The organism is Priestia filamentosa (genome assembly GCF_900177535.1).
GTDB lineage: Bacteria > Bacillota > Bacilli > Bacillales > Bacillaceae_H > Bacillus_I > Bacillus_I filamentosa.
Genome location: NZ_FXAJ01000005.1, coordinates 110578 through 168248, shown reverse-complemented (window position 1 = coordinate 168248; position 57671 = coordinate 110578). Strand labels below are relative to the sequence as shown.

The 57671-nt window shown below is 37.8% G+C and carries 55 protein-coding genes, 1 tRNA gene, 1 other RNA gene and 1 pseudogene (2 of these 58 only partly in view); 55 read left to right on the top strand and 3 right to left on the bottom strand.

Annotation, left to right across the window (positions count from 1 at the left end):
• From B9N79_RS18610 to B9N79_RS18465, 30 genes are all read left to right on the top strand, one after another.
• Nucleotides 1-1579, top strand: the 3' portion of a protein-coding gene (locus tag B9N79_RS18610; RefSeq protein ID WP_040060249.1) for a sensor histidine kinase. Its footprint begins 20 nt before the window's first position; 1579 of the gene's 1599 nt are visible here — the last part of the coding sequence; its start codon lies beyond the left edge, outside the window; it ends in the stop codon at nucleotides 1577-1579.
• Nucleotides 1580-1593: 14 nt separating this feature from the next.
• Nucleotides 1594-2280, top strand: coding sequence for a response regulator (locus B9N79_RS18605; RefSeq protein WP_040060248.1), 687 nt, complete (start codon nucleotides 1594-1596; stop codon nucleotides 2278-2280).
• A 13-nt stretch (nucleotides 2281-2293) separates the two neighbouring features.
• Nucleotides 2294-3259, top strand: a complete 966-nt coding sequence (locus B9N79_RS18600; protein WP_040060247.1) for a tripartite tricarboxylate transporter substrate binding protein — start codon at nucleotides 2294-2296, stop codon at nucleotides 3257-3259.
• Between the two features lie 199 nt (nucleotides 3260-3458).
• Nucleotides 3459-5438 (top strand): excinuclease ABC subunit UvrB, encoded by a 1980-nt coding sequence (gene uvrB / locus B9N79_RS18595; protein WP_040060246.1) that lies wholly within the window; start codon nucleotides 3459-3461, stop codon nucleotides 5436-5438.
• Nucleotides 5439-5445: 7 nt separating this feature from the next.
• Nucleotides 5446-8322 carry an excinuclease ABC subunit UvrA gene (gene uvrA, locus B9N79_RS18590; RefSeq protein WP_046218018.1) on the top strand — a complete coding sequence of 959 codons (2877 nt, stop codon included), beginning with the start codon at nucleotides 5446-5448 and terminating at the stop codon, nucleotides 8320-8322.
• A 128-nt stretch (nucleotides 8323-8450) separates the two neighbouring features.
• The gene (locus B9N79_RS18585; protein ID WP_019394912.1) at nucleotides 8451-8765 is read left to right on the top strand and encodes a magnetosome magnetite crystal formation protein family; all 315 of its coding nucleotides are present in this window, start codon (nucleotides 8451-8453) and stop codon (nucleotides 8763-8765) included.
• Nucleotides 8766-8780: 15 nt separating this feature from the next.
• Nucleotides 8781-9875: a DUF4097 family beta strand repeat-containing protein gene (locus B9N79_RS18580; RefSeq protein ID WP_040060244.1), complete on the top strand. Its 1095-nt coding sequence runs from the start codon at nucleotides 8781-8783 to the stop codon at nucleotides 9873-9875.
• Nucleotides 9876-9878: 3 nt separating this feature from the next.
• Nucleotides 9879-10070, top strand: coding sequence for a PspC domain-containing protein (locus B9N79_RS18575; RefSeq protein WP_019394914.1), 192 nt, complete (start codon nucleotides 9879-9881; stop codon nucleotides 10068-10070).
• Between the two features lie 3 nt (nucleotides 10071-10073).
• On the top strand, nucleotides 10074-10433 hold the full coding sequence (locus tag B9N79_RS18570; protein ID WP_019394915.1) for a phage holin family protein: 360 nt from the start codon (nucleotides 10074-10076) through the stop codon (nucleotides 10431-10433).
• A gap of 156 nt (nucleotides 10434-10589) precedes the next feature.
• A complete protein-coding gene (gene hprK / locus B9N79_RS18565) occupies nucleotides 10590-11537 on the top strand; it encodes an HPr(Ser) kinase/phosphatase (protein ID WP_019394916.1) in 948 nt (315 codons plus the stop codon).
• Between the two features lie 32 nt (nucleotides 11538-11569).
• The gene (gene lgt, locus B9N79_RS18560; RefSeq protein WP_040060243.1) at nucleotides 11570-12379 is read left to right on the top strand and encodes a prolipoprotein diacylglyceryl transferase; all 810 of its coding nucleotides are present in this window, start codon (nucleotides 11570-11572) and stop codon (nucleotides 12377-12379) included.
• 34 nt (nucleotides 12380-12413) lie between these two features.
• Nucleotides 12414-13361, top strand: coding sequence for a nucleoside recognition domain-containing protein (locus B9N79_RS18555; protein WP_085118780.1), 948 nt, complete (start codon nucleotides 12414-12416; stop codon nucleotides 13359-13361).
• Nucleotides 13351-13992, top strand: a complete 642-nt coding sequence (gene ppaX, locus B9N79_RS18550) for a pyrophosphatase PpaX (RefSeq protein ID WP_019394919.1) — start codon at nucleotides 13351-13353, stop codon at nucleotides 13990-13992. The genes B9N79_RS18555 and ppaX overlap by 11 nt, the downstream gene beginning before the upstream one ends.
• 2 nt (nucleotides 13993-13994) lie before the next feature.
• Nucleotides 13995-14516, top strand: a complete 522-nt coding sequence (locus B9N79_RS18545; RefSeq protein WP_019394920.1) for an acyltransferase — start codon at nucleotides 13995-13997, stop codon at nucleotides 14514-14516.
• A gap of 150 nt (nucleotides 14517-14666) precedes the next feature.
• Nucleotides 14667-16016 (top strand): L-cystine transporter, encoded by a 1350-nt coding sequence (locus B9N79_RS18540; protein WP_182928786.1) that lies wholly within the window; start codon nucleotides 14667-14669, stop codon nucleotides 16014-16016.
• Nucleotides 16017-16246: 230 nt separating this feature from the next.
• Nucleotides 16247-17425 carry an ATP phosphoribosyltransferase regulatory subunit gene (locus B9N79_RS18535; RefSeq protein WP_040060236.1) on the top strand — a complete coding sequence of 393 codons (1179 nt, stop codon included), beginning with the start codon at nucleotides 16247-16249 and terminating at the stop codon, nucleotides 17423-17425.
• Complete coding sequence (gene hisG, locus B9N79_RS18530; protein WP_019394923.1) at nucleotides 17422-18051, top strand: ATP phosphoribosyltransferase; 630 nt, start codon at nucleotides 17422-17424, stop codon at nucleotides 18049-18051. The genes B9N79_RS18535 and hisG overlap by 4 nt, the downstream gene beginning before the upstream one ends.
• Nucleotides 18052-18057: 6 nt before the next feature.
• Nucleotides 18058-19338 carry a histidinol dehydrogenase gene (gene hisD, locus B9N79_RS18525; RefSeq protein ID WP_040060235.1) on the top strand — a complete coding sequence of 427 codons (1281 nt, stop codon included), beginning with the start codon at nucleotides 18058-18060 and terminating at the stop codon, nucleotides 19336-19338.
• A gap of 1 nt (nucleotide 19339) precedes the next feature.
• A complete protein-coding gene (gene hisB, locus B9N79_RS18520) occupies nucleotides 19340-19924 on the top strand; it encodes an imidazoleglycerol-phosphate dehydratase HisB (RefSeq protein ID WP_019394925.1) in 585 nt (194 codons plus the stop codon).
• Between the two features lies 1 nt (nucleotide 19925).
• Nucleotides 19926-20567, top strand: a complete 642-nt coding sequence (gene hisH, locus B9N79_RS18515; RefSeq protein ID WP_040060233.1) for an imidazole glycerol phosphate synthase subunit HisH — start codon at nucleotides 19926-19928, stop codon at nucleotides 20565-20567.
• On the top strand, nucleotides 20560-21294 hold the full coding sequence (gene hisA / locus B9N79_RS18510; protein ID WP_040060232.1) for a 1-(5-phosphoribosyl)-5-[(5-phosphoribosylamino)methylideneamino]imidazole-4-carboxamide isomerase: 735 nt from the start codon (nucleotides 20560-20562) through the stop codon (nucleotides 21292-21294). The genes hisH and hisA overlap by 8 nt, the downstream gene beginning before the upstream one ends.
• Entirely contained in the window at nucleotides 21291-22049 is a 759-nt protein-coding gene (gene hisF / locus B9N79_RS18505; protein WP_040060231.1) for an imidazole glycerol phosphate synthase subunit HisF, read from the top strand. Before hisA ends, hisF begins: the two co-directional genes overlap by 4 nt.
• On the top strand, nucleotides 22046-22672 hold the full coding sequence (gene hisIE, locus B9N79_RS18500) for a bifunctional phosphoribosyl-AMP cyclohydrolase/phosphoribosyl-ATP diphosphatase HisIE (protein ID WP_040060229.1): 627 nt from the start codon (nucleotides 22046-22048) through the stop codon (nucleotides 22670-22672). The genes hisF and hisIE overlap by 4 nt, the downstream gene beginning before the upstream one ends.
• Nucleotides 22673-22941: 269 nt before the next feature.
• The gene (locus B9N79_RS18495) at nucleotides 22942-24414 is read left to right on the top strand and encodes a tetratricopeptide repeat protein (RefSeq protein WP_046218072.1); all 1473 of its coding nucleotides are present in this window, start codon (nucleotides 22942-22944) and stop codon (nucleotides 24412-24414) included.
• A 47-nt stretch (nucleotides 24415-24461) separates the two neighbouring features.
• The gene (gene trxB, locus B9N79_RS18490) at nucleotides 24462-25475 is read left to right on the top strand and encodes a thioredoxin-disulfide reductase (protein ID WP_087944390.1); all 1014 of its coding nucleotides are present in this window, start codon (nucleotides 24462-24464) and stop codon (nucleotides 25473-25475) included.
• A gap of 287 nt (nucleotides 25476-25762) precedes the next feature.
• Nucleotides 25763-26221, top strand: coding sequence for an 8-oxo-dGTP diphosphatase (locus tag B9N79_RS18485; RefSeq protein WP_040060228.1), 459 nt, complete (start codon nucleotides 25763-25765; stop codon nucleotides 26219-26221).
• Nucleotides 26222-26267: 46 nt separating this feature from the next.
• Nucleotides 26268-27155: an RNase adapter RapZ gene (rapZ, locus tag B9N79_RS18480; RefSeq protein WP_019394933.1), complete on the top strand. Its 888-nt coding sequence runs from the start codon at nucleotides 26268-26270 to the stop codon at nucleotides 27153-27155.
• Nucleotides 27156-28115: a gluconeogenesis factor YvcK family protein gene (locus B9N79_RS18475; RefSeq protein ID WP_019394934.1), complete on the top strand. Its 960-nt coding sequence runs from the start codon at nucleotides 27156-27158 to the stop codon at nucleotides 28113-28115. It abuts the gene before it with no gap.
• Nucleotides 28116-28159: 44 nt separating this feature from the next.
• A complete protein-coding gene (gene whiA / locus B9N79_RS18470; protein WP_040060227.1) occupies nucleotides 28160-29116 on the top strand; it encodes a DNA-binding protein WhiA in 957 nt (318 codons plus the stop codon).
• A gap of 18 nt (nucleotides 29117-29134) precedes the next feature.
• Nucleotides 29135-29392, top strand: a complete 258-nt coding sequence (locus tag B9N79_RS18465; protein WP_019394936.1) for an HPr family phosphocarrier protein — start codon at nucleotides 29135-29137, stop codon at nucleotides 29390-29392.
• Between the two features lie 53 nt (nucleotides 29393-29445).
• On the opposite strand, the gene clpP is transcribed toward B9N79_RS18465, so the two are convergent.
• Nucleotides 29446-30039: an ATP-dependent Clp endopeptidase proteolytic subunit ClpP gene (gene clpP, locus B9N79_RS18460; RefSeq protein ID WP_019394937.1), complete on the bottom strand. Its 594-nt coding sequence runs from the start codon at nucleotides 30037-30039 to the stop codon at nucleotides 29446-29448.
• Nucleotides 30040-30421: 382 nt separating this feature from the next.
• Between clpP and B9N79_RS18455 the strand changes: the two genes are divergently transcribed.
• The 17 genes from B9N79_RS18455 (at nucleotide 30422) to B9N79_RS18375 (ending at nucleotide 46968) form a co-directional block, all read left to right on the top strand.
• A tRNA-Arg gene (locus B9N79_RS18455) sits at nucleotides 30422-30493 on the top strand.
• A gap of 147 nt (nucleotides 30494-30640) precedes the next feature.
• A complete protein-coding gene (locus B9N79_RS18450; RefSeq protein ID WP_040060226.1) occupies nucleotides 30641-31495 on the top strand; it encodes a prolipoprotein diacylglyceryl transferase in 855 nt (284 codons plus the stop codon).
• A gap of 142 nt (nucleotides 31496-31637) precedes the next feature.
• Complete coding sequence (rpoN, locus tag B9N79_RS18445; protein WP_019394939.1) at nucleotides 31638-32927, top strand: RNA polymerase factor sigma-54; 1290 nt, start codon at nucleotides 31638-31640, stop codon at nucleotides 32925-32927.
• Between the two features lie 9 nt (nucleotides 32928-32936).
• Complete coding sequence (locus tag B9N79_RS18440) at nucleotides 32937-33170, top strand: glutaredoxin family protein (protein ID WP_019394940.1); 234 nt, start codon at nucleotides 32937-32939, stop codon at nucleotides 33168-33170.
• Between the two features lie 208 nt (nucleotides 33171-33378).
• Nucleotides 33379-34410, top strand: a complete 1032-nt coding sequence (locus B9N79_RS18435; RefSeq protein WP_019394941.1) for a sugar-binding transcriptional regulator — start codon at nucleotides 33379-33381, stop codon at nucleotides 34408-34410.
• Nucleotides 34411-34460: 50 nt separating this feature from the next.
• Nucleotides 34461-35468, top strand: a complete 1008-nt coding sequence (gap, locus tag B9N79_RS18430) for a type I glyceraldehyde-3-phosphate dehydrogenase (protein WP_019394942.1) — start codon at nucleotides 34461-34463, stop codon at nucleotides 35466-35468.
• A gap of 188 nt (nucleotides 35469-35656) precedes the next feature.
• Nucleotides 35657-36841 (top strand): phosphoglycerate kinase, encoded by a 1185-nt coding sequence (locus B9N79_RS18425; RefSeq protein WP_019394943.1) that lies wholly within the window; start codon nucleotides 35657-35659, stop codon nucleotides 36839-36841.
• 73 nt (nucleotides 36842-36914) lie between these two features.
• Nucleotides 36915-37667, top strand: a complete 753-nt coding sequence (gene tpiA, locus B9N79_RS18420) for a triose-phosphate isomerase (RefSeq protein ID WP_046218016.1) — start codon at nucleotides 36915-36917, stop codon at nucleotides 37665-37667.
• A gap of 2 nt (nucleotides 37668-37669) precedes the next feature.
• Nucleotides 37670-39202 (top strand): 2,3-bisphosphoglycerate-independent phosphoglycerate mutase, encoded by a 1533-nt coding sequence (gene gpmI / locus B9N79_RS18415; protein WP_040060225.1) that lies wholly within the window; start codon nucleotides 37670-37672, stop codon nucleotides 39200-39202.
• 16 nt (nucleotides 39203-39218) lie between these two features.
• On the top strand, nucleotides 39219-40511 hold the full coding sequence (gene eno / locus B9N79_RS18410) for a phosphopyruvate hydratase (protein WP_019394946.1): 1293 nt from the start codon (nucleotides 39219-39221) through the stop codon (nucleotides 40509-40511).
• 169 nt (nucleotides 40512-40680) lie between these two features.
• Nucleotides 40681-40917, top strand: coding sequence for a preprotein translocase subunit SecG (gene secG / locus B9N79_RS18405; protein WP_019394947.1), 237 nt, complete (start codon nucleotides 40681-40683; stop codon nucleotides 40915-40917).
• A gap of 142 nt (nucleotides 40918-41059) precedes the next feature.
• Complete coding sequence (locus tag B9N79_RS18400; protein ID WP_019394948.1) at nucleotides 41060-41800, top strand: alpha/beta hydrolase; 741 nt, start codon at nucleotides 41060-41062, stop codon at nucleotides 41798-41800.
• Between the two features lie 29 nt (nucleotides 41801-41829).
• The gene (rnr, locus tag B9N79_RS18395; protein ID WP_040060221.1) at nucleotides 41830-44166 is read left to right on the top strand and encodes a ribonuclease R; all 2337 of its coding nucleotides are present in this window, start codon (nucleotides 41830-41832) and stop codon (nucleotides 44164-44166) included.
• A gap of 107 nt (nucleotides 44167-44273) precedes the next feature.
• Complete coding sequence (smpB, locus tag B9N79_RS18390) at nucleotides 44274-44741, top strand: SsrA-binding protein SmpB (RefSeq protein WP_019394950.1); 468 nt, start codon at nucleotides 44274-44276, stop codon at nucleotides 44739-44741.
• 124 nt (nucleotides 44742-44865) lie between these two features.
• Nucleotides 44866-45222, top strand: a transfer-messenger RNA (tmRNA) gene (gene ssrA, locus B9N79_RS18385).
• A 143-nt stretch (nucleotides 45223-45365) separates the two neighbouring features.
• Nucleotides 45366-45557, top strand: coding sequence for a DUF4177 domain-containing protein (locus B9N79_RS18380; RefSeq protein WP_040060220.1), 192 nt, complete (start codon nucleotides 45366-45368; stop codon nucleotides 45555-45557).
• Between the two features lie 412 nt (nucleotides 45558-45969).
• The gene (locus B9N79_RS18375; RefSeq protein ID WP_040060219.1) at nucleotides 45970-46968 is read left to right on the top strand and encodes an inorganic phosphate transporter; all 999 of its coding nucleotides are present in this window, start codon (nucleotides 45970-45972) and stop codon (nucleotides 46966-46968) included.
• A 76-nt stretch (nucleotides 46969-47044) separates the two neighbouring features.
• On the opposite strand, the gene B9N79_RS18370 is transcribed toward B9N79_RS18375, so the two are convergent.
• Together B9N79_RS18370 and B9N79_RS18360 are read right to left on the bottom strand one after the other, a co-directional pair.
• Nucleotides 47045-48613 (bottom strand): catalase, encoded by a 1569-nt coding sequence (locus B9N79_RS18370; protein WP_081496152.1) that lies wholly within the window; start codon nucleotides 48611-48613, stop codon nucleotides 47045-47047.
• Between the two features lie 264 nt (nucleotides 48614-48877).
• Nucleotides 48878-49207, bottom strand: a complete 330-nt coding sequence (locus B9N79_RS18360; protein WP_040060217.1) for a helix-turn-helix domain-containing protein — start codon at nucleotides 49205-49207, stop codon at nucleotides 48878-48880.
• A gap of 190 nt (nucleotides 49208-49397) precedes the next feature.
• Here B9N79_RS18360 and B9N79_RS18355 point away from each other — a divergent pair, with 190 nt between their 5' ends.
• The 8 genes and pseudogenes from B9N79_RS18355 to B9N79_RS18320 form a co-directional block, all read left to right on the top strand.
• Entirely contained in the window at nucleotides 49398-50384 is a 987-nt protein-coding gene (locus B9N79_RS18355; RefSeq protein WP_019394956.1) for a type I asparaginase, read from the top strand.
• Between the two features lie 39 nt (nucleotides 50385-50423).
• A complete protein-coding gene (gene aspA / locus B9N79_RS18350) occupies nucleotides 50424-51854 on the top strand; it encodes an aspartate ammonia-lyase (RefSeq protein ID WP_085118777.1) in 1431 nt (476 codons plus the stop codon).
• Between the two features lie 141 nt (nucleotides 51855-51995).
• Nucleotides 51996-53422: pseudogene (nhaC, locus tag B9N79_RS18345) on the top strand (Na+/H+ antiporter NhaC).
• Nucleotides 53415-54740, top strand: coding sequence for an NAD-dependent malic enzyme (locus B9N79_RS18340; RefSeq protein ID WP_046218015.1), 1326 nt, complete (start codon nucleotides 53415-53417; stop codon nucleotides 54738-54740). Before nhaC ends, B9N79_RS18340 begins: the two are co-directional and overlap by 8 nt.
• A gap of 127 nt (nucleotides 54741-54867) precedes the next feature.
• Entirely contained in the window at nucleotides 54868-55212 is a 345-nt protein-coding gene (locus tag B9N79_RS18335; protein ID WP_040060214.1) for an ArsR/SmtB family transcription factor, read from the top strand.
• A 15-nt stretch (nucleotides 55213-55227) separates the two neighbouring features.
• On the top strand, nucleotides 55228-56526 hold the full coding sequence (locus B9N79_RS18330; protein ID WP_040060213.1) for an arsenical efflux pump membrane protein ArsB: 1299 nt from the start codon (nucleotides 55228-55230) through the stop codon (nucleotides 56524-56526).
• A 15-nt stretch (nucleotides 56527-56541) separates the two neighbouring features.
• Nucleotides 56542-56961: an arsenate reductase (thioredoxin) gene (gene arsC, locus B9N79_RS18325; RefSeq protein WP_040060211.1), complete on the top strand. Its 420-nt coding sequence runs from the start codon at nucleotides 56542-56544 to the stop codon at nucleotides 56959-56961.
• A gap of 129 nt (nucleotides 56962-57090) precedes the next feature.
• On the top strand, nucleotides 57091-57671 hold the 5' portion of the coding sequence (locus tag B9N79_RS18320; protein ID WP_019394963.1) for a PH domain-containing protein. Its footprint extends 34 nt past the window's final position; the window shows 581 of its 615 coding nt (coding positions 1-581); it begins with the start codon at nucleotides 57091-57093; its stop codon lies off the right edge, out of view.

Below are 57671 nucleotides of genomic sequence, written 5' to 3'. Positions count from 1 at the left end.
ATCGCTAAAAACAAAAATTCTAACTCTTATTATTGGGCTTATTTTAGGAATTGTTCTTCTTTTAACAACAATTTATATTTACAATGAAATTCAAGATGAACGCGATAAGGTTGAAAAGCTCTCATTGCAAGTAGTGAAAACGCTTTCTTTTTTACCTCCTATTCAACATGCATTCGAACATTCACCTGAAGATGCAAAAATTATTCTTCAGCAGATGAGAACTCAAGTTGGAGCAGATGCGCTGAGGATTACAAGTAAAGAAGGAAAGTCTTATTCATACCCTACAAGAGGTTCTACGATATCTAATGTTTATGATCCTATAAATTATAAAGCACTAACTTTCGGAGGTTACTATTTAAAAGAAGGAAAAGGTGTTAATGGCTCATCTTATATCGCAAAAGCACCAATTGTACAAGAAAATGAGGATAGTGAAAAAATCATTGGTGTTGTTACAGCGGAGTTTTCAAAGAAATCTATATACAAAGAAATTTGGAATAAACTTCATGTTGTATTATTTTCTTCTCTAGTTGTTGTGCTATTGGGTATTTGGGGAGGTATCCTCTTAACCAAAAGCATTCGAAAAGACACATTAGGTTTAGAACCAGCTGAAATCTCTTCCTTATATAGAGAAAGGCAGGCTGTTATTCAATCTATTAAAGAAGGAATTGTGTCAATCGACAGAGAGGGCTATATTACAACGTTTAATCAATCAGCAAAAGAATTACTGGGACTGGAAGAAGCGGATTCAGGTCAGCTACTAGAGCATATCTACCCTCAGATAGGGATGAAGGATGTGCTTATGACAGGAGAAAGTAAAAATAATGAAGAGTGCTTAATAAATGATAGGCTTCTTATTGTAAATGTAACGCCAATTATACGAAAAGAGAAAATCATCGGAGGAGTTGCTAGTTTTCGAGACAAAACAGAGCTTAAGAAACTAGTTGATAAGCTTTCTGAAGTGAAAAAGTACTCTGAAGATCTAAGAGCTCAAACCCATGAGTTTGCAAACAAGCTTCACCTTCTCCTGGGATTGCTTCAGTTAGGGTACTATGATGAAGCAATTGCTTTTATTGAGGAGGAATATGGGTTTCAAAAATCTCAAAATGATGCTCTTTTTCAAAAAATAGTGGATCACAAAGTCCAAGGTATGTTACTTGGGAAAATTGGTAAAGCATCTGAGAAAAAAATCCACTTTACAATTGATGAAAACAGTTCATTACATCAGATTCCAGAACATATTGAAACTTCTGAGCTGACGGTGATTATTGGGAACCTAATTGATAATGCTTTTGAAGCTGTTAGAAGCATGGATAGAGAAAAAAAGGTGAGTTTTTTTATCACTGACCTCGGACAGGACATTATTATTGAAGTAGAGGATAATGGAGAAGGAATATGTGATGAACAGATTTCAGTTATTTTTCAATCATCTTTCTCAACGAAAGGAAAAGATAGGGGATATGGATTAACAAATGTAAAGAGAGCTGTTGCTCACCTTCATGGGGAAATTGAAGTTCAAAGTGAGAAAGGAAAGAGGACTATTTTTACAGTCTATCTACCAAAAGAAATTAAAGGGGCATAAAAGGGGAGTCAAACATGTTACGAGTAGCAATTGCAGAAGACGATTTCCGAATCGCTGATATCCAAGAGAAATTTCTCTTAAAAATAGAAGAAACAGAGGTTGTAGGAAAAGCATTTAATGCAGAACAAACAATGGAGCTTTTGAGAGAGAATGAAGCTGATTTGCTTTTACTTGATATCTACCTTCCAGATCAGACAGGAATTGATCTTCTGCCTAAGTTAAAGCAGGAGTTTAAAGACTTAGATGTGATCTTGATCACAGCCGCAAGGGAAAAGGAGTTATTAGAAAGAGCTTTAAAAATAGGGGTTGAGAACTATTTAATCAAACCTGTAAGTGCTGAAAAGTTTACAGAGGCAATTAAAAAATATAAAAAGAGGAAAGAAATGCTTCAATCTGCTGAAGAGATTGATCAAACGTTTGTAGAACTTTTCTTCCAAGGCATCCACGAAGCTTCAGCACCTGAGAAGCAGCTTCCTTCTGGCATTGATCCGCTGACGTTAGAGAAAATTACTAAAGTTATGAATCAATTTCATAAGGGGGCTTCAATTGAAGAAGTAAGTGAAGCAATGGGGGCTTCTCGTACAACAGCTCGGCGTTATTTAGAATACCTTGTATCCATTCAACAGCTAAGAGCAGAGTTAGAATACGGTATTGTGGGAAGACCGGAGCGGAAATACTACTTGATTGTGAGTGAAGAATGAGTGGAGGTATTAAATGAGAAAAATAATGCTGTTTATCAGTTTGTTTATGCTCGTTTATATATCAGGCTGTGCTGAGAAAGAAAATGACAAAGAAGCTTTTCCAACGCGTGAGTTAGAAATTGTTATACCAGGCGCCTCTACGGGAGGATGGGGACAGACAGCTAAAGGGATGCAGTCCATTCTAACAAACGAAAGCATTACAGATCAATCTGTTGTGCTTACTTCTCTTTTAGGTGGAAACGGGGAGAAGGGATGGAAGTATCTTCAATCACAAGATGGCCATTCTGTCGCAATGAATTCAAGTCTTCTTTTAACAAATAACCTTATTGGGCAAAGTGCTCTAACTTATCGTGATTTTACACCAATTGCAATGCTTTCCACGGAATGGGAAGTTATTGTTGTAAGCAAAAACAGTGATATTAAAGAAGTGAAAGATATTATTAAAAAGCTTCAAGAAGATCCTGCATCATTAAAATTGGGTATTTCCCCTGGCATTGGAAATGACGATCATCTATCCTTTATTCAAGGCATCAATCAGTATGGAATCAATGGCGCAAAGCTTGATTTCAGTGTATATGAAGATCGTTCGTCACTTCTCTCAGCATTACTTAAGAGGAAGCTTGATGTGACAATTATGCCTCTTTCTGAAGCAAAGTCATATTACAGAGAAGGAAAAATAAAAATGCTTGCTATTTCATCTGAGAAACGGATTGAAAATTTTAAAGAAGTTCCAACATGGAAAGAACAAGGTCTTAATGTTGTTTTTTCACATTGGAGAGGAGTAATGGGACCAAAGGGTATGACAGATGAGCAGATAAAATATTGGGATGAGAAGATTAAAGAAATGGTAGAGACAGAGGAATGGCAACAAATTCTGAAAGAGAACGAGTGGGAATCTTTCTATAAAAATCATGAAGAAACAAAAGCATTTTTGCAAGAACAGGCCTTATTCTACAAAAAACTAGTAAACGGATTTTAATATTTGTATATTTTGAGGACGAAGGGAAACAGCCCCTTCGTTTTTTTGCATGTTTTAAAGGGAAAAAGGGAAAAGTGTGTACTACAAACAAAAAAAAGTTCGGTAAAAAATTACAAGAAAATACGAACATATTTTTGGTTTTTCTTCATTTATTGTGATAAGATATTTCTATAATTTGTGTAAGAGCGGGGTGTTTAGTGTGGACAATCAGTTTGAACTTGTTTCTTCTTATCAACCTCAAGGCGATCAGCCTAAAGCTATTGATAAGCTTGTCCAAGGGATTAAAGAAGGTAAACAGCATCAAGTATTGCTTGGAGCAACAGGCACAGGCAAAACGTTCACTGTTTCAAATGTAATTAAAGAAATTAACAAGCCAACGCTTGTTATTGCTCATAACAAAACACTAGCTGGACAGCTCTACAGCGAGTTTAAGGAATTCTTTCCAAACAATGCTGTGGAGTATTTTGTTAGTTATTATGATTACTATCAACCAGAGGCGTATGTTCCTCAAACAGATACATTTATTGAAAAAGATGCGAGTATTAATGATGAAATTGATAAGCTTCGTCACTCGGCAACGTCTTCTTTGTTTGAAAGAAATGATGTTATTATCATTGCCAGCGTTTCTTGTATTTATGGTCTAGGTTCGCCTGAAGAATATAAAGAAATGGTTCTATCATTAAGAGTGGGCATGGAAAGAGAACGAAATGAGCTTTTGCGCAATCTTGTGGATATTCAGTATGAAAGAAATGATATTGATTTTAAGCGCGGTACGTTTCGCGTTCGTGGTGATGTAGTGGAAATTTTCCCAGTTTCAAGGGATGAACATTGTATACGCGTTGAATTTTTTGGAGATGAAATTGATCGTATCCGAGAAGTGGATGCTTTGACAGGGGAGATTATTGGTGACCGTAACCATGTAGCAATTTATCCTGCTTCCCACTTCGTTACTCGTGAAGAAAAAATGCGTGTTGCTATTCAAAATATCGAAAAAGAGTTGGAAGATCGTCTTAAAGTATTAAAGGATAACGGCAAGCTGCTAGAAGCGCAGCGACTAGAACAACGTACGCGCTACGATCTCGAAATGATGCGCGAAATGGGATTCTGTTCAGGGATTGAAAACTACTCTCGTCATTTAACGCTTCGTCCACCAGGATCAACTCCGTATACGCTTTTAGATTTCTTTCCAGATGACTTTTTAATGATTGTGGATGAGTCACATGTAACAATGCCACAAATACGCGGCATGTACAACGGTGACCAAGCACGTAAACAGGTTCTCGTTGATCACGGGTTTCGTTTGCCTTCTGCTCTTGACAACCGTCCGCTTCGCTTTGAAGAATACGAGAAACATATTTCTCAAATGGTTTATGTTTCAGCAACGCCAGGACCTTATGAAATGGAAAAAGCACCAGAATTCATTGAGCAGATTATTAGACCGACAGGATTGCTTGATCCAACAATTGACGTGCGTCCAATTAAAGGACAAATTGATGATCTCGTAGACGAAATTCGTAAGCGTACTGAACGAAATGAGCGGGTACTTATAACAACGTTAACGAAAAAAATGTCGGAAGATTTAACAGACTACTTAAAAGAGCTTGGCATTAAAGTCAACTATCTTCATTCAGAAATAAAAACATTAGAACGTATTGAAACAATTCGTGAGCTTCGCATTGGCACATATGATGTGCTTGTTGGGATCAATTTATTAAGAGAAGGGCTAGATATTCCGGAAGTTTCTCTTGTAGCTATCCTTGATGCAGATAAAGAAGGGTTTTTACGTTCAGAACGTTCTCTTATTCAAACGATTGGTCGTGCTGCAAGGAACGAAAATGGTCATGTTATCATGTATGCTGACAAAATTACAAAATCAATGGACATTGCGATTAATGAGACAAAACGTCGTCGTGAAACGCAAATAGCTTACAACGAAGAACATGGTATAACGCCGCAGACGATTCAGAAAAAAGTACGTGATTCTATTCGAGCAACAATGGTTGCAGAAGATGAAGAACAGTATGAAAATCGTCCAGACTTGAAGAAGATGACGAAACGAGAGCGTGCAGAAGTTATTGAGAACATGGAAAGAGAAATGAAAGAAGCTGCAAAAGCGCTTGATTTCGAACGTGCCGCACAGCTTCGTGATACTATTTTAGAGTTGAAAGCGGAGGGATGATTGTCTTATGGCAACAGATCGCATTGTTGTAAAAGGGGCTAGAGCCAATAATTTAAATAATCTTGATGTTACAATTCCTAGAGATAAACTCGTCGTAATGACGGGTTTATCTGGTTCAGGGAAATCTTCATTAGCTTTTGATACGATTTACGCGGAAGGACAGCGTCGTTACGTTGAGTCTTTATCAGCGTACGCTCGGCAGTTTTTGGGACAGATGGATAAGCCTGATGTGGATTCTATTGAAGGTCTTTCGCCAGCAATTTCAATTGACCAAAAAACAACAAGCCGTAATCCGCGCTCAACAGTTGGGACAGTCACAGAAATTTATGATTATCTACGCTTGCTGTTTGCGCGCGTCGGACGTCCAACGTGTCCAAATCACGGTATTGAAATTACATCTCAAACAATTGAACAGATGGTTGACCGCATTTTAGAATATCCAGAGCGCACGAAGCTTCAGGTGCTCGCTCCTGTTGTTGATGGACGTAAAGGTATGCATGTAAAAGTGCTTGAAGATATTAAAAAGCAAGGCTTCGTACGCGTTCGAATTGATGGCGAAATGTATGATCTTGGCGATGACATTAACCTTGAAAAAAATAAAAAGCATACTATCCAAGTAGTTGTGGACCGTATTGTTGTAAAAGAAGGGGTAGAAACAAGGTTAGCAGACTCTCTTGAAACGGCACTTCGGTTAGGGGAAGGAAAAGTCGTTATTGATGTTATTGGAGAAGAAGAGCTTCTTTTCAGTGAACATCACGCATGTCCATATTGTGGTTTCTCAATCGGTGAACTTGAGCCAAGAATGTTTTCATTTAACAGTCCATTTGGAGCTTGTACAAGCTGTGATGGATTAGGAGTTCGTCTTGAGGTTGATTTAGATCTTGTGATTCCAAACTATGATTTATCACTCAAAGAACATGCAATTGCACCTTGGGAGCCAACAAGCTCACAGTATTATCCACAGCTCTTAAAAGCTGTTTGTGTGCATTATGGAATTGATATGGACATTCCTGTTCGCGATATTCCTAAGCATTTATTAGACAAAGTGCTCTATGGGAGTGATAAAGAACGCATTCATTTTCGCTATGAAAATGATTTTGGACAAATTCGTGAAAACGATATTGAATTCGAAGGGGTTATCCCAAATATTGAGCGTCGTTATCGTGAAACAAGCTCAGACTACATCCGGGAGCAGATGGAAAAATATATGGGAGAACAGCCTTGCCCAAAATGTAAAGGAAACCGTCTTAAGAAAGAAACGCTCGCTGTTTTAATTGATGGTAAGCATATTGGGAAAGTAACGAGTTTTTCTGTACAAGAAGCATATGAGTTTTTTGCAACCCTTAGTCTTTCTGAAAAAGAGATGCAAATTGCTCAAATGATTTTAAGAGAAATTACAGAGCGTCTAGGATTTTTAAACAACGTTGGCCTTGATTATCTAACATTGAACAGATCTGCAGGAACGCTTTCAGGAGGCGAAGCACAGCGCATTCGTTTGGCAACTCAGATTGGTTCTCGTTTATCAGGCGTTTTATATATTTTAGATGAACCATCAATTGGACTTCATCAACGTGACAACGATCGTCTTATCGAAACAATGCAGAGCATGCGCGACTTAGGAAATACCCTTATTGTTGTTGAACATGATGAAGATACCATGATGGCGGCTGATTATCTTATTGATATTGGACCTGGAGCAGGGATTCATGGAGGAAAAGTTGTTTCAGCAGGCACGCCTGAAGAAGTAATGCATGACGAAAACTCTTTAACAGGTCAATATTTATCAGGAAAGAAATTCATCCCACTTCCGACAGAGCGAAGAGCTGTTGATAAAGAGCGAATGCTTGAAATTGTAGGGGCAAAAGAAAATAACTTAAAAAATGTAAAAGTAAAGCTTCCACTAGGTTTGTTCCTTGCTGTAACAGGCGTATCAGGTTCAGGGAAGAGTACGCTTATCAATGAGGTACTAAGGAAATCACTGTCACAAAAGCTGAATAATGCGAAACAGAAGCCAGGGGAGCATAAAGAAATTAAGGGAATTAATCACCTTGATAAAATTGTTGATATTGACCAATCACCTATTGGTAGGACGCCCCGCTCAAATCCGGCAACATATACAGGTGTGTTTGATCATATTCGGGACTTATTTGCTCAAACAAATGAAGCAAAAACACGCGGATATCAGAAAGGCCGTTTTAGCTTTAATGTAAAGGGAGGACGTTGTGAAGCATGCCGAGGAGATGGAATTATCAAAATCGAAATGCACTTCCTTCCAGATGTGTATGTTCCATGCGAGGTTTGCCATGGGAAGCGATATAATCGTGAAACGCTTGAAGTGAAATATAAAGGAAAGAACATTGCAGATGTTTTGGAAATGACTGTTGAAGATGCAATTGAATTCTTTGAAAATATTCCTAAAATCAAGCGTAAGCTTCAAACAATTGAAGATGTTGGCCTAGGTTACATTACACTTGGTCAACCTGCTACAACTCTCTCAGGAGGCGAAGCACAGCGTGTGAAGCTTGCGTCAGAACTTCATCGTCGTTCAACAGGCCGTACAATGTATATTTTAGATGAACCAACAACAGGTTTGCATGTTGATGATATTGCTCGTTTACTAAAAGTTCTTCAGCGCTTAGTTGGCAATGGAGACACTGTGCTTGTTATTGAACATAACTTAGATGTTATTAAGACTGCTGATTATATTATTGACCTTGGTCCTGATGGTGGGGATAAAGGGGGACAAATTGTAGCAACAGGAGTACCAGAAGAAGTTGTAAATGTTGAAGGATCTTATACCGGTCGTTATCTTGCGCATATTCTTGAGAGAGATCGTAAAAGAATGGAAGATCGTTTAAAAGGAGCAGAAACGGTTAAAGCATAATGTGAAAAGGGTAAGTCTACTAAAAAGTGGCTTATCCTTTTTTTGTAGAGCTAAGGAAAGTTTTTCGAATGTTGAAACTTACTTCAACATAAAAACGTAATACAGATAAAGGAGATGAAAAAATAAACATGGAGTCTAATAAAGTCTTGTCAGCCCTTTCTTATTTTAGTCTTTTCTTTGCTCCCTTTCTCTTACCAATTATCATCTACTTTGTTACTCAAGATAAAAGAGTTAAGGATGATGCAAAATGGGCATTGTTCTCTCATATATTACCAGTATTATCAATACCTTTATTCTTCCTTTACCTTATCCCATATTTCTCAGGTCACTATGGCTTATCAGCCGCATGGATTATTTTTGTTGTTATCCTGTGTCTTGTTCTCTCGTTTGGAGTTGCAATTTGGAATGTTGTCAAAGGAATTAAAGTCATCATTGATCGTTAATAAGGAGGAAATATCATGGAAAACCAACGTAAACAGCTTCTGAAAATGATTGAAGAAGGTCGAATTTCTGCTGAGGAAGCATTTAAATTACTTGAAGCAATGGAAAGAGAAGAAAAAGAAGCAAAACAGAAGGAAGAAAAAGCGGTAGAAGTTTCCCCTTTTTTAGACGAGAAAGCTTTTCAAAAGGAAGAGCCTCCTCGTGAGCGTGATTTAAAGAAAAAAGTGTTTTCATTTTTAGATCAAACTGTAAAGAAGATTAAAGATACAGATTTAGATTTTAACTTTGGTACTTCTTACGATGTTAATCAAATTTTCCAACATAGTGATGTGGAAGTTCGTAGTCTTGACCTTGATATTGCCAACGGAAATGTAAAAATTGAGCCTTGGTCACAAAATGAGGTCCGTATTGAATGTTCAGCAAAAGTTTATAAAGTAAATAGCCAAGAAGAAGCCAAAAAGCTTTTCTCTCAAGAAACAATATTTTCTACTGAAGAAGGCAAGATTCGTTTCAATGTTCAAAATAAAGGGATTAAAGTCAAAGCGCACCTGTTCATTCCAAATGTAGAGTATAATGAAATCATATTGCGCACGTTTAACGGTCCTATCGTTGGGAAAGATTTAAAAATAGGAAATTTAAAAGCTAAAACGGCGAACGGCAGCTTATCATTTGAGAATATACGCGGAGAAAAAGGGGAGTTTGAGACAGTACACGGAGCTCTTTCACTACAAAATATTTCACTCAATAAGTGTGAAGGAGAGACAATCAATGGAGCTATTAATCTAAGAGGGGAAGCAAGGCATGTTGATTTGCAGACATTCAATGGAAGTATTGAACAGTATTTAATACAGCCTTCTCAATACGTATTTCTGAAATCAACAGCAGGAAGCATCAAAACTTTCTTTGCACCTGGAGCTTTTATTGATGGAAGTATTCGCTCGAACTTTGGCAACCTTACATGTAACCTTCCAAATGTTCATATATTAGAAGAAAAGAATGAGAAAATCCAAAAGGTTTTAAAGTTCCGCTCTATTAATAGTGGGGACAGCATCACGAAAATAGTGGCTGAATCTAGAACAGGAGCTATCGGACTGTATGAAAGGGAAGTGTAGCAATTGAAGACAAAGCTGTATCGTTCTGTAAAGGACCGTAAGTTAGGTGGAGTACTCGGTGGACTTGCTGACTATTTAAATATGGACAGCAGCCTTCTTCGTATTATTTTTATTGTTGCATTTATTGGCGGAGTAGGATCGATTGGGTGGATTTACCTAATATGGATTTTCATCGTTCCAAATGAAGGAGAATAACGTATGTGGAAAAGATGGGTTATTAGCATTGTTGTGAATGCATTAAGCCTTATGATTGTATCAACCATTTTTGACGATTTTTATTTGAGTTCAGTCAGTGCAGCTGTAATTGCTGCTATTGTGCTCTCTATTATTAACATCATCATTAAGCCAATCCTTATTTTATTTACGTTACCAGCAACAATCTTAACATTGGGATTGTTCCTATTTGTCATCAATGCAATTACATTGATGATTACACAAGGAATCATTGGAGATGCCTTTATTATTGATGGGTTTAGTACAGCTTTGTTTGCAGCAATTATTATGGCGCTATTAAATTTAATCGCTCAAAAAGCATTTATTGAGCCAATGCAACGTTAGAAGAGCAGGTGAAGGAACCTGCTCTTTTTTTTAGTTTTTTTAAGAAATTTTTCTTCTAAAATCATTTAATGATACAATAAACAGGATAACAGCATTTGTAATTAGAAAGAGAAAATATCTTTACATCAAATACGAGAAAACAGGGAGGAACCATCCTTGGCAAAAGTGAGAACAAAAGACATAATAGAGAAATTTAATCTAGAACTAATCAGTGGAGAAGAAGGAGTGAACCGCCCGATTACAGTGAGTGATATTTCACGACCTGGCATTGAGATGGCAGGCTATTTTACATATTATCCTGCAGAGCGCCTTCAGCTTCTTGGAAAAACAGAGATTTCTTTTTTTAATCAACTTGATGTTGAACAAAAGCAAATCAGAATGGAAAAGCTTTGTACAGATATTACTCCAGCTATTGTTGTATCAAGAGAGATGGAAGTCCCACAAGAGCTTATTGAAGCCTCTGAGCGCGAGTCCGTGCCTGTTTTGCGCTCTGACATGAAAACAACACGGTTATCAAGTCGATTGACAAACTACTTAGAAAGTAAACTTGCTCCTACAACAGCGGTACACGGTGTATTAGTTGATATTTATGGTGTTGGGGTTTTAATCATCGGGAAAAGCGGCGTTGGGAAAAGTGAAACAGCACTTGAACTTGTAAAACGAGGCCATCGTTTAGTTGCTGATGACTGTGTTGAAATTCGCCAGGAAGATCAGGATACTTTAATTGGAAACGCTCCTGGGTTAATTGAACATCTTCTAGAGATTCGCGGATTAGGTATTATTAATGTTATGACACTCTTTGGAGCAGGTGCTGTGAGAAACTTTAAGCGCATCACTCTCGTTATTAACTTGGAGACATGGGATCAAACAAAGCATTATGATCGTCTTGGTCTTGAGGAAGAAAAAATGAAAATTATTGATACACAGATTACGAAACTAACAGTTCCTGTACGTCCAGGTCGAAACTTAGCCGTTATCATTGAGGTAGCTGCAATGAACTATCGTCTTAAGAAAATGGGTATTAACGCAGCTGAACAATTTTCGAATCGCCTAACAGGGGCAATTGAAGATACAACGCTTGAAGATCATGACGAAACATATTGAGAAAAGACTAAACTATAAAGGAAGTGAGAGAGATGGAAGACATTCAGCCACTTGATCGTGTGTTCCTTGAAATTGGTCCGTTAACGGTTTATTGGTATGGGGTAATTATCGGGATTGGCGTAATTCTTGGTCTTTATTTAGCGACAAAAGAATGTGATCGTCGAGGTATTCCAAAAGAAGTCTTTGTTGATCTAGTTCTATTTGCAGTACCGATTGCTATTATCTTTGCTCGTGTTTATTATGTAGCATTTAAATGGGACTATTATTCTGAGAACTTAGTTCAAATCCCGCAGATTTGGCATGGAGGAATCGCAATTCATGGAGGACTTATTGGTGCTGTATTAACAGCTGTTATCTATTCTAAAGTGAGAGGGTACTCATTTTGGAAGCTCGCTGATATTGCAGCTCCGAGTATTTTACTAGGTCAGGCAATTGGGCGATGGGGAAATTTTATGAACCAAGAAGCCCATGGAGGACCTGTTTCAAGAGCCTTCTTAGAAAACTTACATTTGCCAAAGTTCATTATAGATCAAATGTATATTAATGGGACTTATTATCACCCAACATTTTTATATGAGTCACTGTGGAGCATAGTTGGCGTCATTGTTTTAATCTTGTTAAGAAGAGCAAACTTACGCCGAGGAGAGCTTTTCTTTACATACGTTATTTGGTATTCGATTGGGCGCTTCTTTATTGAAGGAATGAGAACAGATAGTTTAATGCTGACAAGTTCACTTCGCATTGCTCAAGTTATTTCTATTGTACTAATTCTCCTTTCTATTATTTTTATTATAGTTCGTCGCTGGAAAGGATGGAGCAAGAAGCACTATCTTGATCAGTAATGTTCGATAATCTAGGGATAGGGGGATATACTTCATGAAAAAGTCGCTTCAAAGGGGAATAATCGCAGGGTTAAAAACAACATGGACACTCGGGAAAATCATTTTTCCTGTTACACTTATTGTTTATCTTCTTCAGTATACGCCAGTCATTGATCTTATTGCTTCGTGGCTAACACCTGTAATGAAAGTCATTGGACTTCCAGGGGATGCAGCTGTTCCACTTGTTTTAGGAAACTTGCTTAATTTGTATGCTGGGATTGCAGGAATCTTAGCGCTTGACTTGTCTGTAAAAGAAGTTTTTATTCTAGCTGTTATGCTGTCATTTAGCCATAACTTGCTTATTGAATCAACAGTAGCATTAAAAGTGGGAGTTAGACTTTCCGTTATTTTGTCTGTTCGTATTGGGCTTGCTCTCTTGTCTGCTTTTATTATCAATCTTGTTTGGAAAGGTGGAGGAGAGCAAGCTCAGTACGGCTTTATTTCTCAGAAGGATGAAGTTGTATCAGGATGGGGAGCCATTATACTAAAAGGGATTGAAACAGCTGCTATGGGGATTTTACAGCTGGCAATCATTGTTATCCCTGTCATGATTGCACTTCAAATTTTAAAAGATTTAGGATGGTTAAGTAAGTTTTCAAATAAGATGGTTCCTTTTACAAAATTATTAGGTATGAATGGAAATACTTCTACAACGCTTGTAACAGGGCTCTTAATTGGTTTGGCGTATGGGGCAGGGGTTATGATTCAAGCAGTTCAAGAAGAAGGGGTATCTAAAAAAGATGCAACGCTTGCCTTTATTTTCTTAGTTGCTTGTCATGCAGTTGTAGAAGACACACTTGTTTTTATTCCACTCGGTATTCCTGTTCTGCCATTGCTGCTTATTCGCGTTATTACGGCCCTTCTTTTGACGATTGTTATCGCTAAAATTTGGAGTCGCCAAAAGGGATTATCTCAAAGAAAGGAAGTTACCTATGAACGTTAATACTCTTCTTTTTGACTTAGATGGAACATTAATTGATACAAATGAGTTAATCATTTCTTCTTTTTTACATACGCTTGAAACATATTATCCAAGCAAATATAAAAGGGAAGATGTACTTTCATTTATGGGGCCACCTCTTTATGATTCATTTGCTCGATTAAATCCAGAAAATATAGAGGAAATGGTTGACTGTTATAGAGCATACAACCATGAGCATCATGACCGCTTAGTGACAGAATTTCCAACTGTTTTTGAAACGGTAAAATGGTTAAAAGAGCAAGGTTACAAACTTGGTATTGTAACAACCAAAATTCGTCAGACAGTTGAAATGGGACTGAAGCTAACAGGATTAGATTCTTTTTTCGATGTTGTCATTACGCTTGATGACGTTCAGCATGCTAAACCACATCGTGAACCAATTGATAAAGCATTAGTTAAGCTGAATGCTAAACCAGAGGAAACAATGATGATTGGAGATAATTCGCACGATATTCTGGCTGGTAAAAATGCTGGCACAAAGACAGTTGGGGTAGCTTGGAGTGCCAAAGGAAAAGCACATGTTGCTTCATATGAGCCAGACTACATTCTCGATGAGATGGGAGATTTAAAAGCCATACTTGGAGGAAAGTAACAGTGCGAAAATTAGAGCGTTATGAAGTAAATGATGAGAATGCATTGTGGAACATGTACAAAACAGTCTCATTTTGGAAAGTTGTCAAAAACTTTATCGTGATTCAACTTGCGCGCTATATGCCATTTTTAAAAATAAAAAATTGGCTTTATCGGACTTTCCTTCATATGAACATTGGAGAAAAAACATCTTTTGCATTAATGGCAATGGTTGATGTCATGTTTCCTGAACGAATTTCCGTTGGTCATAACTCTATTATTGGCTACAATACAACGATTTTGACTCATGAATATTTAATTAAAGAATATCGTCTTGGAAACGTAGAAATTGGTAACGAAGTAATGATTGGAGCAAATACAACGATTTTGCCTGGCGTAACAATTGGTGATGGAGCCATTGTAGCAGCAGGAACTGTTGTACATCGTAACGTAGCCCCAGGAACATTTGTTGGTGGAAACCCCATGAACGTGATTTATTCAAAAGAAGAAATGAAAAATAGGGATAAAAGTAAAGACCTTTCTTAATTCTATAAGAAAGGTCTTTTTAGTTGTTAGTAATTCTTACTTTCCTTATTGGGATTGTTGTATTATAATGCTAGAAGGAATAACATATTTACTACATTAGGAGGTTTAACAGCTGTGGATACTTTGTATATCATTATTAATATTTTAATTATGGCAGTGTTCATCGGACTGCTTGTCTATATGCAGAGAAAACATGTTTCGTTTTCAAAACGTGTTTTCACAGGTTTAGGTTTAGGGATTGTATACGGTCTTATTTTACAGTTTATTTATGGAGCAACATCAGACGTTGTTGTAACGTCATCGGATTGGTTTAATATTGTCGGAAACGGCTATGTTAAGTTTCTACAAATGCTTGTTGTCCCACTTGTATTCATTTCAATCGTTTCAGCTTTTACACGTTTGAAAATGACAAAGAATATTGGGAAAATTAGTGTCCTTATTATCGGTATTTTACTTGGAACAACGGCTATTTCATCAGCAATTGGTATTGGAGCAACAGCTCTATTTGATTTAGATGCAAATCAGCTTGATGGTGGGTCTGTTGAGCAAAGTAGAGGACTTGAGCTTGAAGATAAGCTTACAGGTGTCAAAGATTTAACGTTACCACAACAAATTGTTGAACTACTACCAGCTAACCCATTCCTTGATTTTACAGGAGCTCGTCCAACTTCAACAATTGCGGTTGTTATTTTTGCTGCGTTCATTGGGATAGCTTTCTTAGGTGTAAAACGAAAGCAGCCTGAACAAGCAGAAATGTTTGAAAAGATTATTGAATCTATTCGTACAATTGTAATGCGTATTGTAACACTTGTTATTCGTCTTACTCCATTTGGAGTGTTGGCGATTATGACGAGAACAGCGGCAACAAGTGACTTAAAATCAATTGCAAATCTTGGTGTCTTTGTAATTGCATCATACGTTGCGTTAATTGTAATGTTCTTAGTTCACCTTATTCTTTTGTCTGTGTTCGGCTTGAACCCAATTACGTATGTGAAGAAGATCATTCCAGTTTTACTTTTTGCTTTTACATCACGTTCAAGCGCTGGAACATTGCCAATTAACATTGATACACAAACGAAGAAGCTTGGTGTCCCTGATGCAATTGCAAACTTTGCTGGGTCGTTTGGCTTGTCAATTGGGCAAAACGGATGTGCAGGTATTTATCCTACAATGCTTGCTGTAATGATTGCACCAACAGTTGGAATTAATCCATTTTCGCCTTCATTTATTGCAACATTAATTGTTGTTGTTGCTATTAGCTCATTTGGAGTAGCTGGTGTCGGCGGTGGAGCAACGTTTGCTGCTTTAATCGTTCTTTCTACAATGAATCTTCCTGTAGCACTTGCAGGTCTGCTTATTTCAGTTGAACCTCTTATTGATATGGGACGTACAGCATTGAACGTAAGCGGAAGTATGACAGCTGGAGTTGTCACAAGTAAAGCAACAAAGGAAATTGATACAACAATATATAACAATAGAAGTATTGAACTTGAACATTAAAAAAACCTTGGCTTCGGCCAAGGTTTTTTTGTTCGCTAATCATGGAAATAATAGGTATTATAAAGATGGAATTAATAAACAGAAAATTTGATTATTTCATATATTATTTGAGTGTGAACTGTTGACGAGGCGAAATGAAAGATGTAAACTACTAATAACTTTAATTCATTATTTCTCTAATTCGTTAGTGTAATAAAGTATTTTTTATTTTAAATCAAAGGATGGTTACGATGTCGAAGTTATTTATGTTTGAAAAGCCACTTGGAATGCGAGATACATTACCACAGCTTTATAATCGAAAAAAAGCAGTTCGTGATCAGCTTGCTGGGGAGATTAAAAATTGGGGATATCAATATATGGAAACTCCAACTTTAGAATATTACGAAACGGTTGGAAATGCTTCAGCTATTCTAGATCAGCAACTTTTTAAACTTCTTGATCGACAAGGACGGACACTTGTCTTAAGACCAGATATGACAACGCCAATTGCACGGGTTGCTTCATCCAAATTAGCTAATGATATTCCACTTCGTCTTGCCTATGAAGCAAACGTATATCGAACACAGCAGGATGAAGGAGGAAGACCGTCAGAATTTGAACAGGTAGGGATTGAACTTATTGGGGACGGAACGATTACAAGTGATGCAGAAGTCATTTCTCTCATGATTAGTGCTCTTAAAAAAGCAGGATTACAATCATTTAAGGTTGCAATTGGGCACGTTGGGTACATTAATTCGCTTTTCTTAGAAATTGTCGGAAATGAAGAACGAGCAAATGTCCTGCGTCGTTATCTTTATGAAAAAAATTACGTCGGCTATCGTAACCATGTCCAAAACTTAGGTCTTTCTTCCATTGATCGAGATCGCTTATTAAAGCTTCTTGAACTACGCGGAGATGAAGCGAAAATTGTGGACGCAATTGACCTTGCTGAAAGTGAAGAAGGGAAGAAGGCAGGAAGACAGCTTCGCGACCTTTGGAAGCTTCTTGAAGTATATGGTGTTACAAATGAAATTAAGATTGATTTTAATCTTGTAAGTCATATGAGTTATTACAGCAGCATTTTGTTTGAAGTTTATGCTGAAAACGTCGGATCTCAAATCGGAAATGGTGGAAGATATAATGAACTTTTGGAAAAATTTAATCAAAACACACCTGCAACAGGATTTGGCATTCAGCTTAATCGTTTATTAGAAGCGCTGAATGCTCCTGAAGAAGAAGAAAAAATAGATTGTATCCTATATAGTACTGAAAGACTTGCTGAAGCTTTTGCTCTTGCGGAAGAGAAAAGAAAGGCTCAGGAAAAAGTAGTTATTCAGAACATTGCAGGAGTCCAGGACGTTGACTCTTTCACACAAAAATTTGACGACGTAACATATTTAATTGGAAAAGCGCGAGGTGAAAATAAATGAGCAGCCCTTTAACAATTGCTATGCCGAAAGGTCGTATCTTTGAAGAAGCAGCAGACTTGCTACGAGCAGCTGGATTTGCTCTTCCAGCAGAATTTGATGACTCAAGAAAGCTTATTGTGGACGTAGAAGCTGAGAACATGCGCTTTATTTTAGCTAAGCCAATGGATGTAACAACATATGTAGAATATGGAGTTGCAGACCTTGGAATTGCCGGAAAAGATGTCATGCTTGAAGAAGAACGAGACGTTTATGAACTTCTAGACTTAAAGATTAGCAAATGTCATCTTGCTGTAGCTGGTTTACCTAATGCCATTCGTGATGAAGTTGCACCAAAGGTAGCAACAAAATATCCAAACGTTGCTTCCTCATATTTTAGAGAACAAGGAGAACAAGTAGAGATTATTCGTTTAAATGGATCAATTGAACTTGCTCCTATTGTGGGATTAGCAGATCGAATTGTTGATATTGTTTCAACAGGTCAAACATTAAAAGAGAACGGACTGGTAGAGCTCGAACATATTGAAGATATTACGTCTCGGTTAATTGTAAATCCTGTAAGCTACCGTTTAAAAGATGAACGAATTGATGAAATTGTAACAAAATTAGCTTCAGTTTTAGAAGGGTGAGAAAAGATGGACATTCAGAAAGTAACGAGTGAGCTAAGTTTAAAACGGAAAATTGATAATGGTACAGGAGAACAGCGTCAAGCTGTTATTAGTATATTAGCAGATGTTGAGAACCGGGGAGATCAAGCTCTTCACGATTATACAAAGAAATTTGATGGAGCATTGTTAAAAGATTTTCGTGTCTCAGAGGAAGAGATTAAAAGAGCATATGAACAAATTGAGGATAGCATAGTGAATATCATCACAGAAGCCGCAGAAAATATCCGTGATTACCACGAGCGAATGAAAAGTCAATCTTGGATTGTAACAAAACCGGATGGGACAATGCTCGGTCAGCAGGTCACACCACTTGATGCTGTTGGTGTATATGTACCAGGTGGAACAGCAGCATATCCTTCATCAGTATTAATGAACGTTATTCCAGCTCAAGTTGCTGGAGTAGGACGGATTGTCATGACATCTCCTCCAAATAAAAAAGGCGAACTTCCAGCTGGTGTTCTTGTTGCAGCGAACGAGCTTGGAGTTGATGAAATTTACAAAGTAGGAGGAGCACAAGCTGTCGGTGCCCTTGCTTATGGAACAGAGACAATTGCACCTGTTGATAAAATCGTAGGTCCTGGGAATATTTTTGTTGCACTTGCAAAACGTGAAGTCTTTGGTCTTGTTGATATTGATGCTATTGCAGGTCCGAGTGAAATCGTCATCTTAGCAGACGAGTCAGCATATCCGGATGAAGTTGCAGCAGATCTTCTTTCCCAAGCAGAGCATGATCGGCTTGCATCAAGTATTCTCGTTACGCATTCAGAAGAACTTGCCTACCGTGTACAGAAGGAAGTAGAGCAACAATTAAAAACACTGCCTAGAAGAGACATTGCTTTAGCTTCCATAGAAAATCATGGAGCTATTTATGTGACAGAGTCATTAGAAGAGTCTGTAACTGTTGTGAATAAATTGGCTCCAGAGCACTTAGAAGTTGCCACAAAAGATCCTCATACTCTACTTGGTCAAATTCGACATGCAGGAGCAATCTTTTTGGGAAGATATAGTTCAGAACCTGTTGGAGATTATTTTGCAGGCCCAAACCATGTTTTGCCGACAAATGGAACAGCGGCATTTTCTAGTCCGCTTTCTGTGGAGTCTTTTGTTAAGAAATCAAGCATTATTTCTTATAGTGAGAAGGCATTAATCGAAAATGCTAGCAAAATTGCTGCATTTGCCCGCTTAGAAGGATTAGAAGCACACGCACGTGCTGTTGAATCAAGGTTTAAATCGAAGGGAGAAAATTAAAGTGAGAGAAGCTTCAATTGAACGTAAAACAAATGAAACAGATATTACTCTAAGTATGAACATTGATGGGGAAGGAAAGTCTTCAATCAAAACAGGCGTGCCGTTTCTGGAACATATGCTTGATTTGTTTACAAAACACGGGCAGTTTGACCTTGATATTAAAGCAAATGGAGATACAGAAATTGATGACCACCATACAACAGAAGACATTGGAATTTGTCTTGGTTCGGTTTTTAAAGATGCGTTAGGAGATAAAAAAGGAATTAAGCGCTATGGCCAAGCTATGGTGCCGATGGATGATGCACTTGCTCAAGTTGTTGTAGACCTGAGCAATCGTCCTCATTTTGAATTAAAAGGAGATATTCCAGCAAGTCAAGTTGGAACATTTGATACAGAACTTGTTGATGAGTTTCTGTGGAAGTTTGCGCTAGAGGCTCGTATGAATCTGCATGTTATTATTCACTATGGTCGCAATACACACCATATTATTGAAGCTGTGTTTAAAGCGCTTGGCCGTGCATTAGATGAAGCAACAATGATTGATCCTCGTGTTAAAGGCGTTCCCTCAACGAAAGGGATGTTGTAGTATGATTGGCATTATTGATTATGGAATGGGAAATCTTTATAGCGTCAGCAAAGCACTTGAGCGTTTGGATTATGATTATATTATTTCAAATGACCCCAAAGAGCTTAAGAAAACAAAAGGTTACATTCTACCAGGCGTAGGAGCATTTGGAGATGCTATGGAGGAGCTTAACCGTCAAAACCTTGCTTTTTTTATAAAAGAGGAAGCAGATAGGGGAAAACCTCTTCTTGGTATTTGTCTAGGGATGCAGCTTCTATTTGAACAAAGCGAAGAAAATGGAATATCGGATGGTCTTGGTCTTTTAAAGGGGCGCGTTATTAAATTTAAAGGCACTACAGCAGAGGGGGAGTCATATAAAGTTCCTCATATGGGGTGGAATAAGCTAACATTTAACCGAGACTCAGAGCTATTAACAAATGTGGAAGAAGAGCATGTTTATTTTGTTCATTCTTATTATGTAGATACAGACGATAAAGAAGCGGTTATTGCAACAGCTGATTATGATGTTAAAGTACCCGCTGTTGTTGGTAGGGACAACGTGTTTGGAACTCAGTTCCATCCAGAAAAAAGCAGCGATATCGGGGTAAAGATGCTAAGGAACTTTGCAAACTATGTGGAGAAGCGAGGAGAAAGAAGTGAGTAATTTTACAATTTATCCAGCTATTGATATGCGCGGGGGAAAATGTGTCCGCCTTGTCCAAGGGGACTATAGTAAAGAAACGGTCTATGGAGATTCACCGCTTGATATGGCAAAAGTATTTGCAAAAGATGGAGCCGAGTGGATTCATATGGTAGACCTTGATGGAGCTAAAAAAGGAGCTCGAGTGAACGATAGTCATGTTTTACTTGTTAAAAAGGAATTGAACGTATCTGTTCAGATTGGCGGCGGGATTCGCACAGAGGAAGATGTAGCGTTTTATCTAGAGAATGGAATTGACCGCGTTATTTTAGGAAGTGCTGCTATCTCAAACCCTCAGTTTGTGAAGGATATGCTTCACAAATACGGAGAGAAAATTGCCATTGGAATTGATGCAAGAGACGGATATGTTGCAACAGAAGGATGGATTGAAACTTCAACAATTAAAGCGACAGAGCTTGGTCAGAAGCTTGCGGCTGAGGGAGCTAAAACTTTTATTTTTACAGATATCGCTACAGACGGTATGCTGTCTGGTCCAAATGTGAAGGCAGTGAAGGAACTTGCTGAAGTTACAAAAGCGAATGTAATTGCTTCAGGTGGTGTCAGTTCTCTTGCTGATCTTAAAGATCTTTCCGCGTATAGAGAAAGCGGCATTGAAGGAGCTATTGTTGGCAAGGCTCTTTATACAAATCAGTTTACCGTAAAAGAAGCACTTAAAGAGGTGGAGAAATGATTACAAAACGAATTATTCCTTGCCTTGATGTAAAAGACGGGCGTGTTGTAAAAGGCGTTCAATTTGTAGAACTTCGTGATGCGGGAGATCCTGTTGAACTTGCAAAGTTTTATGATGAGGAAGGTGCAGATGAACTGGTTTTTTTAGATATCTCCGCTTCTCATGAAGGTCGTAAAACAATGGTTGATGTTGTAAGAGAAGTTGCTTCTCAATTAGCGATTCCCTTTACTGTTGGGGGAGGGATTAATTCGCTTGAAGATATGAAAAGAATGCTTAGAGCAGGGGCTGACAAAGTATCGTTAAATACAGCTGCTTTATTAAACCCCTCGCTTATTACAGAAGGAGCCAACTTCTTTGGTTCTCAATGCATTGTCGTTGCAATTGATGCTAAATGGGATGAAGGGCTAGGGTCGTGGCGTGTATATACGCACGGAGGACGTAACGAGACTAAGTGGGATGTAGTTTCATGGGCAAAAGAAGCTGTGTTAGCTGGAGCTGGTGAAATTCTTTTAACAAGTATGGATTGTGATGGCGAGAAACAAGGATTTAATTTAGAACTAACAAAGGCTGTGAGTGAAGCTGTTTCTGTACCTGTGATTGCATCAGGTGGGGCTGGAAATGCAGAGCACTTCTATGCAGGGTTTGAAGAAGGAAAAGCAGACGCTGGTTTAGCAGCTTCTATTTTTCACTATAAAGAAACGTCAGTAAGGGAAATTAAAGCAGAGTTAAGACAACGAGGAGTGAACGTACGATGAACCTAGAAGATGTTGTATTTGATGAAAAAGGACTTGTTCCAGCAATTGTCCAAGATGCAATAAGCAAAGAAGTCCTTACATTAGCATATATGAACAAGGAATCGTTGGAAAAATCTTTAGAGACAAAAGAAACTTGGTTCTATAGCCGTTCAAGACAAGAACTTTGGCATAAAGGAGAAACATCTGGCAATACTCAAAAAATTGTAGGAATGCGTTATGACTGTGACGGAGATGCTCTTGTTGTAGAAGTTGAAATTAATGGACCTGCTTGTCATACTGGAAAATATTCTTGTTTTAACAAGGAGCTTGTAGAGAAGAAGTTCGCCTCATCTTATAATCGCTTTGCTATTATTAATCAACTTGAACAAGTTATTGCAGCGCGTGAACAGGAACGTCCAGAAGGAGCTTATACAACGTATTTATTCGAAAAAGGCGTGGATAAAATTCTGAAAAAAGTCGGAGAAGAAGCTTCAGAAGTGATCATCGCTGCAAAGAATCGTGATCCTGAAGAGTTAAAATGGGAAGCAGCTGACCTACTTTATCACTTGCTCGTTCTTCTTCGCGAACAGAAGCTCCCGCTTGATGAAGTGCTTAGCGTTTTAGAAGAAAGACACGGATCATAACAAAGAAAAGACGCTCACGCATAGTGAGCGTCTTTTTTCTCGCTCCCAGTAAAAAGTTAGCGGTCTCCTCTACTCTCAAAGCTATTAAGTGTGATATACTACGAACGATATAAATAAAGTCATTCGGCATGAAAATATGGTTTCTTTTGTTGCCTGTCAAAGAGCTTTTTTTATAAGCTTTTGATGAGCAGCATTTTTCAGCATGCTGAAGAAATAACTATACCACACAAAAAGTTCAGGTGAAATAAACAGTGGACATGGAGGACGGAATGGAGAAAAACACACGCTCAGAAGCGGCTAAAGTTATTCCGTTGGTTCAAACAAGCGAGTACTTTTTCGATAGAGGCATTAAAGCCTATAAAAGAGGAAACGTAAAGAAAGCAAAACGATATATAGAAAGAGTATTGCAACTTGAACCGGAAAATACGGTTGTGCTCTGTCAGCTAGCTGTAATTTTAACAGACTTAGGGGATTATCAGCAGTCAAATGAATTGCTACAATCTGCTTTGCAGAATGCAAATCAGGAATCAGGGTATGAATGCCATTATTTTATGGCAAATAATTATGCTTATCTTGGTTTTTTTCAAGAAGCAAAGAAACATGCACTTCAATATATAAATAATGAAAAAAATGGTCGATTTTCTCAAGCTGTTGAAGATTTATTAGAAATTTTATCAATTGAAATGGATGATATAGACGAAGAAGAGAATGAAAATGAAGATCGTCTTATTATGCAGCAAGAGAAAGCAAAACTATTGCTTGAAATGGCTCAATTTGAAGAAGCAAAAGAGCTTCTCCATGAGATTATTGAGGAACATCCAGAGTTTTGGGCTGCCTATAATAACTTAGCACTTGCTCATTTTTATACAGACGAATATGAACAAGCTATGATTTATGTACGAAAAGTCCTTGAAAGTAATCCAGGGAATCTGCATGCTCTTTGTAATGAAGCAGTTTTCTACTTTAAGACAGGAAAGCAAGACTTACTCGAGAGACAGCTTACAAAACTACGTGTTGTTTATCCTATCTCATTTGATCATCGCTATAAATTGGGCGTAACATTTGCTGTCATTGGGGAATATAGCGGAGCATATCGTTGGCTCTATAGCCTTTATAAAAAGGGAGCTGCACGAGATACAACATTTTTATATTGGTTGTCTTATTCCGCTTATTATATTGGACATGAAAACCTAGCAAAACAGGCATGGGAAAAGTTGCTTGTATCTTCTCCTGAAAAAAAGGGAGAAGAACCATGGAACATTGCAGCCTCAACGGATAGTATACAAGAGGTGCTTCATTATATAAAACAAGGTGAGGAAGAGCAGTTCTTTGGTCTTTATCTCTTAGCTCAAATGGAGAACGAAGAAAGAAAAACATTTCTAACAAAAGAAACAGAACACTTTCTCTATTCCCCGTTTTTGAAAACTCTTTCTCAGGATATGCTAAAGAGTGAGGAACTTCCCCGCTGTTTGCAAATTGCTTTAACAATGAAAAAAAGCTTGCAAAGCGAAGAAGAGGAAAAAGGAATTGTATATTGGTATACTCTTTACAACAAAGCGCGATTTACTGAGATTGAAATGAAAAATATCTCTGCTTTTGCTGCAAGTGTTGTATATATGTTTTATCAAAATCTAAAAAGACCAGTATCTCAGAAAAAAATTGCACAAGAGTATGGAATATCTCTTACAACAATGTCAAAATATATAAAGAAAATCCGTTCGGTAAGCATTGTTTCTGTCTAGAGAAAGATTGTGAAATATACTATAATTTTTGAGCAAAAAGATAGACGATGTTTCTAATACCTTATACGATAAGAATAAGTAAATGCATAAGTGAAGAAGGAGTGGAAGAAATGTCAGAAGAAAAAATTTATGATGTCATTATTATTGGAGCAGGTCCTGCAGGCATGACTGCTGCTGTATATACATCTCGTGCTAATCTTTCAACTTTAATGATTGAACGTGGGGTACCTGGTGGTCAAATGGCAAACACAGAAGATGTTGAAAACTACCCAGGATATGAAAATATTTTAGGTCCAGACCTTTCAAATAAAATGTTCGAACATGCTAAAAAGTTTGGAGCAGAATATGCTTATGGCGACATCAAAGAAGTTATTGATGGAAAAGAGTATAAAACTGTTGTAGCTGGAAGCAAAGAATACAAAGCTCGTGCAATCATTATTGGTACAGGGGCAGAGTATAAGAAAATTGGCGTTCCTGGTGAAAAAGAGCTTAGCGGACGCGGCGTTTCTTATTGCGCAGTTTGTGATGGAGCATTCTTTAAAAATAAAGAGCTTATTGTTGTTGGTGGAGGAGACTCTGCTGTTGAGGAAGGCGTATACTTAACACGCTTTGCTTCTAAAGTGACGATTATTCACCGCCGTGATGAGTTACGTGCTCAAAAGATTCTTCAAAAACGTGCGTTTGACAATGAAAAAGTAGACTTTATTTGGAATCATACTGTAAAAGAAATTCATGAAGGTGAAGGTAAAGTAGGCAAAGTTACGCTTATTAACACCGTGACAGGTGAGGAATCTGAAAAAGACACTGATGGTGTCTTCATCTACATCGGCATGGTTCCTTTATCTAAACCATTTGAGAGCTTAGGTATTACAAATGAAGAAGGCTATATTGAAACAAACGAACGTATGGAAACGAAAGTACCGGGAATTTTTGCTGCCGGAGACGTACGTGAAAAGTCACTTCGCCAAATTGTAACAGCAACAGGTGATGGAAGTATTGCTGCTCAAAGCATCCAACATTATGTAGAAGAGTTACAAGAAGAGCTACAATCTGCTAAGTAATAGGCGAAAAAGACAAAAAGGGGAGTTTAACAGAACCGTAATTGCCTTTTAATTGTGCTGTAACACCTATGTTACATTGGTTCGTTATAGTATAGATAAGTAATTGACCCCCTTTTATAAATACGTTACGTTGAGCACAGCGAGTTCAAGCTGTGCTCTTTTTTTGTAAATTTAGAGGCCAAATTGAAGTTGTTAAACATTTGTGAATGATGCCGATATATTGTTGTCTATTGCTCCTTCATTGTATAATAAGAAAAACAATAGTCGTAAACAACAGAGGTGAAAAAATGCAGCGTGTAACAAACTGTGTCTTATTAAAAAATGATAAAATTCTTCTTCTCCAAAAACCACGCCGCAACTGGTGGGTTGCTCCTGGAGGGAAGATGGAACAGGGGGAATCTGTAAAGGATTCTGTTGTTCGTGAATTTAGAGAAGAAACAGGTGTTTATTTAAAAAATCCAACAGTAAAAGGGATTTTTACATTTGTTATTAAAGAAGGAAATGAAGTTGTGTCAGAATGGATGATGTTTACCTTTTTAGCAACTGAATTTGATGGAACAAATGTCCTTGAATCTGAGGAAGGCAAGCTGTCTTGGCATAAGCTTGATGTTGTTAATGAGCTTCCAATGGCTCCTGGAGACCATCATATTATTGACTATGTTGCAAAAGGATCTGGCATGATCTACGGAAATTTCACATATACAAAAGACTTTGAGCTTCTTTCTTATAGAATCGATCCTTCATAGTCTGCAATAAATAGTAGGGATAATCTTACTAGGTAGGGGGAGAAACATGAGCATTAATTCTTCACAAGAAGTTCAGTTAGTAATTATTACAGGAATGTCTGGTGCGGGGAAGACAGTTGTTGTGCAAAGCTTTGAAGATTTAGGGTTCTTTTGTGTTGACAATCTTCCGCCAACGCTTATTCCTAAGTTCTTGGAGCTTATGAAGGAGTCTAACGGAAAAATGAATAAAGTAGCTGTTGTCATGGACTTAAGAGGACGCGAGTTCTTTGATAGTTTATTTCAGGCACTTGATCACCTTGATGAAACATCTTGGATTACGCCTCAAATTTTATTCTTAGATGCAAAAGATAATGTTCTTGTTCAACGCTATAAGGAGACAAGACGTTCTCATCCTCTTGCCAAAACAGGCATGCCGCTTGATGGGATTCAGCTTGAACGAGAGTTATTGGATGATCTAAAGGGAAGAGCTCAAATCATTTTAGATACATCGGATTTAAAGCCACGCGAGCTTCGAGAAAAAGTAATAACGCAGTTTTCAACAAATAATTCTCAAGTATTTAGCGTGAATTTTGTTTCATTTGGTTTCAAATATGGTCTTCCTATTGATGCTGATTTAGTTTTTGATGTTCGTTTTTTACCAAACCCACATTATATTGATTCGCTTCGTCCTAAAACAGGACTTCAAGAAGAAGTGTCTTCTTACGTACTAAAATGGAATGATACTCAAAAGTTTCTTGAAAAGCTTATCGATCTTTTAAAGCTTATGCTTCCACAGTATAAACGCGAAGGAAAAAGTCAGCTTATTGTTGCAATCGGATGTACAGGAGGTCAGCATCGTTCTGTTACTTTAGCTGAGTATCTTGCCAAAGTTTTTGAAGGAGATTTCAAAACAAATCCACTGCATCGAGATATTGAGAGGAGAAAACAGAAGTAAATGACTACAGCACATCCAAAGGTTGTTGTAATTGGAGGAGGAACAGGGTTACCTGTTTTACTAAGAGGGTTGAAATACTATCCAATTGATATTACAGCAATCGTTACTGTCGCAGATGATGGAGGAAGTTCAGGCAGGCTGCGGGAAGAGCTAGGTATTCCCGCACCTGGTGATATTCGCAATGTTCTTGTAGCGCTTTCACGTGTAGAACCTCTTGTGGAAGACCTTTTTCAACATCGATTTTCAAGTGGGGACCAGTTAACAGGTCATGCGCTAGGTAACCTGATTCTAGCAGCGATGACATCTATAACTGGAAATTTTGTGCATGCAATCCAAGAAATGAGTAAAGTGCTTAATGTGAGTGGAAATGTGCTTCCTTCAGCTAATAAGAGTGTTATGCTGCATGCAAAGATGGAAGATGGTACTGTTGTCTCAGGAGAATCTATGATTCCCCAAGCAGAGAAAACGATTGATCGTGTTTTCTTAACCCCAGAAACAATAGAGCCTGTTGAAGAAACTATCGAAGCTATTCGAGAAGCAGATATTGTTGTATTAGGTCCAGGGAGTTTATTTACAAGCATTATTCCTAATTTACTTGTTCCACAGATTGCTGAAGAGCTTTGTAAATCAGCCGCTAAAAAAATCTATGTTTGTAATGTAATGACACAGCTTGGAGAAACGCATGATTATAAAGCTAGTGATCATGTATTAGCTATGTATAAACATGTTCCAAGTCCTTTTTTAAATACAATTATTGTCCATAATGGAGAAATTCCTAAAGAAATTCAGACTAAATACAAAGAAGAAAAAGCTATTCCCGTTGACTATGATCGAAGAACGTTGGAAAAACTAGGTCTACATGTTATTGCAGACGATTTTATTCAATATGATGGAGACGTTATTCGACATAATACAAGAAAAGTAGCACAAACCATTTTCTCGCTACTTCATCAAGAATAACGGGGAAATATGCTCTTTGAAAATAGAAAAGAGGGGGTGAGAGCATGTCATTTGCTTCGGTTACTAAAAAAGAGCTAACAAATATTGAAGTAAAAGAATGTTGTGCAAAAGCACAGTTATCTGCACTGATTCGAATGAATGGCTCCATGTCATTTGCAAATCGCAAAGTTGTTGTAGATATTCAAACTGAAAATGCAGCCATTGCAAGAAGAATTTATGTTTTGTTAAAACAAAGTTATGACATTGCAGTAGAACTGCTTGTTCGGAAAAAAATGAGATTGAAAAAGAACAATGTTTATATTGTACGAATGAAAGAGAAAGCCCGCTTCATTCTTCAAGATTTGCATATTATTGAAGAAGGATTTACATTTGTCCGGACTATCTCACAAGAGTTAGTAAAGAAAAAGTGCTGCAAACGAGCGTATTTAAGGGGCGCATTTTTAGCAGGAGGTTCCGTTAACAATCCAGAAACTTCTTCTTATCATTTAGAGATTTCATCTCTTTATAAAGAACACAATGATTCTCTTTGTGAGCTTATGAATGTCTTTGACTTAAATAGTAAAACATTAGAGCGAAAAAAAGGATTTATTACGTATTTGAAAGAAGCTGAGAAGATTACTGAGTTCTTGAATATAATTGGAGCTCATAATGCACTGCTTCGATTTGAGGATGTTCGAATTGTCCGAGACATGCGTAACTCTGTTAATAGGCTTGTGAATTGTGAAACAGCCAATTTGAATAAAACAATTGGAGCAGCTCTTCGACAAGTAGAGAACATTCGTTACATTGAAGAGACAGTTGGGCTAGATGTTTTGCCGGAAAAACTGAAAGAAATTGCCCAGCTACGAGTGGCTTACCAAGATGTAACGCTAAAAGAGTTAGGGGAAATGGTTTCAGGTTCAAAAATCAGTAAATCCGGCATTAACCATCGATTGCGTAAAATTGATGAAATTGCCAACAGGTTACGATTAGGAGAGTCATTAGAAGAGGTGCAAACTTAAAAGGGGAGAGATGAAGATATGGTGGAAAGAGAAATTGATATACGTTTAAAAACGGGCTTACAAGCAAGGCCTGCAGCACTTTTTGTTCAGGAAGCAAACCGATTCAAGTCGGATGTCTTTCTTGAGAAAGAGGGAAGAAAGATTAATGCTAAAAGTATTATGGGATTAATGAGTTTGGCCCTAAATTCAGGGGCTGTTGTTAATCTTATTGCTTCTGGAGATGATGAAGAAGAAGCAGTTGAAGCTCTAGCAAACTTCGTTCAAAAAAAAGATTAGCCTTTCTATATACAAAAACCTGTTTTCCTAAAAAGGAAAACAGGTTTTTTATATTACTTAGCTGATGGATCTTTTGTTAATACTTTATCAATTAATCCATATTCCATTGCACGATCAGCAGTCATAAAGTTATCACGGTCTGTGTCACGCTCAATAACTTCAAGTGGTTGACCAGTACGATCAGCTAAAATGTGGTTTAGTTTGTCACGCAAGAAAAGAATACGTTTAGCAGCAATTTCAATTTCTGTTGCTTGTCCTTGAGCTCCACCTAATGGTTGGTGAATCATAACTTCACTGTTTGGAAGAGCAAAACGTTTACCCTTTTCACCTGCGGCAAGTAAAAATGCTCCCATAGAAGCAGCCATGCCAATGCAGATTGTTGATACTTTTGGCTGAATAAACTGCATTGTATCGTAAATAGCCATACCTGCTGTAATTGATCCACCAGGACTGTTAATATAAAGAGAGATATCTTTTTCAGGATCTTCTGCTGTTAAGAAAAGCAGCTGTGATACGATAGAGTTTGCTACATTATCATCGATAGCACTACCAAGCATAATGATACGGTCTTTTAAAAGACGAGAGTAGATATCGTATGCGCGCTCACCACGGTTCGTTTGTTCAATAACTGTAGGAATTAGATTCATGAAAATTCCTCCTCTTAATCTAAATTTTAATATGTATCTTACTTAATATCATACAGCTAAGGTCAATAAAGGTCAAACGAAAACAATCGAGTTATTTCGACCTTGCTTATAAAGTAAAACTAACACTTATATTTTTACCCGAAACTTCTACGTCTAAACCTCAAGGAAATTAGTCATTCTGTTTTTAAGCGTCTGATTTTATACGCCTCTATGTTTATTTCTACAAAAAAATACCGACACCTTTTTATAATTTTTTTGCAAGTCTTATTTTCTCCTCTTAATCTAAACAAATATTTTATACAAAAATTAAATGATAAAGAGAGGTTCAATTCAGAATTACTTGAAATCATCTTCATATTTTCATATAATAAAGAATGCACATGCCCTCGTAGTGTAGTGGATAGCACGAGAGATTCCGGTTCTCTTAGGGTAGGTTCGAATCCTATCGAGGGTGTCGAAAAAGACAAGTTGGTTGCCAACTTGTCTTTTTTTATTGGATAAAATGTAGAAAATTGTCTTTTTTTTAGATGGGCCAAGCTTGTCAATTGAGCGAATTTGCTTTAAAACTATATATGAAAGGAAAAACAAAGGAGGAATAAAATTGAAAAAGCTACATAAGTTGCTTCCGATTGTATTTGCCTTAATGCTCGTGTTAGCAGGCTGCGGAACATCAAGCAACTCATCAAGCTCAGATGAAAACACAACAGACGAAAATCAAAGCACAGAAACAGCAAAACAAAATGATGAAAGTGCTCAAGATGACGCAACAAAAGAAGAGAATAAGCAACAAACAAGCGATGAAGAGAGCACAAATGATGAAGAAAGTGCTAAGCAAGAAGTAAACGATGATTCGCAGGCAGAGTCAACGGTTTCGGATAAAGAAGAAGCTTCAACAGAAGAGGAAAATGTAGAAGAAAGTAAAGGTTCTGTAGAAGAAGAGAATACAGAAGAAACAGCAAAACAAACTCAAGATGAAAAACAAGCTGAAGAAGAGAGTAATGGAACACAAAAGACTCTTACTTATGAAAGTAATGGTCAATCTGTAAGCGAGAAAGCAACATTAACATCTAGTAATAATCAAGGATATAATGTTTATCTTTTAGATGGGTTTACTTTCTCAGCAGAAGAACCTAAAAAAGATGTTATTACAAGTAAGCAAAATTCAGATTCATTTATGCGTATTGAAATGTTAGATGAGAATGCTGATATGGCAGCAGAAGAGGAAAATGTGAAGGCATTAGCTCAGGCTGTTAACCCTGAAAATTTCAAAAAAGACGAAAGTATCGGATTAGCAAATGCCGTTTCATATACAGCTGTACTTGGGGAAGATGAAACAAGATTTATTCTCGTTAAAGGAAACACACCCATGAAGCTATCAATCTTTACAAAAAAAGATGGAAACCCTGCAATAGCGCCATATTTAGCAATGGCTAAAACAATTGCATTAGCAAAATAAGTAAGTAAGAATCCTTCGCAATGTTAAGCGAGGGGTTCTTTTTTTAATAGGGGTATTTTGTTGAAAACATAAAGAAAAATTTCTGAAAAGGATTTTGATTTTTCAGACTTTATAGTAGTATAGAAAAAGGGAGGGGAAAACAATGGAGCCTTCTTTATGGCAACAACAAACGCTAAAACTTCATATGTCAACAGAATTGTCACAGGCAATTTCACTTCTTCAGTTTTCAACAGCTGATCTTTTTGAGTTTCTGCAGGAGAAAGCGTTGCAGAATCCCCTTATTCAAATTAATGATTTTCATGGAGCTTTTTCTAAAAGAAAACACTACTCTTCAAGCTCTGAACAATTGCCTGTTAAAGAACGCAAAGGTACGTTAGAAGATTATTTGATAGCTCAAATGCGTGACATGAAAATCACAGGAGAAGAAGCTAGGATTCTACAACACCTTATTTATAGCTTAAATAGCAATGGGTATTTGCAGGAAACTACTGATGAGCTAGCTAGTTTGCTTGCTATTGACGTTGAAAAAGTAGAAGAAATGGTAAGCGTACTACAGCAGTTCGAACCAATAGGGGTAGGTGCACACAGTTTAGCGGAATGTTTATGGATTCAGCTTGACTATGTTGGAGAAGGAACAGAAGAGGATTATATTATCCTTACCGAGTATTTTGATCAATTTGCTTTTAAGAAATGGAAAGCTATTGAAAAAGAGACTAGTATTAACCTTTGTGCCATTCAGGAATTGCAAAAAAAAGTGTTGAAGCTAAACCCAAGGCCAGGTGCTGCGTATGAACGAGTGAGTGATGCATATGTTACGCCAGATTTTATTGTTAAGCAAAAGGCGAGTGGAAAACTTATAGTACTGCGAAACAATGATTATAACTATGATATCCAAATGGATAAAATGTATAAAAGAGGCGCAGCTTCGTCTACCAATAAGGAAGTTCAAGCTTATTTAAAGGAGCATTACAAAGAATTTAGCTGGCTTAGCAAAGGTATTGAAACAAGAAGAGAAACATTAGGTAAAATCATGGAGAGTTTATTAGTATTACAAAAATCATTTTTCTTAGATGGACCAACAAATATGAAACCGCTAACATTAAGAGAACTTGCAGATTTTATTGATGTGCATGAATCAACAGTAAGCAGGGCGGTAAAAAATAAATATGTGCAAACACCTTTTGGAACCTATCCAATGCAGTATTTTTTCACTACAAGCATCGCAAAGGGGCTTGAAGAAACTTCTTCGATCTCTGTAAAGACTGCTATTAAGCATATCGTACAGAATGAAGATAAAAGTAAACCTTTGTCAGATAAGAAGATTGTTTCAAAATTAAAAGAACAATATGAAGTTTCCATTTCACGCCGTACAGTTGCAAAATATCGTGAACAGCTTAATATTTTGGCTTCCTCATTACGAAAAACGTATTAGAGGTGAAAAATGAAAATTATTTTATATTCGAAAAAAGGTTGTCACTTATGTGATATAGCAAAAGATCTTTTAATGGTTTTTCAGAAAAAAATCAAGTATGAATTTGAAGAAAAAGACATATACGAAGAAGACTTTTTAGTTGAAAAATATGGATTAATGATTCCAGTAGTAGAAATTAATGGAGATGTTGTGGCATATGGTAAAGTAACAAAAGACGACCTCATGCCCTTTTTCTCTAGATAGAGAGAAGAATTTTGAAATTTTTTTAAGTAGAATATTCAACGATGGAACCGCTTACTATAAAATATGCGATTTTCTTTTGTTGAATAAGCTCAATACTCCTGATAAAATGAATTTTGTAGCAGGGGTGATTTTTTTTAGCCAATGCGGGACATAATATGTCTACGTGGGACATAAAATGACCACGTAATTGGCTGTAAGGGGAAGGTTCATGTATTCGATTATTCAATTACAGAAAAAACTAATACCAGATCTTCTACCTTTGCTTGAAAGACGTTACCAAATTTTGTTGTACATACGGTTAATGCAACCAATTGGTCGCCGTAACTTAGCTGTAAGCCTTAACATTACAGAGCGAGTATTGCGGGGGGAAGTGACCTTTTTAAAAGAACAAAATTTGATTCATGTTCAAGCAACAGGCATGACGCTTACACATGAAGGGGAAACGTTACTCACGCAATTAGAAGATAGCATGAAAGAAGTTTCAGGTGCTTCCTTATTGGAAAGAACAATTAAAGAAGCCTTTTCTTTATCAGAAGTAATTGTCGTTTCTGGCGATAGTGATCTCTCCCCATGGGTGAAAAAAGAAATGGGAAGAGCAAGCGTTGCTTGTTTGAAAAAATACCTTGCACCCGAAGAAAACATTGTCGCTGTTACAGGGGGGACAACTCTTGCTTCCGTAGCAGAGATGATGACGCCTCATGTAAAAAACCATAAAATCACTTTCGTTCCTGCACGAGGTGGGCTTGGTGAAAATGTAAAAAACCAAGCAAATACAATTTGTGCCAAGATGGCGGAGCGTTCTTCTCAAGATTACCGTCTCTTGCATGTTCCAGATCAGCTTAGTGATGACACGTATCGCTCGATGATTGAAGAACCTTTAATTCAAGACATGCTTCATCTTATTCGATCATCCAACATTATTCTCCATGGTATTGGAGAAGCGATGACAATGGCAAAAAGACGCCAAACATCAGAAAGTGATTTAAATAAGATCAAAAATGGACATGCTGTTGGAGAAGCTTTCGGGTACTATTTTGACCAAAACGGAAAAATTGTACACAAAGTAAAAACAATAGGCATACAGCTTGACGATTTGAACCACAATAAATATGTTATTGCAGTCGCAGGAGGTTCAACGAAGGCAAAAGCGATTAAGGCTTTTCTTAATCAAGCGCGCAATTCCATCCTCATAACGGATGAAGGCGCAGCAAAAGAGTTAGCGAGAGATCTAATATTTTAGATTTCTTCATATAAATTTAAATTTCACCATTCTTAAGGAGGATTTTACTCATGGCAGTAAAAGTTGGTATTAATGGTTTTGGTCGTATCGGCCGTAACGTATTCCGTGCAGCTCTAAATAATCCAGAGGTTGAAGTTGTTGCTGTTAACGATTTAACAGACGCTAACATGTTAGCTCATCTTCTTCAATATGACTCTGTACATGGTAAATTAGATCAAGAAGTAAAAGTAAATGGCAGCAACCTAGTTGTTGGCGACCAAGAAATTAAAGTATTATCTGAGCGTGACCCAGCGAAATTAACTTGGGGTGACCTTGGTGTTGATATCGTTGTTGAATCTACTGGATTCTTCACAAAACGTGCAGATGCTGCTAAACACTTAGAAGCAGGCGCTAAAAAAGTTATCATCTCTGCTCCAGCTTCTGAAGAAGACATCACAATCGTTATGGGTGTTAACGAAGATAAATATGATGCAGGAAGCCACCATGTAATTTCTAATGCTTCTTGTACTACTAACTGCTTAGCACCATTTGCTAAAGTACTTAACGAAAAGTTCGGTATCAAACGCGGTATGATGACAACAGTTCACTCTTACACTAACGACCAACAAATCTTAGACTTACCACATAAAGATTACCGTCGTGCTCGTGCAGCTGCTGAAAACATCATCCCAACAACTACTGGTGCTGCAAAAGCTGTATCATTAGTATTACCTGAATTAAAAGGCAAATTAAACGGTGGAGCAATGCGTGTTCCAACTCCAAACGTTTCTTTAGTTGACCTTGTAGCTGAGCTTGACAAAGACGTAACAGTTGAAGAAGTAAACGCAGCATTCAAAGAAGCAGCTGAAGGAGATCTTAAAGGTATCCTTGGTTACAGCGAAGAGCCACTAGTATCTGGTGACTACAACGGTAACGCAAACTCTTCTACAATCGATGCTCTTTCTACAATGGTTATGGAAGACAGCATGGTTAAAGTTATCTCTTGGTATGATAACGAAAGTGGTTACTCTAACCGCGTAGTAGATCTTGCTGCTTACATCGCAAAACAAGGTCTATAAGTTATAAATCACCTCAAACTACAAATTTCAAACAATTTGTAGTTGGCTTACATGCTTTATAACAACTATAATGTAAATGTGAAACAGGGGGAGCGGGGATTTGTCCCCCGTTCTCCCTGTTTTTGTTTTCTTCGTTCGTTTTACAATGAGAGCACCCAAAAACTCATCATGCAAAGGAGGTCTTTACGGTGAACAAAAAAACTGTTAAAGATATCGATCTTAAAGGAAAACGCGTTTTTTGTCGTGTAGATTTCAACGTCCCAATGAAAGACGGAAAAGTTACAGACGAAACACGTATCAAAGCAGCTTTACCAACAATTAACTACTTAATTGAACAAGGTGCTAAAGTTATTCTTGCAAGCCATCTTGGTCGTCCAAAAGGAGAAGTTGTTGAGGAACTTCGTTTAACACCAGTTGTTGAACGCCTTCAAGATCTACTAGGCAAGCCTGTTGCAAAAGCAGACGAAGCTTATGGAGAAAACGTAAAGCAAATGATCAGCAACATGAACGAAGGGGATGTTCTTGTTCTTGAGAACGTTCGTTTCTATGCTGGAGAAGAGAAGAACGATTCAGAGCTTGCAAAAGCATTCTCTGAGCTTGCAGACGTATATGTAAACGATGCATTTGGCGCTGCCCACCGTGCACATGCATCAACAGCAGGAATTGCTGAACATATTCCAGCGGTTGCAGGTTTCTTAATGGAGAAAGAACTTGAAGTACTTGGTAAAGCTCTTTCAAACCCAGAGCGTCCGTTCACTGCTATCATTGGCGGAGCAAAAGTTAAAGACAAAATCGGTGTAATTGACCATCTTCTTGATAAAGTAGATAACTTAATCATCGGTGGAGGTCTTTCTTACACATTCATCAAAGCATTAGGCCATGATGTTGGTAAGTCTCTTCTAGAAGAAGATAAAATTGATCTAGCAAAAACATTCATGGACAAAGCAAAAGAAAAAGGCGTAAACTTCTATGTGCCTGTTGACGTTGTTGTAGCAGATGATTTCTCAAATGACGCTAACACACAAGTTGTTGACATCGATAGCATTCCAAGCGATTGGGAAGGCTTAGATGCTGGTCCAAAAACACGTGAAATCTATGTAGATGTTATTAAAAACTCTAAGCTTGTCATTTGGAACGGTCCACTAGGCGTATTTGAGCTTGATACATTTGCAAACGGAACAAAAGCTGTAGCAGAAGCGTTAGCAGAAGCGACTGATACATACTCTGTAATCGGTGGTGGAGACTCTGCAGCAGCTGCTGAGAAATTTGGTTTAGCAGATAAAATGAGCCATATTTCAACAGGTGGCGGAGCTTCGCTTGAATTTATGGAAGGTAAAGAACTTCCAGGCGTTGTAGCACTTAACGACAAGTAAAATCAACGTTTACACAGCACTTATAAAGAAACACTTCACGTTTAGTGAAACAATAAAAGAGGACGGTGTAACGATGAGAAAACCGATTATCGCTGGTAACTGGAAAATGAATAAAACTCTTTCAGAAGCAGTAAGCTTCGTGGAAGAAGTAAAAAATAGTGTTCCCGCAGCAAGCGAGGTAGATGCAGTAGTTTGTTCACCTGCACTATTCCTAGACAAGCTTGTTGAAGCAACAAAAGGAACAGACCTTAAAGTTGGCGCTCAAAATATGCACTTTGAAGAAAACGGAGCATACACAGGTGAAGTAAGCCCAGTAGCTCTTGCAGATCTTGGCGTTGATTACGTAATTCTAGGTCACTCTGAGCGTCGTGAAATGTTTGCTGAAACAGACGAAACAGTAAACAAAAAGACGCTTGCAGCATTCAAGCATAACTTAACACCAATCGTTTGTTGTGGTGAAACACTTGAAGAGCGCGAAAGTGATAAAACAAAAGAAGTTGTAGAAACACAAGTAAAAGCAGCTCTTAAAGGTTTATCAGAAGAGCAAGCAAAACAAGTTGTTATTGCTTATGAACCAATCTGGGCAATCGGAACTGGCAAATCTTCAACAGCAGAAGATGCTAATGAAGTTTGTGCAGCAATTCGTAAAGTTGTAGAAAATGTTTTCTCAACAGACGTTGCAGAAACTGTTCGCATTCAATATGGCGGCAGTGTAAAACCAGCTAACATTAAAGAATACATGGCACAATCTGACATTGACGGTGCTCTAGTTGGTGGAGCTAGCCTTGAAGCTCAGTCTTTCTTACAGCTAGTGGAGGCGAAGTAACAATGGCTAAAAAACCAGTAGCATTAATCATCCTAGACGGGTTTGCTTTGCGTAATGAAGAGTACGGAAATGCCGTTGCTCAAGCGAAAAAACCTAACTTCGATCGTTATTGGAATGAGCATGCTCACGCAACGCTAACAGCGAGTGGTGAAGCAGTAGGACTACCAGAGGGCCAAATGGGGAACTCTGAAGTAGGGCACTTAAATATCGGAGCTGGACGAATTGTTTACCAAAGTTTAACACGTGTAAACTTAGCAATTCGTGAAGGTGAGTTTGAAGAAAACGCTACGATTGTAGGCGCAATCGCGCATGCAAAAGAAAACAACAAAAAGCTTCACGCTTTTGGATTGCTTTCTGATGGCGGTGTTCATAGTCATATTGAACACTTATACGCTATTTTACGTTTAGCAAAGAAACAAGGCCTTGATGAAGTTTACATTCACGGATTCCTTGATGGCCGTGATGTAGGTCCACAAACAGCTCGTAAGTATATTGAAGCTCTTCAAGAACAAATTAAAGAGGTTGGTATCGGTAAGATTGCTACTCTTTCTGGTCGATACTATTCAATGGACCGCGACAAGCGTTGGGATCGTGTTGAGAAAGCTTACCGTGCTATGGCTTACGGTGAAGGCCCAACATACACAGATCCGCTTGAAGTGATTGAAGACTCTTACAAAAACGGTATCTATGATGAGTTCATTTTGCCATCTGTTATCATTGATGAAGATGGATCACCTGTTGGGAAAGTTGAAGACGAAGATGCAATTATCTTCTATAACTTCCGTCCTGACCGCGCAATCCAGATTTCAAATACGTTCGCAAACGAAGATTTCCGTTCGTTTGAGCGTGGCGAAAATTATCCGAAAAACTTACACTTTGTTTGCTTAACACGTTTTAGTGAAACAGTTAACGGATTTGTGGCGTTTAAGCCTGTAAACTTAGACAACACAATTGGTGAAGTTCTTTCACAAAACAACTTAAAACAGCTTCGCATTGCCGAAACTGAAAAATATCCGCACGTGACATTCTTTATGAGTGGTGGACGTGAAGCGGAATTCCCTGGTGAAACACGTATTCTAATTGATTCACCAAAAGTAGCTACGTATGACTTAAAACCTGAAATGTCTGTTTATGAAGTGACGGACGCGTTACTGGCAGAAATTGAAGGGGACAAGCAAGACGCTATTATCTTAAACTTTGCTAACCCAGATATGGTAGGTCACTCTGGGAAACTTGAGCCAACAATCAAGGCAATCGAAGCTGTTGATGAGTGCTTAGGCAAAGTTGTTGATGCTATTCTTGCAAAAGGTGGAGATGCCATTATTACTGCTGATCACGGTAATTCTGACATTATTATCACTGAAGAAGGAACTCCGCATACGGCGCATACGACTAATCCGGTACCGGTTATCGTAACACGTGATGGTGTAGAGTTACGCGAAGACGGAATTTTAGCTGACTTAGCTCCAACAATGCTTACATTGTTAGATGTAGAACAACCTAAAGAAATGACAGGAAAAACTTTAATCAAATAAGAGAGGAGACATTTATATGTCTATTATTGTTGATGTTTATGCTCGTGAAGTACTAGATTCTCGTGGGAATCCAACAGTTGAAGTAGAAGTTTACACAGAAACAGGTGCTATGGGACGCGCTCTAGTTCCAAGTGGTGCATCTACTGGTGAATATGAAGCAGTAGAATTACGTGACGGTGACAAAGAACGTTACCTTGGTAAAGGTGTTCTTAAAGCAGTAGAAAACGTAAATGAAATTATCGCTCCAGCCATCATTGGTTATGACGTATTTGACCAAGTTGCAATCGATAAATCTATGATTGAGCTTGATGGTACAGATAACAAAGGTAAACTAGGTGCAAACGCAATCCTTGGTGTATCTATGGCTGTTGCTCGTGCAGCTGCAGACTTCTACGATATGCCACTTTACCAATACCTTGGTGGAGTAAATGGAAAAACTCTTCCAGTTCCAATGATGAACATTGTAAACGGTGGAGAGCATGCGGATAACAATGTTGATATCCAAGAATTCATGGTTATGCCTGTAGGTGCTGAAAACTTCAAAGAAGCTCTTCGCATGGGCGCTGAAATTTTCCATAACTTAAAATCGGTTCTTAAAGGAAAAGGTTACAACACAGCTGTAGGTGACGAAGGTGGTTTCGCACCAAACTTAAGCTCTAACGAAGAAGCACTACAAACAATCATTGAAGCGATCGAAAAAGCTGGCTATAAACCAGGCGAACAAGTTATGTTAGCAATGGACGTAGCATCTTCTGAGCTTTACAACAAAGAAGACGGCAAATATCATCTTTCTGGCGAAGGCGTTGTGAAGTCTTCTGAAGAAATGGTAAGCTGGTATGAAGAATTAGCTTCTAAATACCCAATCATCTCAATTGAAGATGGTCTTGACGAAAACGACTGGGAAGGTCATAAATTACTAACTGAGCGTATCGGTAACAAAGTTCAATTAGTAGGGGACGACCTATTCGTAACAAACACAAACAAACTTGCTCAAGGTATTGAACAAGGTGTTGGAAACTCAATCCTTATCAAAGTTAACCAAATCGGTACGTTAACAGAAACATTTGACGCAATCGAAATGGCTAAACGTGCTGGTTACACAGCTGTTATCTCTCACCGCAGTGGTGAAACTGAAGATAGCACAATCGCTGACATTGCTGTTGCATTAAACGCAGGTCAAATCAAAACTGGTGCACCATCTCGTACAGACCGTGTTGCAAAATACAACCAATTACTTCGTATCGAAGATCAACTTGGTGAAGTTGCGAAATACGATGGAATTAAATCATTCTACAACCTTAAAAAATAAGGTGAATGAATAGGAAGCTCCGCTCAGTGCTTGAGCGGAGCTTTTTTATAGTTATAAGCACTTTTGTTAACGTATTGTTAACATGTTTTCTCTATCCTTGTAACCCTATTGTTTTTATGATAAATTTAAAATATTGGAAACGTGTGTTTAACCGGGAGGTGTTTTATAAATGCTTCATACAGTTCTTATGACATTACTCATTATCGTAGCTATCGCACTAATTATTGTTGTACTTCTTCAGTCAAGTAAAAGTACTGGACTTTCAGGTGCAATTTCAGGAGGAGCAGAGCAACTTTTTGGGAAACAGAAAGCCCGTGGTATTGATGCTGTTCTACACCGCATCACAGTTGTTCTTTCTGTTTTATTCTTTGTTCTTACACTTTTAGTGTCATACGGTAAGTTTTAAATGGGCGAGCTTATTATAAGCTGGTCCTTTTTTGTTTAAATAAACGCTTGTTTAGATTATGATTAAGAAAGACCATATAAGGGAATTTTTAAATAGACAGGTAGAAAATCACTATCGCAAGAAGAAGGAGAGCAGATACATAATGAAGATTACGTTACCAAAACCATTTACATTTGAAGGCGGAGATAAAGCAGTTCTCTTACTGCATGGATTTACAGGCAATTCAGCAGATGTTCGGATGCTTGGTCGTTACTTAGAAAAGCGTGGTTATACATGCCATGCTCCTCAATATAAAGGACACGGGGTTCCTCCTGAAGAACTAGTTCACACAGGTCCTGATGATTGGTGGAAAGACGTGATGGAGGGGTATAATTTCCTAAAGGAAAAAGGCTTTGATGATATTGCAGTAGCAGGTCTTTCACTTGGCGGCGTATTTTCGCTGAAATTAGGTTACACTGTACCTGTAAAGGGTATAGTGCCCATGTGTGCTCCAATGTATATTAAAAGTGAAGAAGTAATGTACAATGGTGTTCTAGAATATGCTCGTGAATTTAAGAAACGCCAAGGAAAAACAGAAGAAGAAATTGAGAATGAAATGCAGGAATTTAAGAAGGCACCAATGGAAACCCTAAAAGCATTACAAGAATTGATTTCAGATGTTCGTCATAATGTGGATATGGTATATGCTCCAACGTTTGTTGCACAAGCGCGTCATGATCATATGATTAATACGGACAGTGCCAATATTATTTATAACGAAGTAGAATCAACAAAGAAAGACATTAAATGGTATGAAGAGTCAGGCCATGTTATCACATTAGATAAAGAACGTGATGTACTTCATGAAGATGTATATAACTTCTTGGAGTCATTAGACTGGTAGACCAAATATTGAAAACAAGGAGGTTGACAATGGATCAAAACATTCAAAACCATATTGATCGTCTTCTTGCCTATATGCGAGAAGAAAGCTATAAACCATTAACAACGAAAGAGCTTGAAGAAGTATTCGGCATTGAAGATTCATCTGAATTCAAAACATTTGTCCGTGCTCTTGTAGAAATGGAAGAGAAGGGACTTATCGTTCGTTCAAGAACAAACCGCTACGGTTTACCTGAGCGAATGAATTTAGTAAGAGGTAAATTAATCGGTCATGCAAAAGGATTTGCATTTGTCCGTCCTGAAGATGCCACAATTGAACAAGATGTGTTTATTCCACCAGGTGATTCAGGGAATGCTCTACATGGCGATACGGTTCTTGTTCGTATTACTGTAGAAAAATCAGGAGCAAGACGTGAAGGAGCCGTTATGAAGGTTCTTGAGCGAGGGGTCCAAGAAATCGTCGGTACATATGAACAGAGCAAAGGATTCGGTTTTGTAGTACCAGATGACAAAAAGTTCAAGAGTGATATTTTTATTCCAAAAAATGCTCAAAATGGAGCGATTGACGGCCATAAAGTTATCGTAAAGCTAACAAGCTATCCTGATAACCGCATGAATGCAGAAGGAGAAGTCAAAGAGATTCTTGGTCATAAAAACGACCCTGGAGTTGATATTCTTTCTATTATTCATAAATATGGCATTGTTGTTGAATTCCCTGATGAGGTTATTGATCAAGCGAACGATGTTCCAGATACAATTGCTGAAAGTGATTTAAAAGACCGTCGTGATCTTCGTAACGAAACAATTGTAACAATTGACGGCGCAGATGCTAAGGACTTAGATGATGCAGTTACCGTTACAGAACTTGAGAATGGAAACTATAAGTTAGGGGTTCATATCGCAGACGTTAGTCACTATGTTACAGAAGGATCGCCCATTGATGTAGAAGCAGCTGACCGCGGAACAAGCGTTTATTTAGTAGATCGCGTAATTCCAATGATTCCTCATCGCCTTTCAAATGGAATTTGTTCATTGAATCCGAAAGTTGATCGTCTTACGCTTTCATGTGAAATGGAAGTAAACGCAAAGGGAGAAGTTGTAAAGCATGAAATCTTCCAAAGTGTGATTAAGACAACGGAACGAATGACTTATTCAGATGTAAACAAGATTCTTGTAGATAAAGATGAAGAACTTCGTGCTAAATATGAGCCACTTGTCCCGATGTTTGAAGATATGGAAAAGCTGGCTGCTATCCTACGACAAAAACGAATGGACCGTGGGGCCATTGATTTTGACTTTAAAGAAGCAAAAGTTCTTGTAGATGAAGAAGGGCATCCAAGCGATGTTCGATTGTATGAGCGTTCAGTAGGAGAAAAACTGATTGAAGAGTTTATGCTTCTAGCAAATGAGACAGTAGCAGAGCACTTCCATTGGATGAATATCCCGTTCATGTACCGAGTTCATGAAGATCCAAAAGAAGATAAGCTCAACCGTTTCTTAGAGTTTATTACAAACTTTGGGTATGCCGTTAAAGGAACAGGAAACTCAATCCATCCACGTGCACTTCAAGAAGTGTTAGAGGCTGTACAAGGAAGCCCAGAAGAAATGGTTATTTCAACTGTAATGCTTCGTTCTATGCAACAAGCACGCTACTCTCATGAGAGCCTAGGTCATTTCGGTCTTTCAACAGAGTTTTATACACACTTTACGTCACCAATCCGTCGTTATCCAGACTTGATTGTTCATCGTCTTATTCGAACGTATTTAGTTCAAAATCAAGTAGATAGTGCAACACAAGAGAAGTGGCAAGAGCGTCTGCCAGAGATTGCGAAACATACATCAGATCGTGAGCGTCGTGCAGTTGATGCAGAGCGTGAAACAGATGACCTCAAGAAAGCAGAATTCATGGCAGACAAGGTTGGAGAAGAATTCGAAGGAATTATTAGTTCAGTAACCAAATTTGGTATCTTTGTTGAGCTTTCTAACACAATTGAAGGGCTTGTTCATGTAAGTGACTTGTCTGATGATTACTATCATTATGATGAGCGTAACTTTGCTATGATCGGAGAGCGAACAGGAAATGTGCTTCGCATTGGCGATGAAGTGAAGGTCCAAGTTGCTAGTGTAAACAAAGACGAGCGCTCAATTGACTTTGTGATTGTTGGCATGAAAGGCAGCAAAAAGCGTGCCCGCATGGATCGTCCGAAAGTCATTAAAAACGATAATAAGCGTACAAGACCAACTACAAAAGGTAAGAAAAAAGAAGAATGGTCAACAAATCCGCCTTCTGACAAAAAGAAGAGAAAGCGTAAAGCTTTCTATGAAGGAGCACCAGGATTAAAGAAAAAGAGACGTAAGCGTAAATAACAGAGTGGCTGCCTTTGGCAGCCTCTCATAAGTTGAGAGCAGATTATAAAATCTGTTACAATAGATAATACGCTAGATGTTCGTTGGTTGAAGGGAGAACGTGTTTTATGCCAAAAGGAGAAGGGAAACTTATTGCCCAAAATAAAAAAGCTCGTCATGATTTTGCTGTTGAAGAAACATATGAAGCGGGCCTTGTATTAAAAGGAACAGAAATTAAGGCTATTCGTGGTGGGCGCGTTAACTTAAAAGACTCGTTCGCACGCGTGCAAAATGGAGAAGTGTTTCTTCATAACATGCACATTAGTCCTTATGAGCAAGGAAATCGCCACAATCATGAACCATTGCGCACACGAAAGCTTCTTTTACATCGCAAACAAATTAATAAATTAATTGGTGATACGAAGCAAGAAGGTTATTCTCTTGTTCCATTAAAACTGTATTTGAAAAATGGATACGCAAAAGTTTTAATTGGACTTGCAAGGGGTAAAAAGAAATATGACAAGCGTGAAGACTTGAAACGTAAAGAAGCAAAACGCGATGTTGAACGTGCGTTCCGCGAACGTCAAAAAATGTAGAGTCCTAAAAGTTTACATTTGACTTCAAGAACGTATGTGCTATAATAAGAAATGTAACACAGCCAGTAACTAGCGACAGCTAAGCTTAAACTTATAGTTGTCCCGTTTCGATAACCTTTTATATGGGGACGTTACGGATTCGACAGGGATGGTTTGAGCTTGAGTTGCGAGCCGGGGGGATCGTCCTCGTTACTAACGTCGAGTTAATTATAACTGGCAAACAAAACAATTTCGCTTTAGCAGCATAATGCTAGAGGCCCTTTCCTTCCATCGCCCATGTGGAAGTGTAGAGGGTTCACTATGAAGTGGGCTACGCTTAAGGCCACCGTCTGAGGTCTTAAGAAGAGACTAATCAGACTAGCTCCTCGGACGCCTGTCGGTAGGCATAAGAGAGAGCGAATTGCGAATATGCCGACTACGCTCGTAGATGCTTAAGTATCAATATCTTTGGACGTGGGTTCGACTCCCACCGTCTCCACCAAATACATATTTTGGTGGTTTTTTATTATATAAAAGTAAAGCATAGGCTCTGTTCAGAGCCTATGCTTTTTTAATGTTTATAAAATGTAAAATATATCTATAAACGGTATGATGTTTATAGAAATAAAGAGAGTAGGAAAGTTAATGTATGAATATAAATTTGTACAAGTAGAGTTAAAACATGGACTATTAAAAAGTACGTCAAAAGAGGATTATCGAGAAATTATTCAACAGAATGCAGAAGAAGGATGGCGTTTCGTTCAAATCTTTGCCCCTGGAACAGGAACTGTAGGAAGTGTTGACAATTTTGAACTAATTTTTGAAAAAACAAAATAAGGTCAAGAAAGAGAAGAGTTTTTGTAAGAAAGCTCTTCTTTTTTATGATTCGATATGAAAAATAAATAAGTAAATATAGTAAGCAAAAAATTGCAAAAGTAAAATAGGATAGTAGGTTTAATAATGTTAAAATAAGAAATAGGATTTGTTGAGATTATACTTAACTTAGTTAATATCTTTTTATAAAAGTTATTTTAGGATTTTATATGTCTGCTGAACTAATTTTAATGTGGGAACATCATTAGAGCAGCATACGATGAGTGTTCTATAAAGTTATAGACATGAGTGTTAGTTGTTCTTTCCGTCTTGAAGAAAGAAAATGTTCCAGATTGAATTGCTGACTGTAGAAGAGGAAAGATATAGATATCAACCTCAACAAACAACAATAAAAAAGTAAGGAGGTAGATTTACTATCGAGCATCTACCTTTATTCCTAATTCTTATTATTATATTAGGATTAGTATTTGATTTTATTAATGGATTTCATGATACGGCTAATACCATTGCTACGTCTGTGACAACAAGAGCTTTATCACCCCGGACAGCAATCCTAATTGCTGCCTGTGCCAACTTTGGCGGAGCCCTATTATTTTCAGGCGTTGCTGAAACGATTACAAAAGACATTGTTAATCCATTTTCATTGGACAACGGATCAGCCGTTATTTTAGGAGCACTAATTTCCGCTATCTTTTGGAATCTAATCACATGGTATTTTGGCATCCCAAGTAGTTCCTCACATGCTCTTGTTGGTTCTATTTCAGGTGCAGCTATTGCAGCTGGCGGTGTTCATATTTTGAACTACCAAGGTTTTTTGGGAATTGTACAAGGATTGATTATTTCGCCGATTATTGCAATTATTATTGGATTCCTGATTATGAAAATTTTTCAACGTACACTTAAAAACTTGCCTTTGTATAAAACAAATAGAAGAATGCGCTCACTGCAAATGGTAACGGCAGGGCTGCAGTCATTTTCACATGGAACAAATGATGCACAAAAAACAATGGGCATTATGACAATGGCACTGATTACATCAGGGTATCAAAACTCAACAGCGGTACCTTTTTGGATTAAAATCTTAGTTGCAGCTGCAATGGCTCTTGGAACGTCTATTGGAGGATGGAAGATTATTAAGACTGTTGGTGGGAAAATTACGAAGCTGACACCAGCAAGCGGAGCAGCAGCTGATATATCATCAGCACTTATTATTTTCGGGTTTACAGCATTAAAACTCCCTGTAAGTACAACCCATGTTATTTCCTCTTCTATCATGGGAGTTGGGTCTGCTCAGCAGTTTAAATCTGTAAAGTGGGGCACAGCAAAACGTATTGTGCTGACGTGGGTAATTACATTACCATTGACAGCATTATTAGGGGCACTTGTCTTTAAAGTATTGTCTATCATGATGTGATGCTATCTGCGTACATATAAATATAGATAAGGAATAAGAGAGTAAAAAACGTGAGCTGTAAAAGCTCACGTTTTTTTTAATAAGAGTCTGTATCATGTCCCATGTCTTTTGCTTTCTCAACTGTTTCTTTTGTTTCCGTTGCGCCTAGTGGACCATGATGATCGGTATTTCCGCGCTTTTTTAATCCTTCTGCAACACGACGGCCGTAATCTTCATCTGCTTTTGTAAAATACTCAATCATTTTTTCTTGAATGATCGGCTTACAAGGAGCTAAACCATCGACAAGGTTACGAATTAAATCATCTCGTTCAACATCATCAAATGCACGGTATGTTTCACCAGCTTGTTTGAAGTCATTTGTTCTATCAATTTTTTCATGAACAAGGTTTCCTTCAATATGTGGCGTATACTCTTTTCCAGAAGGCGGAGCTTCTTTTAATCCTCCTAGCGAAGATGGTTCATAATTGATATGTGGATTTTGTCCAGGTGCTTTATCAACGTAGTAAGCCATTTGTCCATCACGCTGGTTTGTTGCAACATGCTTTTTCGGTGCATTGATTGGCAGCTGTAAATAGTTTGGTCCAACACGATAGCGCTGCGTATCTGAATAAGAGAATGTTCTTCCTTGAAGCATTTTATCATCAGAGAAATCAAGTCCATCAACTAACACGCCTGTTCCAAATGCTGCTTGCTCTACTTCTGCAAAATAGTTTTCTGGGTTCTTATTTAAAACCATTTTTCCAACAGGAAGCCAAGGAATTTGATCTTTTGGCCAGATTTTCGTATCATCAAGCGGATCAAAATCAAGCTCAGGATGGTCATCATCACTTAAAATTTGAACGAAAAGCTCCCATTCTGGATAGTCGCCATTTTCAATTGCTTCATATAGATCTTGTGTTGCATGATTAAAGTTCTTTGCTTGGATTTCTTCTGCTTCTTGCTGTGTTAAATTTTTGATCCCTTGCTTTGGTTCCCAATGATATTTAACAAGAACAGCTTTTCCTTCTTTGTTTACCCATTTGTATGTATTAACGCCAGAGCCTTGCATTTGACGGTAGTTTGCTGGAATTCCCCATGGAGAATAAACAAACGTTACCATATGCGTTGCTTCAGGTGAATTACTACAGAAATCGAAAAAGCGTTCGCTGTCTTGTCTATTTGTAACAGGATCTGGTTTAAAAGCGTGAATCATATCTGGGAATTTGATGGCATCCCGAATAAAGAAAATTTTCAAGTTGTTTCCAACTAGATCCCAGTTTCCGTCTTCCGTATAAAATTTAACCGCAAAACCTCGTGGGTCCCGAAGCGTTTCTGGAGAGTGACCGCCGTGAATAACAGATGAGAAGCGCACAAAGACAGGTGTTTGTTTACCAGCTCCTTCAAACACTTTGGCACGTGTATACTTAGAAACAGGTTCATCTCCAACTTTCCCGTATGTTTCAAAATATCCGTGTGCACCAGCACCACGAGCATGCACCACGCGCTCTGGAATCCGTTCGCGATCAAAATGTGAAATTTTCTCGATGAAATGATAGTTCTCTAGTGTTGCAGGTCCTCTATTTCCGACTGTTCGGATGTTTTGATTGTCTTGAACAGGATGGCCTTGACGAGTTGTGAGTGTATCTTCATGTTCACCTTCTGTCATACGCTTATCTAGTGTATCTCCTTCACCATTTACAGAAGTTCCATTTTCTGTTGGCTTCTTCTTATCTTCCACCTTAATCCCTCCTTGGAAAAATAATCAATCATACATATAAGGTATTCCCCAAAGAGATGGGGGTTTATGCATAAAATATTATTTATTTTGTAAAAGAAAGTATCTATAAAAACAAAGAAAGGGATGCTCCACAAAAGGAACATCCCTTTCTTTATTAGAGTGATACTAAAATCAATCATAGTAAAGGATGGATTATCTTTTCTTCTCAATGGCCCTCCTAGCACGAACAAAAGCCACAACCCCTATGGCTTCTTCTTCTGTCAGCGTTTTACCATCAACAGCTAATTTATTTCGTTCTATGACTTCAAGAGAGATTTGTTCATGCTGGGGTGTGCGCCCAAGTAGATCATCACAAGTTGTTTCAAAAAGGTCGGCTAATAAAGCAAGCGCTTCAAATGAAGGGCGTCTATAGCCAGATTCGTAGCCAGCGTATGTACTTTTTGCGATGCCAAGGCGGTCTGCTGTGTACTGAAGAGACCACTTCTTCTTTTTTCGTAATTCTGTTAAACGATCTAAGTTCATCTCTTTTCCGCTCCTTTTGCTTATAAAGTATTATATCATAAAGGATATTTAAGGTGTACGCGAATTGAATAATATTACCTTGCTAATTCTGAAATCCTTGTCTATAATTGAGTTAAAAGTATGCAGAAAGCGAATGTTTTTTGTGAATCATCTTAAGATTAAGTCATTTACAGGTGAAGAGGTGTGGGGAATGAAAAAGCTATTATTATTAACAACAGGGGGAACCATTGCTTCAGTTGAAGGAGAAAATGGACTTTCACCAGCTGTACAAGCAGATGAGCTGTTGAGTTATGTATCAGAGCTTGATAATGATTACACGATGGAAACAAAATCACTCATGAATCTTGATAGTACAAACATGCAGCCTGAAGATTGGGTGAAGATGGCGAACGCTGTGAAGGAAGATTACGATGAATATGATGGATTTGTCATTACGCACGGAACAGACACAATGGCTTATACATCTGCAGCCCTTTCTTATATGCTTCAGCATGCAAGAAAGCCAATCGTTATTACAGGTTCACAAATTCCTATTACGTTTAAGAAAACAGATGCCAAGAAGAACATCACAGATGCTATTCGTTTTGCTTGTGAAGGTGTTGGAGGAGTTTATGTTGTCTTTGATGGCCGCGTTATTCAAGGAACAAGAGCGATTAAGTTAAGAACGAAAAGCTATGATGCTTTTGAAAGTATTAATTATCCTTATATAGCGTTTATAAATGAAGATGGCATTGAATACAACAAAAAAATAAAGGAAGAACAGCATAAATTTACAGTTGATACGTCTCTTTGTACAGATGTTCTTTTGCTAAGATTGCATCCAGGATTAAAACCTGAAATGTTTGATGCTTTAAAAGGCCTTTACAAAGGTATTGTGATTGAAAGTTATGGAAGCGGTGGCATTCCGTTTGAAGAACGCAATATTTTAGAAAAAATTAATGAGCTTGTTGAGAGTGGGGTAGTTGTTGTTATTACAACTCAATGTTTAGAAGAAGGCGAAGATATGAGTATCTATGAAGTTGGTAGACGTGTTAATCAAGATCTTATCATTCGTTCTCGAAATATGAATACAGAAGCTATTGTACCAAAACTTATGTGGGCATTAGGACAATCTCCGGATTTACATGAAGTTAAGCGTATTATGGAAACACCTGTTGCTGATGATGTTGTTTTATAAAAATTTTTAAGCTAATAGGGGAGAAAGAGGGTTTTACACATGGTAGAAATTCAAGAAAAACATCGTATAGAAAAAGACTTTCTTGGTGAAAAGAGAATTGAAAAAGATGCATATTACGGCATTCAAACACTGCGTGCATCAGAAAACTTTCCAATTACAGGATACCGCATTCATGAAGAAATGATTAAAGCATTAGCCGTTGTGAAAAAATCAGCAGCTCTTGCGAACATGGATGTGAAACGTCTCTATGCAGGACTTGGCAATGCTATTGTTCAAGCAGCAGATGAAATTCTAGAAGGCAAGTGGCACGATCAGTTTATTGTTGACCCTATTCAAGGTGGAGCAGGAACATCTATGAATATGAATGCTAATGAAGTAATTGGAAATAGAGCACTCGAAATTTTAGGTCACAATAAAGGAGAGTACAATCATTTAAGCCCGAACTCTCACGTGAATATGTCACAGTCAACAAATGATGTTTTTCCAACAGCTATTCATATTTCTACATTGAAAATGCTTCAAAAGCTCCTTGAAACGATGGAGTACATGCAAGGAGAATTTAAGAAAAAAGCGGTAGAGTTTGATTCTGTGATTAAAATGGGTCGAACACACCTTCAAGATGCCGTGCCAATTCGACTTGGTCAAGAGTTTGAAGCGTATAGCCGCGTTTTAGAGCGCGATATGAAGCGGATTAAGCAATCTCGTCAGCACCTTTATGAAGTAAATATGGGAGCAACAGCTGTTGGAACAGGATTAAACGCAAATCCAAAATACATTAAATCTGTTGTGAAACATTTAGCGCGTATTAGTGATTTACCTCTTGTGACAGCGGATCATCTTGTTGATGCAACACAGAATACTGATGCTTATACAGAAGTATCAGCAGCTCTTAAAGTATGTATGATGAACATGTCTAAAATTGCGAATGACCTTCGTCTAATGGCTTCAGGTCCAAGAGCAGGTTTAAATGAGATTAACCTTCCTGCCCGCCAACCTGGTTCATCAATCATGCCGGGCAAAGTAAATCCTGTTATGCCAGAACTTATCAACCAAATTGCGTTCCAAGTGATTGGAAACGACAATACCATTTGCTTAGCTTCTGAAGCAGGTCAGCTTGAATTAAATGTTATGGAGCCAGTGCTTGTCTTTAATTTACTTCAATCTATTAGCATTATGAACAATGGATTCCGTTCATTTACAGATCATTGCTTGAAAGGAATCCAAGCAAACGAAGCTCGTATGACAGAGTATGTGGAAAAAAGTGTTGGTATTATTACAGCAGTAAACCCACATCTTGGCTATGAACCAGCGGCACGTATTGCGAGAGAAGCCATTTTAACAGGTAAGTCTGTTCGAGAACTTTGCTTGCAAAATGATGTATTAACAGAAGAAGAGCTTGATGTTATTTTAAATCCTTTTGAAATGACGAAACCAGGAATTGCTGGGGAAGAGCTTTTTGATAAGGAATAAAAGGAAAATTGTAATATTTAGTCTATACAGGACGTATGGACTAAATGTTGCAAGCTTGGGGATGAGGAAGTATAGTAATATACGTTACATCAGTATTAAATGTAAGCGTTTTACTATTATTTTCAACTAGGGGGATTATGCATGAAGGAAGTAAGATTACCAACAATACCTGAAATTGTGATTATATTAGGAGCATTTCTTGCGCTTGTATTGTCATTTACGGTGTTTCTTGATTTACCAATTCAAATGGCATTATTCATATCGTGGTTTCTCGTTATTATTCTAGGTGTTCGACTCGGTCATAAGTATCAAGATTTACAAAAATCAATTATGGATGGAATTTCAAATGGATTGGAAGCTGTCTTAATTCTTGTATCTGTTGGAGCTTTAATTGGTACATGGATTGCAGGCGGGGTTGTACAACTCTTATTTATTACGGATTAGAATTCATTCATCCAAGTATCTTCTTATTAGCAACGCTTATCATTTGTTCTATTATGTCTGTTGCAACAGGAACATCATGGGGAACAGTTGGAACAGCAGGTATCGCAATGATTGCAATTGGAGAAGGACTAGGGATGCCACTTCCGCTTGTAGCGGGAGCTGTATTATCTGGTGCATATTTTGGAGACAAGCTATCACCACTATCTGATAGTACAGTACTTGCCTCATCTCTTTCAAAGGTAGATATTCTACGCCATGTGCGAGCAATGATGGTCTTGGCAATTCCTGCATATATTATTACAGCTATCTTGTTTACAATTACTGGTTTTGTGTATGGCGGAAGAAACATTGATACAGAGAAAGTAGAGTTTTTAAAATCTTCATTACAAAAACATTTTGATATAGGAATTTGGATGCTGATTCCGGCTATTATTGTTGTTGTACTATTAGCATTAAAAAAACCATCAATGCCTGTTATTGTTATTGGTGCTCTATTAGGGGCTATTTGGGCATCTGTATTTCAAGGTATGGATTTTGCGGATGCAATCAATACAGCTTACAAAGGTTTTTCAATTGATACTGGTGTAGAGTTTATGGACGGTATCCTAAATCGCGGTGGTATTGTTGGTATGCTTGATACACTTGTTGTTATTATATTTGGTTTAGGATTTGGTGGTCTCTTAGAAAAGCTAGGAGTATTACAAGTTATTGTAGCAACGTTCGAAAAGAAACTAACATCTGCAGGAAACGTGACTTTGTCAACTTTAATTGTAGCATTTCTAGGAAATGTATTAGGTTGTGCAATGTATGTATCGTTAATCTTGACTCCAAAAATTATGGAGAACAGTTACGATAAGCTGAAGCTAGATCGCCGAATCCTATCACGTAACACAGAAGTGGGGGGCACATTGACTTCTGGGATGGTTCCGTGGTCTGATAATGGTATATATATGGCAGGTATCCTTGGAGTTTCGACATTTGCATATTTACCATTTATGTGGCTTAGCTTTGTAGCATTAGGGCTTGCACTTATTTATGGCTATACAGGAAAGTTCATTTGGTATAATGAAAATGATGTAAACTCATCAGAAGGATATAAGGGAGAGAAAGTTTCAAATGGTTAGTAAACATATGATTCGAACACTTATGATTGAAACACCTACTGTTCCTGGGAATCTAGGAAAAGTAGCAACGGCAATTGGCCTTGTAGGAGCAGACATCGGTGAAGTTGAAACCGTAAAAGTTGGTCCAACTTATACGATGCGTAATATTACTGTACAAGTAGAAACAGAAGAACAGTTAAATGAAATTATTACAGCAATCGAAGGGTTAGAAGAGGGCATTAAGCTTCATACCGTTTCAGACGAAGTTCTTTCAGCACATGAAGGCGGGAAGATTGCGATGAAGAGTAAGATGCCAATCAAGTCTTTAGCAGAACTGCGCCGTGTGTACACACCGGGCGTTGCTGATGTTTGTAGCCTTATTGAAAGAGAACCAGATAAAGCTGAAATCTACACAACCATTAATAACTCTGTAGCAATTGTAACAGATGGAACAGCAATTCTTGGGCTTGGAAATATCGGTCCTGTTGCAGGAATGCCTGTTATGGAAGGGAAGGCTGCTCTTTTTGACCAGCTAGCAGGAATTAGTGGCGTGCCTATTTTACTTGATACAACAGATCCGGAAGAAATTATTCGTACAGTAAAAAATATCGCACCTGGTTTTGGCGGAATTCTTCTTGAAGATATTGGTTCACCACATTGCTTTGAAGTGGAAGATTGTTTAAAAGAAGAATTAAACATCCCTGTTATGCATGATGATCAACATGGTACCGCAGTTGTTACACTTGCAGCAGCTATTTCTGCTTGTAAGAGCGCAGGCATTGACTTGAAAGAAGCAAAAGTAGGACAAATTGGTCTTGGCGCTGCAGGCGTTGCGATTTGTCGTATGTTTATGGCATATGGGGTTCAAGCTGTTTATGGAACAGACAAATCAGAAATGGCAATGAATCGCTTAAAAGAATATGGTGGACAAACTTCATCAAACATTGAAGAGCTAATGGAAACGTGTGATATTGTTATTGCAACAACAGGTGTTCCTGGTCTTATTAAAAAAGAGTTTGTTAGAAGTGGACAAGTTATTCTAGCTTTATCAAACCCAAGACCAGAAATTGAGCCTGAAGTAGCATTAGAAGCTGGCGCTGCATATGCTGCAGATGGACGCTCTGTTAATAATGTTCTTGGTTTCCCAGGAATTTTTAGAGGAGCTCTTAATGCTAAAAGTAAAGTAGTGAACCACGAGATGCTTGTTGCTGCAGCAGAAGCAATTGCTTCTTGTACAAAACATGGAGATCTTGTACCAGATCCGCTTCAACCGGAAGTACATGAGAAAGTAGCAGAAGAAGTAGAACGTGTAGCACGCCGCGTTTATGTAGGCGTATAAATAAGCGAAAAAACGACGTAGAATCTTGTCTGCGTCGTTTTTTTATTAAAAAATCAGGTTGATTATATAAGCATATGGTTATATGATGTTTTATATAAGAGAATGCTTATATAAAGGAGGAAGAAGGATGATGAATCAAGAGCCGAGCATTGAAGGTGCAGCAGCAGTTCTTAAAATTTTGGGTGATAAAACGCGCTTATCTATAATGAAAGTTCTCGAAGGAGGGGAACGGTGCGTATGTGAGCTTGTTGAATTATATGACATAAGTCAGCCTGCTATAAGTCAACATTTAAAAAGAATGCGTGACATTGGTCTTGTGAAAGAAAAAAGAAGAGGACAGTGGATGTTTTATAGTCTTAACAGTGAAAGTGCTGACTATGAGTGGATTTCCACTATTCTTAAACATCTTCCACATGAAGAAGAGCGCTTAGACAAGCTTCGAAATAAAGAATTAAATATTTGCTGTGAATAGCAGGAGGAAACAACAATGATATCCGCAATTTTAGCATCTGTTATTTTTTTACTTACTTTAATTTTTGTAATATGGCAGCCACGAAATCTTTCTATCGGATGGTCTGCATGTGGAGGTGCTGTTGTTGCTCTTCTTGCAGGTGTCGTGGACTTTGAAGATGTTATCGATGTAACGTCTATTGTTTGGAATGCCACGTTAACATTTGTCGCTATTATTCTCATCTCTCTTATCTTAGATGAAATTGGTTTTTTTGAATGGGCTGCTCTTCATATGGCAAAAGCCGCAAAAGGGAAAGGCGTGCGCATGTTTATTTATGTAGCGGTGTTAGGGGCAGTAGTTTCGGCTCTTTTTGCGAATGATGGAGGAGCTCTTATTCTTACACCGATCGTTCTGGCAATGGTTCGGAATTTAAATTTTAGTGAAAAGATTGTTTTTCCGTTTATTATTGCAAGTGGTTTTATTGCAGACACAACGTCTCTTCCGTTTGTTGTAAGCAATCTTGTTAATATCGTTTCAGCAGACTACTTTGCCATTGGCTTTATTGAATATGCTTCACGAATGATTATTCCAAACCTTTTTTCACTAGTAGCTAGCATTACTGTTTTATATTTATACTTTCGTAAAAGCATTCCAAAGTCATACGATCTCTCTGTATTAAAAAGCCCTAAAGAAGCAATTAAAGATAAAAGAATGTTTAAAATCTCATGGTCAGTTTTAGCTGTTCTTCTAGTTGGATACTTTACAAGTGAATTCATCCATATTCCTGTCTCCATTATTGCCGGAATTGTGGCTCTTGTATTTTTAATGCTTGCAAGGAAAAGTCCATTTGTATCAACGAAAAAGGTTGTAAAAGGTGCACCGTGGGCAATCGTTTTTTTCTCAGTCGGGATGTATGTTGTTGTCTATGGGCTTCGGAATGCAGGATTAACTTCTATTCTTGCCAAGGCTATTGAGTGGACAATGGATGGAGGTCTATTTGGAGCAACAATCGGAATGGGCTTTATTGCAGCTATTCTTTCGTCTGTTATGAATAACTTGCCAACCGTCATGATTGATGCCATTGCTATCCATGATACAAGTGCTACAGGGGTTATGAAGGAGGCGCTTATCTATGCGAACGTAATTGGCTCTGATTTAGGACCGAAAATTACTCCAATTGGTTCGTTGGCAACCTTATTATGGCTTCATGTTTTAAGTTTAAAAGGGGTAAAGATTTCATGGGGTACGTATTTCAAAACAGGAATTGTTCTCACTGTTCCAACGCTATTTTTTACTTTATTAGGATTGTATCTTTGGTTACACATTATTTCGTAAAAGGAGAAACAAAACATGTCTAAAAAAACAATTTATTTTTTATGTACAGGAAACTCTTGTCGCAGCCAAATGGCTGAAGGATGGGGAAGGAAGTATTTAGGAGAAAGTTGGAATGTTTATAGTGCGGGAATTGAAGCACATGGGCTGAACCCACGTGCTGTGAAAGCGATGAAAGAAGTTGGTGTAGATATTTCAAACCAAACATCTGACATTATCGATAAAAGTATCTTAAATAGTGCTGATCTAGTTGTAACACTTTGCGGAGATGCGGCTGATAAATGCCCAATAACTCCGCCAAATGTAAAGCGTGAACATTGGGGCTTTGATGATCCAGCGAAAGCAGAAGGAACAGATGAAGAGAAATGGGCCTACTTTCAACGTGTTCGCGATGAAATTAAGGAGAGAATAGAAACGTTCTCTAATGAAGGGAAATAGGAAAAAGGCTGTGAACAACTTCGTAGCTTTTTTATACAAAATATGCGAAAAATCAGTTTTCATTCAGGGAGAGACTTGTTAAAATTAGGGAGGCAACGACAATCTCTTTAGGAGAAAGGATGCGAAAATATGTTTAAAAAGATGGCTTCAGATGCATTAGGATTATCAGACGTTGGGAAAATTATCAGTCCTGCTGACTATGATAAAACAGATGCAGACGACTATGTAATGCATGAAGATGATGAAAAAATCTATTTTTTAATTAAAACAAAAGCTGATGAATATTGCTTCACAAATTTAGCAATCATCCATGTTGATGGAGCAAATGCTGTTTCGTCAAAGAGAACATTGAAGCGCTATCCATATACCCAACATAAAATTGGTAATGTAGTGTTAGAAACCGCAGGTAAAATTGATATGGACGTTGAAATTAAATTCACGCTTGGAAATGAAAGATTTGATATTGATGTCCAAAAGAGTCAGATTGATCAATTAAAAGATTTATATAAAGCACTTCTTCGCATTTCTGAGATTACGTATGAGAATGATCTTTATATAAACATGGCTTCGCAAAGTTTAGATAAAGCAGTTCAAGTACTGCAAAATTCAAGAACAGATGATAATGACCTTTCTAAAACATACCATGATCTAACAGACTTCGGATTTAAATGGTTAACATCTGCTCGTGAACAATATCATTTAAAAGATTA

Excerpts from the sequence above, each read along its gene's own strand:
- B9N79_RS18360 (WP_040060217.1), bottom strand. The coding sequence starts at position 49,207 with ATGAACTTAGATCGTTTAACAGAATTACGAAAAAAGAAGAAGTGGTCT.
- B9N79_RS18535 (WP_040060236.1), top strand. The coding sequence starts at position 16,247 with ATGTCGAAGTTATTTATGTTTGAAAAGCCACTTGGAATGCGAGATACA.
- uvrA (WP_046218018.1), top strand. The coding sequence starts at position 5,446 with ATGGCAACAGATCGCATTGTTGTAAAAGGGGCTAGAGCCAATAATTTA.
- B9N79_RS18585 (WP_019394912.1), top strand. The coding sequence starts at position 8,451 with ATGGAGTCTAATAAAGTCTTGTCAGCCCTTTCTTATTTTAGTCTTTTC.
- B9N79_RS18600 (WP_040060247.1), top strand. The coding sequence starts at position 2,294 with ATGAGAAAAATAATGCTGTTTATCAGTTTGTTTATGCTCGTTTATATA.
- B9N79_RS18440 (WP_019394940.1), top strand. The coding sequence starts at position 32,937 with ATGAAAATTATTTTATATTCGAAAAAAGGTTGTCACTTATGTGATATA.
- hisD (WP_040060235.1), top strand. The coding sequence starts at position 18,058 with ATGGACATTCAGAAAGTAACGAGTGAGCTAAGTTTAAAACGGAAAATT.
- arsC (WP_040060211.1), top strand. The coding sequence starts at position 56,542 with ATGTCTAAAAAAACAATTTATTTTTTATGTACAGGAAACTCTTGTCGC.
- B9N79_RS18540 (WP_182928786.1), top strand. The coding sequence starts at position 14,667 with ATGGCAGTGTTCATCGGACTGCTTGTCTATATGCAGAGAAAACATGTT.
- B9N79_RS18605 (WP_040060248.1), top strand. The coding sequence starts at position 1,594 with ATGTTACGAGTAGCAATTGCAGAAGACGATTTCCGAATCGCTGATATC.
- B9N79_RS18340 (WP_046218015.1), top strand. The coding sequence starts at position 53,415 with ATGGTTAGTAAACATATGATTCGAACACTTATGATTGAAACACCTACT.
- clpP (WP_019394937.1), bottom strand. The coding sequence starts at position 30,039 with ATGAATCTAATTCCTACAGTTATTGAACAAACGAACCGTGGTGAGCGC.
- whiA (WP_040060227.1), top strand. The coding sequence starts at position 28,160 with ATGTCATTTGCTTCGGTTACTAAAAAAGAGCTAACAAATATTGAAGTA.
- B9N79_RS18555 (WP_085118780.1), top strand. The coding sequence starts at position 12,414 with ATGAAAAAGTCGCTTCAAAGGGGAATAATCGCAGGGTTAAAAACAACA.
- B9N79_RS18355 (WP_019394956.1), top strand. The coding sequence starts at position 49,398 with ATGAAAAAGCTATTATTATTAACAACAGGGGGAACCATTGCTTCAGTT.
- smpB (WP_019394950.1), top strand. The coding sequence starts at position 44,274 with ATGCCAAAAGGAGAAGGGAAACTTATTGCCCAAAATAAAAAAGCTCGT.
- B9N79_RS18570 (WP_019394915.1), top strand. The coding sequence starts at position 10,074 with ATGTGGAAAAGATGGGTTATTAGCATTGTTGTGAATGCATTAAGCCTT.
- gpmI (WP_040060225.1), top strand. The coding sequence starts at position 37,670 with ATGGCTAAAAAACCAGTAGCATTAATCATCCTAGACGGGTTTGCTTTG.
- B9N79_RS18435 (WP_019394941.1), top strand. The coding sequence starts at position 33,379 with ATGTATTCGATTATTCAATTACAGAAAAAACTAATACCAGATCTTCTA.
- rapZ (WP_019394933.1), top strand. The coding sequence starts at position 26,268 with ATGAGCATTAATTCTTCACAAGAAGTTCAGTTAGTAATTATTACAGGA.
- rpoN (WP_019394939.1), top strand. The coding sequence starts at position 31,638 with ATGGAGCCTTCTTTATGGCAACAACAAACGCTAAAACTTCATATGTCA.
- B9N79_RS18330 (WP_040060213.1), top strand. The coding sequence starts at position 55,228 with ATGATATCCGCAATTTTAGCATCTGTTATTTTTTTACTTACTTTAATT.
- B9N79_RS18400 (WP_019394948.1), top strand. The coding sequence starts at position 41,060 with ATGAAGATTACGTTACCAAAACCATTTACATTTGAAGGCGGAGATAAA.
- tpiA (WP_046218016.1), top strand. The coding sequence starts at position 36,915 with ATGAGAAAACCGATTATCGCTGGTAACTGGAAAATGAATAAAACTCTT.
- B9N79_RS18485 (WP_040060228.1), top strand. The coding sequence starts at position 25,763 with ATGCAGCGTGTAACAAACTGTGTCTTATTAAAAAATGATAAAATTCTT.
- B9N79_RS18370 (WP_081496152.1), bottom strand. The coding sequence starts at position 48,613 with ATGACAGAAGGTGAACATGAAGATACACTCACAACTCGTCAAGGCCAT.
- eno (WP_019394946.1), top strand. The coding sequence starts at position 39,219 with ATGTCTATTATTGTTGATGTTTATGCTCGTGAAGTACTAGATTCTCGT.
- lgt (WP_040060243.1), top strand. The coding sequence starts at position 11,570 with ATGGAAGACATTCAGCCACTTGATCGTGTGTTCCTTGAAATTGGTCCG.
- trxB (WP_087944390.1), top strand. The coding sequence starts at position 24,462 with ATGTTTCTAATACCTTATACGATAAGAATAAGTAAATGCATAAGTGAA.
- hisF (WP_040060231.1), top strand. The coding sequence starts at position 21,291 with ATGATTACAAAACGAATTATTCCTTGCCTTGATGTAAAAGACGGGCGT.
- secG (WP_019394947.1), top strand. The coding sequence starts at position 40,681 with ATGCTTCATACAGTTCTTATGACATTACTCATTATCGTAGCTATCGCA.
- hisG (WP_019394923.1), top strand. The coding sequence starts at position 17,422 with ATGAGCAGCCCTTTAACAATTGCTATGCCGAAAGGTCGTATCTTTGAA.
- B9N79_RS18335 (WP_040060214.1), top strand. The coding sequence starts at position 54,868 with ATGATGAATCAAGAGCCGAGCATTGAAGGTGCAGCAGCAGTTCTTAAA.
- hisH (WP_040060233.1), top strand. The coding sequence starts at position 19,926 with ATGATTGGCATTATTGATTATGGAATGGGAAATCTTTATAGCGTCAGC.
- ppaX (WP_019394919.1), top strand. The coding sequence starts at position 13,351 with ATGAACGTTAATACTCTTCTTTTTGACTTAGATGGAACATTAATTGAT.
- aspA (WP_085118777.1), top strand. The coding sequence starts at position 50,424 with ATGGTAGAAATTCAAGAAAAACATCGTATAGAAAAAGACTTTCTTGGT.
- B9N79_RS18380 (WP_040060220.1), top strand. The coding sequence starts at position 45,366 with ATGTATGAATATAAATTTGTACAAGTAGAGTTAAAACATGGACTATTA.
- B9N79_RS18475 (WP_019394934.1), top strand. The coding sequence starts at position 27,156 with ATGACTACAGCACATCCAAAGGTTGTTGTAATTGGAGGAGGAACAGGG.
- gap (WP_019394942.1), top strand. The coding sequence starts at position 34,461 with ATGGCAGTAAAAGTTGGTATTAATGGTTTTGGTCGTATCGGCCGTAAC.
- B9N79_RS18465 (WP_019394936.1), top strand. The coding sequence starts at position 29,135 with ATGGTGGAAAGAGAAATTGATATACGTTTAAAAACGGGCTTACAAGCA.
- rnr (WP_040060221.1), top strand. The coding sequence starts at position 41,830 with ATGGATCAAAACATTCAAAACCATATTGATCGTCTTCTTGCCTATATG.
- hisIE (WP_040060229.1), top strand. The coding sequence starts at position 22,046 with ATGAACCTAGAAGATGTTGTATTTGATGAAAAAGGACTTGTTCCAGCA.
- B9N79_RS18580 (WP_040060244.1), top strand. The coding sequence starts at position 8,781 with ATGGAAAACCAACGTAAACAGCTTCTGAAAATGATTGAAGAAGGTCGA.
- B9N79_RS18495 (WP_046218072.1), top strand. The coding sequence starts at position 22,942 with ATGGAGAAAAACACACGCTCAGAAGCGGCTAAAGTTATTCCGTTGGTT.